The 55477-nt window shown below is 67.9% G+C and carries 57 protein-coding genes and 2 pseudogenes (1 of these 59 running past the window's edge); 40 read left to right on the top strand and 19 right to left on the bottom strand.

Features of this window, described 5'->3' with window-relative positions; all coding sequences use genetic code 11:
• The first annotated feature begins 104 nt into the window (after nt 1-104).
• Entirely contained in the window at nt 105-1271 is a 1167-nt protein-coding gene (locus tag CJ179_RS09705; RefSeq protein WP_095861289.1) for an FAD-binding oxidoreductase, read from the top strand.
• Between the two features lie 9 nt (nt 1272-1280).
• On the opposite strand, the gene CJ179_RS09700 is transcribed toward CJ179_RS09705, so the two are convergent.
• Both CJ179_RS09700 and CJ179_RS09695 read right to left on the bottom strand, forming a co-directional pair.
• Nucleotides 1281-2033, bottom strand: a complete 753-nt coding sequence (locus CJ179_RS09700; RefSeq protein ID WP_072937390.1) for an FAD-binding oxidoreductase — start codon at nt 2031-2033, stop codon at nt 1281-1283.
• Between the two features lie 60 nt (nt 2034-2093).
• Entirely contained in the window at nt 2094-3314 is a 1221-nt protein-coding gene (locus CJ179_RS09695) for a globin domain-containing protein (RefSeq protein ID WP_095861288.1), read from the bottom strand.
• Nucleotides 3315-3463: 149 nt separating this feature from the next.
• Between CJ179_RS09695 and CJ179_RS09690 the strand changes: the two genes are divergently transcribed.
• The 6 genes from CJ179_RS09690 (at nt 3464) to pyrE (ending at nt 10809) form a co-directional block, all read left to right on the top strand.
• Nucleotides 3464-4546 carry an alpha/beta hydrolase family protein gene (locus CJ179_RS09690; protein WP_174705444.1) on the top strand — a complete coding sequence of 361 codons (1083 nt, stop codon included), beginning with the start codon at nt 3464-3466 and terminating at the stop codon, nt 4544-4546.
• A gap of 169 nt (nt 4547-4715) precedes the next feature.
• A complete protein-coding gene (gene clpB, locus CJ179_RS09685; RefSeq protein WP_072937388.1) occupies nt 4716-7268 on the top strand; it encodes an ATP-dependent chaperone ClpB in 2553 nt (850 codons plus the stop codon).
• Between the two features lie 144 nt (nt 7269-7412).
• Entirely contained in the window at nt 7413-8384 is a 972-nt protein-coding gene (locus CJ179_RS09680; RefSeq protein ID WP_095861287.1) for a hypothetical protein, read from the top strand.
• 121 nt (nt 8385-8505) lie between these two features.
• Nucleotides 8506-9396 carry a hypothetical protein gene (locus CJ179_RS09675; protein ID WP_072937386.1) on the top strand — a complete coding sequence of 297 codons (891 nt, stop codon included), beginning with the start codon at nt 8506-8508 and terminating at the stop codon, nt 9394-9396.
• A gap of 67 nt (nt 9397-9463) precedes the next feature.
• A complete protein-coding gene (locus CJ179_RS09670) occupies nt 9464-10258 on the top strand; it encodes an SDR family oxidoreductase (protein ID WP_095861286.1) in 795 nt (264 codons plus the stop codon).
• Between the two features lie 20 nt (nt 10259-10278).
• Nucleotides 10279-10809 (top strand): orotate phosphoribosyltransferase, encoded by a 531-nt coding sequence (pyrE, locus tag CJ179_RS09665; RefSeq protein WP_072937384.1) that lies wholly within the window; start codon nt 10279-10281, stop codon nt 10807-10809.
• Nucleotides 10810-10863: 54 nt separating this feature from the next.
• Here pyrE and CJ179_RS09660 read toward each other — a convergent pair whose 3' ends face one another.
• The 3 genes from CJ179_RS09660 to CJ179_RS09650 all read right to left on the bottom strand — a co-directional run bounded on the left by CJ179_RS09660 (nt 10864) and on the right by CJ179_RS09650 (nt 13150).
• Nucleotides 10864-12126: an MFS transporter gene (locus CJ179_RS09660; protein ID WP_095861285.1), complete on the bottom strand. Its 1263-nt coding sequence runs from the start codon at nt 12124-12126 to the stop codon at nt 10864-10866.
• 32 nt (nt 12127-12158) lie between these two features.
• The gene (locus CJ179_RS09655) at nt 12159-12599 is read right to left on the bottom strand and encodes a MarR family winged helix-turn-helix transcriptional regulator (protein WP_072937382.1); all 441 of its coding nucleotides are present in this window, start codon (nt 12597-12599) and stop codon (nt 12159-12161) included.
• Between the two features lie 95 nt (nt 12600-12694).
• Nucleotides 12695-13150 carry an SRPBCC family protein gene (locus CJ179_RS09650; protein WP_095861284.1) on the bottom strand — a complete coding sequence of 152 codons (456 nt, stop codon included), beginning with the start codon at nt 13148-13150 and terminating at the stop codon, nt 12695-12697.
• Between the two features lie 573 nt (nt 13151-13723).
• Between CJ179_RS09650 and CJ179_RS09640 the strand changes: the two genes are divergently transcribed.
• From CJ179_RS09640 to CJ179_RS09630, 3 genes are read left to right on the top strand one after another with little or no spacing between them, the layout of a single operon-like run.
• The gene (locus tag CJ179_RS09640; protein ID WP_095861439.1) at nt 13724-14095 is read left to right on the top strand and encodes a helix-turn-helix transcriptional regulator; all 372 of its coding nucleotides are present in this window, start codon (nt 13724-13726) and stop codon (nt 14093-14095) included.
• On the top strand, nt 14092-14736 hold the full coding sequence (locus CJ179_RS09635) for an SRPBCC family protein (protein ID WP_072937380.1): 645 nt from the start codon (nt 14092-14094) through the stop codon (nt 14734-14736). Before CJ179_RS09640 ends, CJ179_RS09635 begins: the two co-directional genes overlap by 4 nt.
• Nucleotides 14737-14752: 16 nt before the next feature.
• A complete protein-coding gene (locus CJ179_RS09630) occupies nt 14753-15262 on the top strand; it encodes a DUF1992 domain-containing protein (protein ID WP_095861283.1) in 510 nt (169 codons plus the stop codon).
• A gap of 4 nt (nt 15263-15266) precedes the next feature.
• On the opposite strand, the gene CJ179_RS09625 is transcribed toward CJ179_RS09630, so the two are convergent.
• Nucleotides 15267-16535 carry a benzoate/H(+) symporter BenE family transporter gene (locus CJ179_RS09625; RefSeq protein ID WP_095861282.1) on the bottom strand — a complete coding sequence of 423 codons (1269 nt, stop codon included), beginning with the start codon at nt 16533-16535 and terminating at the stop codon, nt 15267-15269.
• Nucleotides 16536-16777: 242 nt separating this feature from the next.
• Between CJ179_RS09625 and CJ179_RS09620 the strand changes: the two genes are divergently transcribed.
• Complete coding sequence (locus CJ179_RS09620) at nt 16778-17074, top strand: hypothetical protein (protein WP_072937377.1); 297 nt, start codon at nt 16778-16780, stop codon at nt 17072-17074.
• Nucleotide 17075: 1 nt separating this feature from the next.
• Here the strand turns inward: CJ179_RS09620 and CJ179_RS09615 are convergent, their stop codons facing one another.
• Nucleotides 17076-17717: a ScbR family autoregulator-binding transcription factor gene (locus CJ179_RS09615; RefSeq protein ID WP_072937376.1), complete on the bottom strand. Its 642-nt coding sequence runs from the start codon at nt 17715-17717 to the stop codon at nt 17076-17078.
• Between the two features lie 102 nt (nt 17718-17819).
• Here CJ179_RS09615 and CJ179_RS09610 point away from each other — a divergent pair, with 102 nt between their 5' ends.
• Nucleotides 17820-18539, top strand: coding sequence for a lysoplasmalogenase (locus CJ179_RS09610; protein WP_095861281.1), 720 nt, complete (start codon nt 17820-17822; stop codon nt 18537-18539).
• Here the strand turns inward: CJ179_RS09610 and CJ179_RS09605 are convergent.
• Entirely contained in the window at nt 18523-18969 is a 447-nt protein-coding gene (locus tag CJ179_RS09605) for a hypothetical protein (protein ID WP_072937374.1), read from the bottom strand. The two genes, CJ179_RS09610 and CJ179_RS09605, sit on opposite strands and share 17 nt — an antisense overlap.
• A 114-nt stretch (nt 18970-19083) precedes the next feature.
• On the opposite strand from CJ179_RS09605, the gene CJ179_RS09600 reads away from it, so the two are divergent.
• The 5 genes and pseudogenes from CJ179_RS09600 to CJ179_RS09580 form a co-directional block, all read left to right on the top strand.
• Nucleotides 19084-19686, top strand: coding sequence for a hypothetical protein (locus CJ179_RS09600; protein ID WP_095861280.1), 603 nt, complete (start codon nt 19084-19086; stop codon nt 19684-19686).
• A gap of 4 nt (nt 19687-19690) precedes the next feature.
• A complete protein-coding gene (locus CJ179_RS09595; protein WP_072937372.1) occupies nt 19691-20383 on the top strand; it encodes a TrmH family RNA methyltransferase in 693 nt (230 codons plus the stop codon).
• A 34-nt stretch (nt 20384-20417) separates the two neighbouring features.
• On the top strand, nt 20418-21536 hold the full coding sequence (locus CJ179_RS09590; RefSeq protein WP_072937371.1) for a glycoside hydrolase family 76 protein: 1119 nt from the start codon (nt 20418-20420) through the stop codon (nt 21534-21536).
• Nucleotides 21537-21603: 67 nt separating this feature from the next.
• On the top strand, nt 21604-22959 hold the full coding sequence (locus tag CJ179_RS09585; RefSeq protein ID WP_095861279.1) for an LLM class flavin-dependent oxidoreductase: 1356 nt from the start codon (nt 21604-21606) through the stop codon (nt 22957-22959).
• Between the two features lie 6 nt (nt 22960-22965).
• Nucleotides 22966-23745 (top strand): annotated as a pseudogene (locus CJ179_RS09580) (GTP-binding protein); the annotation flags it as partial.
• Here CJ179_RS09580 and CJ179_RS09575 read toward each other — a convergent pair.
• Both CJ179_RS09575 and CJ179_RS09570 read right to left on the bottom strand, forming a co-directional pair.
• Nucleotides 23742-24407, bottom strand: a complete 666-nt coding sequence (locus CJ179_RS09575; protein ID WP_072937369.1) for a DedA family protein — start codon at nt 24405-24407, stop codon at nt 23742-23744. The pseudogene CJ179_RS09580 and the gene CJ179_RS09575 overlap by 4 nt on opposite strands.
• A 25-nt stretch (nt 24408-24432) precedes the next feature.
• Nucleotides 24433-25164, bottom strand: a complete 732-nt coding sequence (locus CJ179_RS09570; RefSeq protein ID WP_275957896.1) for a VTT domain-containing protein — start codon at nt 25162-25164, stop codon at nt 24433-24435.
• Nucleotides 25165-25368: 204 nt separating this feature from the next.
• On the opposite strand from CJ179_RS09570, the gene fbaA reads away from it, so the two are divergent.
• Entirely contained in the window at nt 25369-26403 is a 1035-nt protein-coding gene (fbaA, locus tag CJ179_RS09565; protein WP_072937367.1) for a class II fructose-bisphosphate aldolase, read from the top strand.
• 59 nt (nt 26404-26462) lie between these two features.
• Here fbaA and CJ179_RS09560 read toward each other — a convergent pair whose 3' ends face one another.
• Nucleotides 26463-27629 carry a transcriptional regulator gene (locus CJ179_RS09560; protein WP_095861278.1) on the bottom strand — a complete coding sequence of 389 codons (1167 nt, stop codon included), beginning with the start codon at nt 27627-27629 and terminating at the stop codon, nt 26463-26465.
• Between the two features lie 138 nt (nt 27630-27767).
• Here CJ179_RS09560 and CJ179_RS09555 point away from each other — a divergent pair, with 138 nt between their 5' ends.
• The 4 genes from CJ179_RS09555 (at nt 27768) to CJ179_RS09540 (ending at nt 30792) form a co-directional block, all read left to right on the top strand.
• A complete protein-coding gene (locus tag CJ179_RS09555) occupies nt 27768-28184 on the top strand; it encodes a DUF3151 domain-containing protein (protein ID WP_095861277.1) in 417 nt (138 codons plus the stop codon).
• A 64-nt stretch (nt 28185-28248) separates the two neighbouring features.
• A complete protein-coding gene (locus CJ179_RS09550) occupies nt 28249-29316 on the top strand; it encodes an aromatic acid exporter family protein (protein WP_083395590.1) in 1068 nt (355 codons plus the stop codon).
• Nucleotides 29317-29388: 72 nt separating this feature from the next.
• Complete coding sequence (locus tag CJ179_RS09545; protein WP_095861276.1) at nt 29389-30315, top strand: cation diffusion facilitator family transporter; 927 nt, start codon at nt 29389-29391, stop codon at nt 30313-30315.
• Between the two features lie 69 nt (nt 30316-30384).
• Nucleotides 30385-30792, top strand: coding sequence for a hypothetical protein (locus CJ179_RS09540; protein ID WP_095861275.1), 408 nt, complete (start codon nt 30385-30387; stop codon nt 30790-30792).
• A gap of 3 nt (nt 30793-30795) precedes the next feature.
• On the opposite strand, the pseudogene CJ179_RS09535 reads toward CJ179_RS09540, so the two are convergent.
• Nucleotides 30796-31258 (bottom strand): annotated as a pseudogene (locus tag CJ179_RS09535) (pyridoxamine 5'-phosphate oxidase family protein).
• 63 nt (nt 31259-31321) lie between these two features.
• On the opposite strand from CJ179_RS09535, the gene CJ179_RS09530 reads away from it, so the two are divergent.
• On the top strand, nt 31322-32278 hold the full coding sequence (locus CJ179_RS09530; protein ID WP_095861274.1) for a YafY family protein: 957 nt from the start codon (nt 31322-31324) through the stop codon (nt 32276-32278).
• Between the two features lie 16 nt (nt 32279-32294).
• On the opposite strand, the gene CJ179_RS09525 is transcribed toward CJ179_RS09530, so the two are convergent.
• Nucleotides 32295-33464, bottom strand: coding sequence for a thiolase family protein (locus CJ179_RS09525; RefSeq protein WP_095861273.1), 1170 nt, complete (start codon nt 33462-33464; stop codon nt 32295-32297).
• A 197-nt stretch (nt 33465-33661) separates the two neighbouring features.
• Here CJ179_RS09525 and CJ179_RS09520 point away from each other — a divergent pair, with 197 nt between their 5' ends.
• The 4 genes from CJ179_RS09520 to CJ179_RS09505 are packed head-to-tail and all read left to right on the top strand — an operon-like array spanning nt 33662 to nt 35834.
• A complete protein-coding gene (locus CJ179_RS09520) occupies nt 33662-34261 on the top strand; it encodes a molybdopterin-dependent oxidoreductase (protein ID WP_095861272.1) in 600 nt (199 codons plus the stop codon).
• Entirely contained in the window at nt 34251-35018 is a 768-nt protein-coding gene (locus tag CJ179_RS09515) for a ferredoxin reductase (RefSeq protein ID WP_095861271.1), read from the top strand. The genes CJ179_RS09520 and CJ179_RS09515 overlap by 11 nt, the downstream gene beginning before the upstream one ends.
• Before the next feature lie 19 nt (nt 35019-35037).
• The gene (locus tag CJ179_RS09510) at nt 35038-35310 is read left to right on the top strand and encodes a DUF6510 family protein (RefSeq protein ID WP_037243613.1); all 273 of its coding nucleotides are present in this window, start codon (nt 35038-35040) and stop codon (nt 35308-35310) included.
• A gap of 41 nt (nt 35311-35351) precedes the next feature.
• On the top strand, nt 35352-35834 hold the full coding sequence (locus tag CJ179_RS09505) for a helix-turn-helix domain-containing protein (protein WP_095861270.1): 483 nt from the start codon (nt 35352-35354) through the stop codon (nt 35832-35834).
• A 39-nt stretch (nt 35835-35873) separates the two neighbouring features.
• Here the strand turns inward: CJ179_RS09505 and CJ179_RS09500 are convergent, their stop codons facing one another.
• Complete coding sequence (locus CJ179_RS09500) at nt 35874-36647, bottom strand: site-2 protease family protein (RefSeq protein ID WP_095861269.1); 774 nt, start codon at nt 36645-36647, stop codon at nt 35874-35876.
• Entirely contained in the window at nt 36644-37297 is a 654-nt protein-coding gene (locus CJ179_RS09495) for a hypothetical protein (protein WP_241031698.1), read from the bottom strand. Before CJ179_RS09495 ends, CJ179_RS09500 begins: the two co-directional genes overlap by 4 nt.
• 218 nt (nt 37298-37515) lie before the next feature.
• Between CJ179_RS09495 and CJ179_RS09490 the strand changes: the two genes are divergently transcribed.
• Nucleotides 37516-38805 (top strand): adenylosuccinate synthase, encoded by a 1290-nt coding sequence (locus CJ179_RS09490; RefSeq protein ID WP_072937353.1) that lies wholly within the window; start codon nt 37516-37518, stop codon nt 38803-38805.
• A 101-nt stretch (nt 38806-38906) separates the two neighbouring features.
• Here CJ179_RS09490 and CJ179_RS09485 read toward each other — a convergent pair whose 3' ends face one another.
• The gene (locus tag CJ179_RS09485; RefSeq protein ID WP_241031514.1) at nt 38907-39641 is read right to left on the bottom strand and encodes a GntR family transcriptional regulator; all 735 of its coding nucleotides are present in this window, start codon (nt 39639-39641) and stop codon (nt 38907-38909) included.
• Between the two features lie 222 nt (nt 39642-39863).
• Between CJ179_RS09485 and CJ179_RS09480 the strand changes: the two genes are divergently transcribed.
• The 11 genes from CJ179_RS09480 to CJ179_RS09430 are packed head-to-tail and all read left to right on the top strand — an operon-like array spanning nt 39864 to nt 52118.
• Nucleotides 39864-41435, top strand: a complete 1572-nt coding sequence (locus CJ179_RS09480; RefSeq protein ID WP_072937352.1) for an ABC transporter substrate-binding protein — start codon at nt 39864-39866, stop codon at nt 41433-41435.
• A gap of 11 nt (nt 41436-41446) precedes the next feature.
• The gene (locus tag CJ179_RS09475) at nt 41447-42508 is read left to right on the top strand and encodes an ABC transporter permease (RefSeq protein ID WP_095861267.1); all 1062 of its coding nucleotides are present in this window, start codon (nt 41447-41449) and stop codon (nt 42506-42508) included.
• A gap of 5 nt (nt 42509-42513) precedes the next feature.
• A complete protein-coding gene (locus CJ179_RS09470) occupies nt 42514-43410 on the top strand; it encodes an ABC transporter permease (protein WP_095861266.1) in 897 nt (298 codons plus the stop codon).
• 6 nt (nt 43411-43416) lie between these two features.
• Nucleotides 43417-44403, top strand: a complete 987-nt coding sequence (locus CJ179_RS09465) for an ABC transporter ATP-binding protein (RefSeq protein ID WP_072937350.1) — start codon at nt 43417-43419, stop codon at nt 44401-44403.
• Complete coding sequence (locus tag CJ179_RS09460) at nt 44403-45230, top strand: ATP-binding cassette domain-containing protein (protein ID WP_072937349.1); 828 nt, start codon at nt 44403-44405, stop codon at nt 45228-45230. The genes CJ179_RS09465 and CJ179_RS09460 overlap by 1 nt, the downstream gene beginning before the upstream one ends.
• A 58-nt stretch (nt 45231-45288) precedes the next feature.
• Nucleotides 45289-46398 carry a sugar phosphate isomerase/epimerase gene (locus tag CJ179_RS09455; RefSeq protein ID WP_095861265.1) on the top strand — a complete coding sequence of 370 codons (1110 nt, stop codon included), beginning with the start codon at nt 45289-45291 and terminating at the stop codon, nt 46396-46398.
• Nucleotides 46395-47375, top strand: coding sequence for a sugar phosphate isomerase/epimerase (locus CJ179_RS09450; RefSeq protein ID WP_179377547.1), 981 nt, complete (start codon nt 46395-46397; stop codon nt 47373-47375). The genes CJ179_RS09455 and CJ179_RS09450 overlap by 4 nt, the downstream gene beginning before the upstream one ends.
• Before the next feature lie 29 nt (nt 47376-47404).
• Entirely contained in the window at nt 47405-48835 is a 1431-nt protein-coding gene (locus CJ179_RS09445) for an amidohydrolase family protein (protein WP_241031515.1), read from the top strand.
• Complete coding sequence (locus tag CJ179_RS09440; protein ID WP_257015397.1) at nt 48832-50334, top strand: chlorohydrolase family protein; 1503 nt, start codon at nt 48832-48834, stop codon at nt 50332-50334. The genes CJ179_RS09445 and CJ179_RS09440 overlap by 4 nt, the downstream gene beginning before the upstream one ends.
• On the top strand, nt 50321-51619 hold the full coding sequence (locus CJ179_RS09435; protein WP_095861262.1) for a hypothetical protein: 1299 nt from the start codon (nt 50321-50323) through the stop codon (nt 51617-51619). Before CJ179_RS09440 ends, CJ179_RS09435 begins: the two co-directional genes overlap by 14 nt.
• Entirely contained in the window at nt 51612-52118 is a 507-nt protein-coding gene (locus tag CJ179_RS09430; protein WP_072937343.1) for a 2-oxo-4-hydroxy-4-carboxy-5-ureidoimidazoline decarboxylase, read from the top strand. The genes CJ179_RS09435 and CJ179_RS09430 overlap by 8 nt, the downstream gene beginning before the upstream one ends.
• A gap of 387 nt (nt 52119-52505) precedes the next feature.
• On the opposite strand, the gene CJ179_RS09420 is transcribed toward CJ179_RS09430, so the two are convergent.
• The gene (locus tag CJ179_RS09420) at nt 52506-53042 is read right to left on the bottom strand and encodes a methylated-DNA--[protein]-cysteine S-methyltransferase (RefSeq protein WP_095861261.1); all 537 of its coding nucleotides are present in this window, start codon (nt 53040-53042) and stop codon (nt 52506-52508) included.
• A 64-nt stretch (nt 53043-53106) separates the two neighbouring features.
• Nucleotides 53107-53319 carry a hypothetical protein gene (locus CJ179_RS09415; protein ID WP_241031516.1) on the bottom strand — a complete coding sequence of 71 codons (213 nt, stop codon included), beginning with the start codon at nt 53317-53319 and terminating at the stop codon, nt 53107-53109.
• Nucleotides 53320-53381: 62 nt separating this feature from the next.
• Here CJ179_RS09415 and CJ179_RS09410 point away from each other — a divergent pair, with 62 nt between their 5' ends.
• Nucleotides 53382-54866, top strand: a complete 1485-nt coding sequence (locus CJ179_RS09410; RefSeq protein ID WP_095861260.1) for a PLP-dependent aminotransferase family protein — start codon at nt 53382-53384, stop codon at nt 54864-54866.
• 51 nt (nt 54867-54917) lie between these two features.
• Here CJ179_RS09410 and CJ179_RS09405 read toward each other — a convergent pair whose 3' ends face one another.
• Nucleotides 54918-55477: the 3' portion of a CaiB/BaiF CoA-transferase family protein gene (locus CJ179_RS09405; protein WP_072937340.1), read on the bottom strand. It continues 538 nt past the right edge of the window; the window shows 560 of its 1098 coding nt (coding positions 539-1098); its start codon lies off the right edge, out of view; it ends in the stop codon at nt 54918-54920.

The raw sequence follows: 55477 nt of genomic DNA, 5'->3' as shown, positions 1-55477 counted from the left end.
GGGTCGAGAAACAAGGGACCTGGTCTGCGGCGTGGTGCCCGCGCCTATAGTCTGCCCAAGTACTTCGCGGCGGGGCCGCGTTCAGTCGGTGACGGGGATGCGCGGTGGATTTACAGGCAATATCGCTGGTCCGGTCGAGTTTCAAGGCTATCGCGGCAGTGCCGGACGGGCCCCAGACTCTGTCGCGGTCCTTCTATGCCCTGCTGTTCGCCCGGTATCCCGAAGCCCGCGACTTCTTCCCCGCCGCCATGGACGAGCAACGCGACCGGCTGATCGCCGCCGTCCAGTACGTGATCGAGCGGCTCGAGGAGGACTCCGGGCAGATCCTCGCCTATCTCGCCCAGCTCGGCCGGGACCACCGCAAGTACGGCATCGAGGACGCGCACTACGTTGCCGTCGGCAACTCCCTGATCGCCGCCGTCGAGCAATTCCCCTCGACCGAGCCGTGGACCGACGAACTCGAGCAGGCGTGGCGCGACGTCCTCGCGGTCGTCGCCGCCACCATGATGGACGCGGCCAACGCCGAGAGCGGCCCGCCGGCGTGGGGCGCGACCGTCATCGAGCACCTGCAGGTCCGCAAGGACGTCTCGATTATCCGACTGCAACTCGACGAGCCGATGACCTACACCGCAGGCCAGTTCGTGAGTGTGCAGGTGCCGTCCCGTCCCCGGATGTGGCGGTACCTGTCGCCGGCGAACCCCGCCAACGACCAGGGCGTCATCGAGTTCCACGTCCGCCGCGTGTCGGGCGGCTGGGTGAGCCCCGCCGTCGTCACTCAGACACTCGTGGGCGAGCGGTGGGTGGTCGGGTCCCCGCTCGGCGACCTCGGAATCCGCTACGACAACGGTCGCGACATCCTGATGATCGGATCGGGGACCGGCATCGCCCCGCTGCGCGCACAGATCCTCCAGATGTCGCAGCGCGGCCAGGACCGGCGCGTCCACCTCTTCTTCGCCGGCCGGTACCCCTGCGACCTCTACGACCTGGGCACCCTGTGGGCGCTCGCGGAGCAGAATCCGTGGCTGACCGTCGTCCCGGTCACCGAGGAGGACCAGGACCCGTGGTGGTACACGGGCCCCAGCAGCGTCGCCATACCCGGCATGCACCGCAGGCTGACCGGCAAGGTCGGGCAGGTCGTCGCCGATTTCGGGACGTGGGCCGAGCGCGACATCCAGCTCGTCGGCTCCGAGGCCATGATCAACACCACCAAGTTCCGGCTGCATGCGGCAGGTACGCCGCCGGAGAACATCCGGCACGACCCGTCCTACTGATCGGCCCGCTCAGTAGGGGTCGAACTGAATGTTCTCGGTGGGTGTCCCGGTGTCACGGAGACGGTCGAGGGTGGCGCGGACCATCGCCGCCGAACCGCACACCAGCACCTGGTGCTCGGTGAACGCGCCGTAGGACGTGACGACGTCGGGCAGCGAGCCCTCGATGAGGTCGTCCTCGGTGAACCCCACATCAACTCTGGTGCGCTCGTACCACTCGTCGGTCCAATCAGGATCGACCACGTTCTCCACCACCGGAATGACGGTGAGCCACGGCAGATTCTGCAGCAGCAGGTACAGCATGTCGGACGCGTAGAGATCGCGCGGCGTCCGATCGCCCGTGAACAGGAACACCCGCGGCGGATTCGGCCTGCGGGACAGGTCCAACAGGATCGACCGGAACGGTGCCAGGCCGGTGCCGCCGGCGATCATGATGACGTCCGGTCCGTCCTCGTCGACGGACATCGTGCCGCGCGGTTCGAGGATCTGCCACTGGTCGCCCGGCGAGGTCCCCGTGACGATGTCGCCGCTGACCCAGCCGCCCGGCACCGTGCGGACGTGGAACTCGAGTTTGCCGTCCAGCGACGGCGGAAGGGCGGGGGAGAGCCTGCGCAGCAGCCGCGGGTTCTGGGGCACGCTCACGTCCACGTACTGTCCCGGCGCGAACGGGACGTAGTCACCGACGAGGCGGACGACGGCGAGGTCGTGCCGCAGTCGGTGATGTTCGACGACGGTGCTGGTCCAGGTGGTCTGCGTGGCTTGCATGGCGTGATGCTCTCCCGACGGTCGAACCGGATGGCGGATGGGCAGGGACTGGCTGCGCGACTAGATCAGGGGGTCGTGGCGGATCAGCTCGGGCGGGGTGCCCCCGCCCTGCAGGGCGTACACGGTGGTCTTGATCATCGCCGGCGAGCCGGAGATCTGGATCTGCCGGTCCGCCCACGACCCGAACCGCGCGACCACCCGGCCCAGCTGGCCCTGGAGTCGCTGATGCAACCCCGGCGGCGCCTCGGGGGCGGGAGTCGTGTGCCACCACGGGTCCTCGTCCTCCTCGGAGACGGGAACCACAGTCAGCCACGGATTGCTCAGCGACAGGTGCCACAGGGTCTCGATGTCGTACAGGTCGCACGGGTACTTGCCGCCCACGAACATGTGGACGCGCGGGTTGTTCGACCGCATCGCCATTTCCATCACCTGGGCGCGCAGCGGTGCGATGCCCGTCCCCGAACCGATCATCAGGACGTCCTGCCCGCTCTCGCGGTCCACCTCCAGCCCGCCGAGCGGCGAGCTGAGCAGCCAGCGGTCGCCGACCTGCGTCTCGTTCACGATGGCCGGACTGACCCATCCGCCCGACACGCGGCGGACGTGGAATTCGAGCTGTCCGTACGGGTTGGCGGGGATGGCCGCCGACAGGTACCGCCACATCCGGGGCCGCTGCGGGATCTGGACGCTGAGGTACTGGCCCGCCCCGTAGGGGATGGGGGAGTCGGTCTCGAGACGGACGATCGCGAGGTCGTCGAGGCGGCGCTCGTGATCGACGACGGTGGCGCCCCAGGCGGCGGGCAGGTCGTCGTTGTCCGCGGCGTCGGCCATCGTGTTCAGGAGGAGGTCGAGCAGTTCCGTCCAGGCCGCGGTCAGCGACGGCGTCCAGATGGCCTGGGTGAAGGAGCTCTGCACGGCGACCAGCAGCGCATGGCCCGACGCGAAGTAGTGCCTGCCCTCGACGCCGTACTTGCGGTGGTCGCGGCCGAGCTGGCCGAGGAAACCGAGGACCCGGTCTACGTCCTCGAGGTTGTCGATGACGAACTGGAGAGCCTGGAACAGGCGATGACTCTGCTGATCCAGCGCAGCCGGGAAGAGCGCGCGGAATTCGGGGTGTTCGGCGAACAGGGTGGCGTAGAACGTGGTGGTGAGCCGGTGGTGACCGTGTTCGGTGGACACGATCGACGAAAAGCTGGCGCGCAGACGCGAAATCACGAGCGGGTCGAGGCAATCTCGTGTCAAGCCGTCCCCTGCCTCCGTGCCTGCTGATTCGAACACCCGCATTCTAGCCGTCCTCCGCACGGGACCCCGGGTTACGGCACCGGCCGGTTCGGCCGCCGACCCCGGCATTTCGGCGGGTCGCTATTGAGCCGTGACCACCGGCAGGGCACGATGTGCATCGAGAATCGGACCGGGTTACCGAGGGGGGCTCCATGAGAGTTGGCGTTGCGCGGGATCGGGGTCGGTTTCGCGAGGGGAAACGCAGCTCTGCCTCGGTCCGTCGCACGGGTGCCGTCGTGCTGGCGGTCGGCACCCTGATGGCGTCGAGCGTGGGAACGATCGCCTCCGCGGAACCCAGGGCGACTGTCGAGTCGATCACGGCCGACGAGGCGCCCGACGGTTCGCGGTTGGTCGAGGTCGCCCCGGTCGGCGAATCGCAGATGAACTTCACCGTCCACTCGACCGCCATGGACAAGGACGTCACGGTCCGGGTCATCCGGGCTGCGTCCGAGAAGCGTCCCACCGTCTACATGCTCGGCGGCGTCGAGGGGAACTCCGAACAGTTCGGCTGGGAGCAGAAGGCGGACGTCGAGAAGTTCTTCTCCGACAAGGACGTCAACGTGGTGATTCCGTTCGGTGGGCAGTCCAGTTACTACGCCGACTGGCAGCGCGACGATCCCGAACTCGGGCGGAACAAGTGGCAGACGTTCCTGACGAAGGAACTGCCGCCCATCGTCGACTCGGCGCTCGACACGACCGGCAAGAACGCGATCGCCGGGTTGTCCATGTCGGCCACCAGCGTGCTCAACCTCGCGATCTCCAAGCCCGGGCTGTATCGGAGCGTCGGGGCGTACAGCGGGTGCGCGATGACGAGCGACCCGGTGGCCCGCCGATTCGTCGAGATCACGGTCGCGGACTTCGGCGGCAACCCGGAGAACATGTGGGGTGCGCCCAACGATCCGCTGTGGGCCGCGAACGATCCGTACGTCAACGCCGAGAAACTCCGGGGGACCACCCTCTACATCTCCAACGGCAGCGGCCTGCCGGGACCGTACGACACCCTCGACGCCCGGACCGTCGGCGGCGACCGCCGCGCCCTCGCGACGCAGGTCGTGGTCGGCGGTGTCATCGAGGCCGTCACCAACGACTGCACGATGCGGCTCGCGGAGAAACTCCGGGCCCTCGACATTCCCGCGACGGTCGACCTGCGGCCGGTGGGCACGCACTCGTGGGGGTACTGGCGTGACGACCTCTCCGCGTCCTGGCCGATGATGGCTGCCGCGATCGGGGCGTGATTTCTCGCCCCGCGGAGCGTCGCGGGGCGAGATGATGGGGTAGTGAGAAAAAATTCAAAGTTGAGCGGAACAGACTCAACTCTTCGTGCGTTAAGAAGATGACAGCGTCGCCACGTGCCACCCGGCCCCCCGGCGGCGAACCGCTCTACAACGCCAGAAGAGGTGACCAGTGGACTCGTTCAATCCGACCACCAAGACCCAGGCCGCGATGACCGCTGCGCTCCAGTCGGCGTCGTCGGCCGGTAATCCCGACATCAGGCCCGCGCATCTGCTCGTGGCCCTGCTCGACCAGACCGACGGCATCGCCGCCCCGTTGCTCAAGGCCGTCGGCGTCGACCCCGCCGCGGTCCACCGCGAAGCGCAGAATCTCGTCGACCGGCTGCCCAAGACGACGGGCGCCACCACCACACCGCAGCTCGGCCGCGAGGCCCTCGCCGCACTCACCGCAGCACAGCGCCTCGCCACCGAACTCGACGACGAGTACGTGTCGACGGAACACCTGATGGTCGGACTCGCATCGGGTGAGTCGGACGTGGCCGGGCTGCTCAGCCGGCACGGCGCCACCCCCGAGGCGCTGCGCGACGCGTTCACCACCGTCCGCGGCAGCGCGCGCGTCACCAGCCCCGACCCCGAGGGGACGTACCAGGCGCTCGAGAAGTACTCCACCGACCTCACGGCCCTCGCCCGCAACGGCAAGCTGGACCCGGTGATCGGCCGCGACAACGAGATCCGCCGCGTCGTGCAGGTCCTCAGCCGCCGCACCAAGAACAACCCGGTGCTGATCGGTGAGCCCGGCGTCGGCAAGACCGCCATCGTCGAGGGGCTGGCCCAGCGCATCGTGCAGGGCGACGTCCCCGAATCGCTGCGCGGCAAGTCGGTGATCTCCCTCGACCTCGGATCGATGGTCGCCGGAGCCAAGTACCGCGGTGAATTCGAGGAGCGGCTCAAGGCCGTGCTCGACGACATCAAGAACTCGGCCGGTCAGGTCATCACGTTCATCGACGAACTCCACACGATCGTGGGTGCGGGTGCCACCGGTGAGTCGGCGATGGACGCCGGCAACATGATCAAGCCGATGCTCGCCCGCGGTGAACTGCGGCTCGTCGGCGCGACCACCCTCGAGGAGTACCGCAAATACATCGAGAAGGACGCCGCCCTCGAACGCCGCTTCCAGCAGGTGCTGGTGGGAGAACCGTCCGTCGAGGACACCGTCGGCATCCTGCGCGGACTCAAGGAGCGGTACGAGGTGCACCACGGTGTACGCATCACCGACTCCGCGCTCGTCGCGGCCGCCACGCTCAGCGACCGCTACATCACGTCCCGGTTCCTGCCGGACAAGGCGATCGACCTCGTGGACGAGGCCGCGTCCCGGCTGCGGATGGAGATCGACTCGCGACCCGAGGAGATCGACACCGTCGAACGCATCGTTCGCCGCCTCGAGATCGAGGAGATGGCGCTGCAGAAGGAATCCGACGCGGCGTCGAAGGACCGGCTCGAGAAGCTGCGTCAGGAACTCGCCGACGAACGGGAGAAGCTCAATCAGCTGACCACCCGCTGGCAGAACGAGAAGCAGGCCATCGACTCCGTGCGCGGAGTCAAGGTGCAGCTCGAGACGCTGCGCGGTGAGGAGGAACGCGCCGAACGCGACGGCGACCTCGGCCGGGCCGCGGAACTGCGCTACGGGCGGATCCCGCAGCTCGAGAAGGAACTCGAGCAGGCCGCTCGCGAGTCCGGTGCCGCCGCCGACGGCGATGTCATGCTCAAGGAGGAAGTGGGTCCCGACGACGTCGCCGACGTGGTCGCGGCATGGACCGGCATCCCCGCCGGCCGCATGATGGAGGGCGAGACCGCCAAGCTGCTGCGGATGGAATCCGAACTCGGCAAGCGGGTCGTCGGACAGGAAGAGGCCGTCGTCGCCGTGTCGGACGCGGTCCGCCGCGCCCGCGCCGGAGTCGCGGACCCCAACCGGCCCACCGGATCGTTCCTGTTCCTCGGACCCACCGGCGTCGGTAAGACGGAGCTCGCGAAGTCCCTCGCGGATTTCCTGTTCGACGACGAGCGCGCCATGGTCCGCATCGACATGTCCGAGTACAGCGAGAAGCATTCGGTGGCCCGGCTCGTCGGCGCGCCACCCGGCTACGTCGGGTACGAGGCGGGCGGGCAGCTCACCGAGGCCGTGCGACGGCGTCCGTACACGGTGGTGCTGTTCGACGAGGTGGAGAAGGCGCACCCCGACGTCTTCGACATCCTCCTCGCCGTCCTCGACGAAGGCCGGCTGACGGACGGTCAGGGGCGGACGGTCGACTTCCGCAACACCATCCTGATCCTCACGTCCAACCTCGGTGCGGGCGGATCGCGGGAGCAGGTGATGGATGCGGTGCGGCACGCGTTCAAGCCGGAGTTCATCAACCGGCTCGACGACGTCGTGATCTTCGAACCGCTCACCGAGGAGCAGCTCGAGTCGATCGTCGACATCCAGCTCGACCAGCTGTCCCGCCGGCTCGCGGCGCGGCGGCTGACGCTGGACGTGTCCGACTCGGCCCGCTTCTGGCTGGCCGTCCGCGGCTACGACCCTATGTACGGGGCCAGGCCGCTGCGCCGGCTGATCCAGCAGGCGATCGGCGACCAGCTCGCGAAGCTGCTGCTCGCAGGCGACGTCAAGGACGGGGACACCGTCCCCGTGAAGGTGTCCGAGACCGGGGACGCGCTCGTCCTCGGCTGATCCCCCACGTGAGTGGCACGGTGTGCTCCCGCACGCCGTGCCACTCACGTGTGTTTTCACAGGGCCGTCTTAAGTTTCGCCGTTACCCTGGACCGTCCGTAACCGCAGGACACCGGCCAGACGAACCCGAGGGAGGGGCCGATCATGACGAACCCCGACGATCCGCGCACCCCGCAGGAACGCGCGTACGACGGCACGGAGTCGTGGACGACCGACGATTCCGCGTCGCGGGCTCGTGACGAGGACCCGACGCAGGCGTGGTCGCGGCAGGACCAGCCGACCGAGCACCTCGGCTCGTCGGACCAGGGCCACCGCACCGAGTACCCGGGGTCCGCCGGCGGGCCGACCGAGCAGTTCTACACGTCCGACCCGACCGCGGCGTACGGGCAGAACCAGCCCAATCCGACGCAGGCGTACCCGACCTACGACCCGCGGTTCGACCAGCAGGCTCCACCGCCGAACGCCACACAGGCGTATCCGCCGTACGAGGCCCAGCAGTACCAGGGCGGGTATCCGGCGGGGCAGTATCCGAACGCCCAGTACCCGGGACCGCAGTACCCGCCGGGCCAGTACCCGGGATCGCAGTATCAGGCGCCGGTCGCGGAGGCCACCGAGGAGAAGAAGCCTCGCAGGATCGGCACATGGATCGCGGCCGCGGCCGCCGCGTTGCTGCTGATCGCGGTCATCGGCTTCGGCGTCGCCCTCTTCACGACTGCGCCGAACAACTCGTCGAGCACCACCGCGGCGGGTCCCACCACGTCCCGCCCGCCGGCCACCACCGCGCCGCCGAAGACGACCGCGCCGCCGTCGACCACTACCGAGTCGCCGCTCGATCAACTTCCCGGCGGAATCGGCGAGGCCATCGGGGCCGCGGGTGCCGCGTTCGGAACGATCAGCACCAACGACGGTTCCACGCTCATCCTCGACGCCCTCGGTGGTTCGAAGCTGACGGTCCAGACCAACGCGCAGACCAACGTGATCGCACTCGACGGCACCACGGTCGCCGATCTGAAACCCGGATTCACCGTCATGGTGCAGGGGACGAAAGTCGAGAACGGCACGATGATGGCCGAGACGATCATCAGCACCGAGCTGCCCAAGCTCGGTGGCAACTGAGTTCACCCGTGTCGGCGGACACGGCCGTCGGGCCGGTTCGGGCAAAACTGACACGGGGTGTCCCGGTACCGCTTACCCTCGTTACGCCCTCGACTCGCTAGGCTGATCAACGATGACCGGAATGTGGTTCTTACTGGCGTTGATCGCACTCGCAGGCGCGTGCGCGTTGCTCTATTTCGATCGCTCGCGTCGTGATCAGACGGGTCGTGTGCGACAGATCTGGGCCAAGGCCCAGGGCTACACGTACGACAACGTCGAAGAGCGGCTGCCCGCCCAGTTCCATCGGGCCGCGCTGGCCAAGCAGGAGTACCTCAGCGCCATCGACGTGGTGAAGGGCGAACGCCGCGGTGAGTCGTTCATCCTGTTCGACCTCGAGGAGACCGCGACCATCGTCGCGGTGCGCCGCCGGGTGGGTTCGGACGTCGACATCGACCTCCGCCTCAAGTCGACCCCGCCGCCGAAGGATTCGGACCTCGACCTCCTCGGCGCCATCGGACCGCGCGTCGTGTTCGCCACCGACCTCGAGATCGCCCGCAGGGTCTGCGATCAGCGGATGGTGGCGTTCACCGAGTCGGTGCCGCCGCACGTGAACATGCTGTGGAGCGAGGGGGAGTGGACCCTCGGTTCGCTGCCCATCGGCAGCAGCGGGCGGGAATGGGATTCGGCCATCGAGGCCGTCGCCCGGCTGTCCGGCATCCTGCACGTCCTGCCGCCGGTCACCGAGCCGAGCGGACTCGACCGTGGCCATCACGACCCCAGCAGGCCGCGACTGCGTGACGGCGCCCCCGTCGAAGCGCGCCCGGCACCGGAGAAACGCCCCGCACCGCAGGGGCGTCCCGCACCGCAGGGGCGTCCCACGCAGCAGGGACGTCCCGCATCCCAGGAGCGTCCCGCATCCCAAGAGCGTCCCGCATCCCAGGAGCGTCCCGCATCCCAGGGACGTCCGACCCCGGAAGCGCGCCCGGCCACACCGCCACGTCCCGCACCTCCGCCGGGCGCTCCGCGCTCGTGAGTGCGTAGCGAGTCTTCGGACTCGTTAACCGCGCACAGGCGCGCAGCGCCTTGCTACCGTCACCGGTATGTCGACGCCCCCCAGCTCAGCCCGACCCGTTGCCCTCGTTACCGGCCCGACGTCGGGGCTCGGTGCCGGTTTCGCGAGGAAGTTCGCGTCCCTCGGTTACGACCTCGTGCTCGTCGCCCGTGACGCCACCCGCCTGCACGCCCTCGCCGACGAGATGAAGGCGCTGTTCGACACCGAGTCCGAGATCCTGCAGGCCGATCTGGCGACGGTGTCCGGGCGCGAGGAGGTGGCGCAACGCCTCGGGAAGGGTGTCGAAGTACTGGTCAACAACGCCGGATTCGGCACGTCGGGCGAATTCTGGACCGCGACGCCGGAGCTGTTGCAGTCTCAGTTGGACGTGAACGTCACCGCCGTCATGCAGCTGACCCGCGCGGCGTTGCCCGGCATGATCGCGGCGGCGAACGGCACCGTCATCAACGTGGCGAGCGTCGCGGGACTGCTGTCCGGACGGGGGTCGACCTATTCGGCGAGCAAGGCGTACGTGATCTCGTTCTCCGAGGGATTGGCGAACGGGCTGGGCGGCACGGGTGTGCGGATCCAGGCGCTGTGCCCGGGATTCATCCGCACCGAGTTCCACGAGCGCGCGGGCATCGAGATGAGTTCGATTCCGAATGCGATGTGGCTGAGTGTCGACCAGGTCGTCGCCGCGTCGCTGGCGGATCTGGAGGCCGGCAAGGTCGTGAGCATTCCCGGCCTCCAGTACAAGGTGCTGACGACCGCCGGACGTCTCGTCCCGAAGAGTCTGGTCCGGCGGCTGACCAACGTGTTCGGCCGGGGGCGTGCCCGCACGTAGAGGTGGGTAGGGTTTCTGGCATGAGTGATCGTGAGGATCTGGCCGCGTTGGTGCGCGAGCTGGCTGTTGTGCACGGCAAGGTGACGTTGTCTTCGGGCAAGGAAGCCGACTACTACGTGGACCTTCGCCGCGCCACGCTGCATCACGAGGCGGGCCCGCTGATCGGGAAGTTGCTGCGTGAACTGGTGGCGGACTGGGATTTCGACGCCGTCGGCGGGCTGACGATGGGCGCCGACCCGGTGGCGATGGCCGTGATGCACGCCCCGGGCAGGCCGATCGATTCGTTCGTGGTGCGCAAGGCCGCGAAGGCGCACGGGATGCAGCGGCAGATCGAGGGACCGGACGTCGTCGGCAAGCGCGTCCTCGTCGTCGAGGACACCACCACGACGGGCAACTCGCCGCTCACCGCGGTGAAGGCGCTGCGCGACGTCGGGGCGATCGTCGTGGGTGTCGCGACCGTCGTCGACCGGGCGACCGGGGCCGGCGAGGTGATCGCGGCCGAGGGTCTCGAGTACCGTTCGCTCCTCGGTCTTCCCGACCTGAACCTCTGACACACGTGAGTGGCGAAGCGTGCCGGGGCACACTTCGCCACTCACGTCAGGGAGTCAGTCGGCGTCGCCGGCCGTGACGGCCAGTGCCTCGTCGACGCTGTGCGGTTCGGGATCGTGCTCGTCGACGTGGGCGAGGACCTTGCGGCCGGTCGCGAGGACGAGGATCGCGGCAGCGGTGCACACCGCGCCGACCCAGAACGGCAGGTGGATATTGCTCTCACCGAGCTTGCCGGCGACCCACGGTGCCGCGGCCCCGCCGACGAAGCGGACGAAGCTGTAGGCCGCGGACGCCGTCGACCGCTCGACGGGGGCGGAGATCATCACGGTCTCGGTGATGAGGGTGTTGTTGACACCGAGGAACAGCCCGGCGAGGACGACGCCGACGATGAGCACGGTCTTGTTCTCGGTGAACGCGGCCATCATGGCGAGGTCGAGGGCGAACAGCGCGAGGGCCACCATCATCATCGGCAGTGTGCCGAAGCGCCGCTGCAGGCGCGGGGCGAGGAACACCGACGCGACCGCCAGTGCGAGGCCCCATCCGAAGAAGATGAATCCGATCGAGTACGTTCCCATGTCCAGCGGGAACGGCGTGTACGCGAGCAGTGTGAAGAAGCCGTAGTTGTAGAGCAGTGCGGTGATCGCGACGGTGAGCAGGCCGCGGTGGCGCAGGGCGAGGAACGGCGCGGCGATCGACGTGCGGTGCTCCGGCTTGGGGGCGGATGGCAGCATCACGACGATCAGGATGAATGCGACGGCCATCAGGGCTGCGACGCCGAAGAACGGTGCGCGCCAGCTGATGTTGCCGAGGACACCGCCGACCAGCGGGCCGACGGCGATGCCGATGCCCAGCGCGGCCTCGTAGAGGATGATGGCGCGCGCGACGCCGCCGCTGGCCGCGCCGACGATGGCGGCGAGTGCGGTCGCGATGAAGAGGGCGTTGCCCAGTCCCCAGCCGGCGCGGAAGCCGACGATCTGGGCGATGGTGCCGGAGCTTCCGGCCAGCGCCGCGAACACGACGATGACGGCGAGACCGGTCAGGAGGGTCTTCTTGGCGCCGATCCGGCTCGACACCACACCGGTGATGAGCATCGCGACACCGGTGACCAGCATGTAGCTGGTGAACAGCAGCGACACCTGGGACGGGGTCGCGTCCAGCTGTTCGCCGATCGGCTTCAGGATGGGGTCGACGAGCCCGATGCCCATGAACGCGATGACGCTGGCGAAGGCGACGGCCCACACCGACTTCGGCTGGTGGAGGAGGCTCGGTGGCGCCTCGCTGCTGTTCGTGACGGTTGCGGTCGTGGTGCTCACGGCCACCTCCTTCGATGTGTTTCGGGATGGATGGGTCGTCAGGCGCGGGCCGACGACTTGACGATCGAACGCAGTTCCGACAGGCCCTGCGTCAGTCGTTCGAGCTGCTCGGGTTCGAGGTCCGCGAAGTGCGGGGCGAGGGCGCCCGCGATCTCGTTGCGGGCTACGGTCAGCCAGTCGCGTCCGGGATCTGTGATGGACACCCGGACTGCCCGGGCGTCGTCCGGATCGGGCCGGCGGGCCACGTATCCGCGATCGGCGAGCTTCTGCAGCAGGGCGGTCGCAGACGGTTGCGAGCAGCGGTCGATGCGGGCGAACTCGCTGATGCGGAGCTCGCCGTGGTCGTCGAGCAGGGCGAGGGCACGGGTCCACGGCCGGGGATGGTCCTCGGATCCGAAGGAGCTCGCGAGCCTGGTGAATCGGTGAGAATTCGTGACCAGGTCGACGAGCAGACTCTGCAGCCGCGTGTCGTCGTCCATGGAAAACATGTTACATAGGCTAACTAACTATGTACACGGGCGCCAGCTGTTCCACCCGTCACGCGACGGTGAACGGCCGGCGCGTGGACCGGGGGTCAGGCCGACCGGCGCGCGACTTCCTCCACCTGACGCCGCAGCGTGGCGTCGGTGTGGCGGATCGCCTGCGCAACGAAGGGCTCGATGATCCTGCCGAGCGCCTTGCCCGCGAGCCCGCCGGGCAGGTCGTAGCGGAAATCGACCGTCAGGCGGGTCTCGGTCTCACCGACCGCGTCGAACTGCCACCGCGAGTGGGTGTACAGGCCGTCGATCGATTCGAGCTCGATCAGCGAATTGTGTTCCCACCCGGTGACCTTCACGACGGAACCGAGGGTCTTGGGGCCGATCTTCATCGCGGCGTCGTAAACGGCGCCGAGCCCCCGATCCTGTTCGCCGATCGGGTCGAACTTCGTGATCCCGAACATCCAGGACGGGACATGGCGATAGTCGTCGACGTAGTTGAACGCGCCCGCGACCGGTGCGCCGGCGACGGCAGTGTGATGGATCTCGATCATCGTGACTTTCCTGACGGGTGAGGGGAGGGGGACGGCTGTGTCCGGTACGGCCGGACGGCGTAGTTCTCGCGGTCGAACGGGCGAGGCGACGGCGCAGGGACCCGGTGGACCACGGCCACGCGGCGAAGTTCCTGCCGTCGGCGTCGAGGTAGTAGCTGCTGCACCCGCCGTTGTTGAACACGGTCCGCTCCAGGCCCTTCTGCACCGCGTCGTTGAACCGGCGGAACGGCTGATCGCGCACCTCGGGCACCTCGATGCCCTGCCGCTCCGCCTTGATGATCCCGTCGATCACGTAGTCGAGCTAGTCGAGCTCGGGCGGCGGCGATCCCGGACAGTCCGGCCCCGACCACGACGACGCGCAGGTGCCGCTCGTCGCCGCTGCTCTCGGGTGCTGCGGCGTGCTCGGGGGTGGTCGCTGTCATGGTCGCTTCCCTGGGGCGGATACGGAACCTGCGCCGTCAGTCCATTTAACTGAGACGTCGTGTCACAGTAAAAGGAGCGAGGCGCCTTGGCAAGTGATCGCCGGTCATTTGCGTCTTGACTTATATAAGCGAAGGCTGAAATATGATCGGCATGCACGCCTTCGACGTACTCGGCGATCCGGTCCGTCGCCGGATCCTCGAGCTGATCGCGGACGACGAGAAGACGTCCGGTGCGGTCAGCGACGTCATCCGTGCCGAGTTCGGAATCTCGCAACCCGCGGTGTCTCAGCATCTGAAGGTCTTGCGGGAGAACGGTTTCGCCACCGTCCGGAGCGAGGGTCCGCGAAGGCTGTATGCGGTGCAGACCGAACCGCTCCGCGACATCGACGCGTGGCTCGGCCAGTTCCGGCGGTTCTGGACGCCGCGGCTCGACGCACTGGCCACGGAGATCGCGCGCGGGCGACGAGAGCAGCGACTGTCCGGCGAGGACGGCAAAGACCCGAAGCAAGGGAGCGATCGATGATCGATGTGACGGAACAGATCAACGCGGTGCGCCGCTCGGTGGGCAGTCGGACGCTCGAGGCGGGCGAGGCCCGCATCGTGACCATCGGCCGCACCTACGACGCCACCGTGGAGGAGGTGTGGGAGGCCTGCACCGACGCCGAGCGAATTCCGCGGTGGTTCATGCCGGTGACGGGCGACCTGCGGCTGCACGGTCGCTACCAGCTCGAAGGGAACGCCGGCGGCGAGATCCTCACGTGTGATCCGCCGAACGGATTCACCGCGACCTGGGAGTACGGCGGCGACGTCAGCTGGATCGACGTGTCCGTCACCGCGGACCAGGGCGGGGGCACCCGCTTCGAGCTTCGGCACACGGCGCACGTCGACGACAAGTTCTGGGACGAATACGGGCCCGGGGCGACCGGTGTCGGGTGGGAACTCGGGGTACTGGGTCTGTTCCTGTACCTGGGGTCTGGGGAGTCGATGGACCCGAAGGAGAGCGAGGCCTGGTCGGCTAGCGACGAGGGCAAGGAGTTCGTCACGGCGAGCAGCGCGAAGTGGCGGGACGCGAGCATCGCGTTCGGGACTCCGGAAGTCGCGGCGACCGCGGCGGGCGATCGCACGACCGCGTTCTACACGGGAGTCGAGTCCGAGGCGGGCTGAACCGGGTCCTGGAAGAATGGCGTGCGTGACCGAGCGCAAACCTCCCGGGGTGAGCTTCGAGAGCTGGATCGACAAGCAGATCCGGCTCGCTCAGGAGCGCGGCGACTTCGATGATCTCCCCGGCGCGGGCAAGCCGATTCCGGCGGGCGATGTCGACGACGAACTGTGGTGGGTGAAGAACTACCTCCGGCGCGAGAATCTGCCCACCGACTCGTTGCTCCCCACGCCGCTGCAGTTGCGCAAGGAGATCGAGCGGTTGCCCGACACGATCCGGGGAATGCCGTCCGAGCAGGCGGTGCGGGACGTGGTGGCGCAGCTCAACCTGCAGATCGTCGAGTGGTTGCGGGCGCCGTCCGGCCCGCGGATCCCGGTGAGCCCGGTCGACGCGGACGAGGTCGTCGCGACGTGGCGGCAGCAGAAGCAGTACGTGCGGAAGCCGCAAACGGCAGCGCACCCGCAATCGCAACCGGAACCGGCACCGGACCCGCCCCGAGCCGGTAGACGGTGGTGGCGGCGGGGACGGTGACCGGTCATCCCGTGCGGAAATCGCCCGATTCCATCATCCGGGACACGAGCAGTCCGGCGACCAGTCCCCAGAAGGCCGCCCCGATGTTGAGGAACTGCACGTTCGAGACGGTCACCAGAAACGTCACGAGCGCGCCCAGCGTGTATCGGGAGCCGAACGCGGCGACGAACGACCCCTGCAGAGCCCGGAGCATCGCCAGGCCGCCGAGCGTCGCGACGAACGCGGCCGGGGTGGCCAGCATCAGCTGTACGAACAGCGGCGCGAACAGGCCGACGACCACGGCGAGCAGTCCGCAGACGACGGCCGCCGTGTACTGCCGGGTGCGCTGCCCCGACGCCACCAGCAGGGCGTTGGTCGGCCCCGTCAGGCACGTCGACACGGCTCCGACGGCGGAGGTGGCGAGGGACCAGACCCCGCACAGGACGGTGCCGACGTTCATCGGCGGCTGGTGTCCGGCGGATGTCAGCACGGCCGCACCCTGACCGTTCTGCACGACGATGACCGTGATCGCCAGCGGGACGACCAGTTCGGCGATCGCCTGCCAGGTGAACTGCGGAGCCTGGAACATCGGCGCCGCAATCCACGGTGTGCCCGTGCCGGTGGGCTGGAAGCGGCCCGTGACCGCGACCGCGGCCGCCCCGACGAGCAGTGCGCCGAGAATCGGGGGCATCCACCGGCCGAGCGCGGCGCGGGACGCGAGGAGGACGAAGGCGACGACCATCGGAACGGCCACGGCCGCATCGGTTCCCACGGCGTGAACGAGGTCGGTGCCGAACTTCAGGAAGACGCCGGCGACCATGGCCATGACGATCGGCATCGGGAGCATCGCCATGACCTGGCGCACCCGTCCGGTCAGGCCGAGGGCGAGGATGAGGAGCCCGGTCACGAGGAACGCTCCGAGCACCTCCGGCCACGACAGGTGGGTGAGTGAGCCGCCGACGATGATCGTGCCGGGGATCGTCCAGAAGAACGCGAGCGGCTGACGGTACAGCCAGCTGGCGAGGACGGTGAGGATGCCGTTGAGGAAGAAGACGCCGAAGATCCACGATGCCATCTGGCCGGGCGACAGTCCGCCCGCGGAACCGGCGGCCAGGATCACGGCCACGGGACCGGTCGCGGAGAAGATCAGCCCGATCACCCCGTTGGCGGCGTAGGTGCCGCCGAGGTCGCGGAGCAGGCGGCGGGGGCCGGCGGGCGGCCACGGCGGTCGTTCGAAGCGAGGGGGACGCGTCTGCGCGCCTTCGCTGCGGGTCGGTTCCTCGGTGGTCGTCATGAGGCCTTCCTGCTCGGGAAATGCTCACGTGTACGCAAAGCGGACAGAACTTTCGCTGTGCGTACAGATAGTGTGGTCCGGATCATAACCGCCCACGTCCCGGGGTTCCGGGCCGGGCCGTAGAACCCTGGGTGGAGTGCATTCCATCCCTGGGGGCAGCGACACCCGGCCGCCGCCACGACAGACTCGTAGGCGTCGACCCGACACCATCCGCACCGACCGATCATGCGAAGAAGGGCCACATGGTGGAACGCAGCCGAAATCCCCGAGAGCGAAGGGCCGTGTACGCGCGGCGCACCACGATGGCATTGGAGGGCGAACCACGATCAGCTGTCGAGCGGACATCGACGTTCCTGGCCTACGGCCTGCTGGCGTTGTTCGGCGGGCTCGGCGTCTTCGGAACGATCTGCTCCGTCGATGCCATTCCGGACGGCGCACGCATCGCCGTCGTCCAGCCGGCGCCGACGCAGTCGCATCCGCTCGACCTGCCGCAACCGGCGCCGGACGGTCCCGAGGAACCCGCCCACACCGGCGTCTGAGTCAGGACGCGACGTCGTCGCGCAGTGCCGCGAGTTCGAGCAGCCGCGGCAGCATGTCCGGCGATGCGATCGAGGGCAGCAGCAGGCCCCACATGTCGGCCAGCCGCTCGTACAGGTCGGCACGCCCGGTCAGCGCCTCGGACACCAACTGCATACCCGTGAACGAACTGACCAGGAAACGGGCCAGCGCCGCGGGATCGACGGTCGCGCGCAGTTCCCCGGCCTCCCTTGCCTTGCCCGCGAGTGCGACGAGGGTGTCGGTCCAGTCGATGTAGGGATCGGTGGCCGGGCCGCGGGACGTCCCGAGTTCGAGGGTCAGGCGCACACCCGCCCGCACGATCGGCTCGGTCAGCAGCTGGCGCGCCATCTCCTTGGCGCACAACAGGATCGCCTCCGTCGGTGACTGCGCCGTCGCGAGCACGCGCTGCGCCGCCAGCATCGCCATCGCGTGCTGCTCCTTGATCACCGCCCAGGCCAGCGCCTCCTTGGACTCGAAGTGAAAGTACAAGGCGCCCTTCGTCACGTCGGCATAGGAGAGGATGCCGCTCAGGCTCGCGCCGCCGTACCCGAGCTTCTCGAAGCTCAGTGCCGCACCCTCTAATACTTGATGACGGGTGGCCGCCGCGCGCGCCTGTTTTGCCATCACCTGTGCCTCACAATCGCGGATTCTCCGTGGCATCCACTCTCCAGTCAACCACTGTTCGGACCGGTAACCTCGGCACATCCGAAAGCGTGGGAGGAAGACGTGAAGTCGAAGAACAACTGGGGTGTCGAGCACGCGGTATTCGCCGGTGCGACGCTGGCCACCGTGGTCGGAGCCGTCACCGGGCGGGAACGGTTGCAGCGCGTGGCGAAACCACTGATCGCGCCCGCGCTCGCCGCCCGGGTGCTGCGGCGGCGCGCGGGCACCGACGTCGCGCTCCTCCTCGCCGGTCTCACCGCCGCGACCGTGGGGGACGTCTTCATGATCGACCCCGACGACGACGCCCGTCTCGTGCGCGGCGCGTCCGCGTTCGCCGTCATGCAGGTCGGCTACTCCGCGCTGCTGCTGCGCCGCGGCGCCCGGCCCACCGTGCCCGCGTTGCTGCCCCGGCTCGCGGGGTGGGCAGGCGCGGCGGCGCTTCTCCGCGGGCGGGCGAAGGAGGTCGCCGCACCGCTGACCGCGTACGGTGCGCTGCTCGGCACCACGTCGACCCTCTCGGCCGACCCGTCCCTCGCGCCCGGCGCCGACGTGTTCGCGAATGTGGCCGTGCCGGGAACCGACCGGCGCAGCTGGCTCGGCGTGGGCGGGATGCTGTTCACCGCCTCCGACGGCCTGATCGTGGTGCGGCGCTTGTTCATCCGGGGAGAACGGGGGAGGGCCGCGGCCGAAGGGGCGATCCTCGCCAGCTATGCGGCGGCCCAGCTGCTGCTCGTCGAGGGGATGCTCGCGCTCGGGCGTCGCCGGATCACGGGCAGAGCATGATGTGGTCCCGGTCCTCCGGGTCCACCAGGATGGTGATCGTCTCGCCGGGCACGAATCGTGTCGCGTTCTCCCGCCGCACCTCGTACACCACCCGACCGGCGTAACTCTCCGATCCCGGCACGGTCAGCCGGAGGTCCAGTTCGGTGAGCTCTCCGTCGTCCGGGGTGCGGCGAAGCGGGGTGACGTGCTCGATGCGGGCCCAGCCCTCGAGTCCGTGCCGTTCGAGTTTGCGGTCGGCGCGGCTGGGCCGCCCGGCCGCCATCATCCCGAATCCCAGCGCCGAGCCGAAGGCCGCGACCAATCCCATGATCTGGTACGGGATGGTGGCCGGCGGGGTGTGCTGGATCAACCATCCCAGCCAGACGGCGAGGACGATGACGTAGCCGACCGTGACGAAGCAGACCGTCCGCACGATGCGCTGATGATTCATCGAATGCCTCCACCTCCAGATTAACCCGTCCCGGCCTCGCCGAAGCGGCCCCGCCGCCGCACTGCCGTTAGAGTGCAGTGTCGGCAGCAGGTAAGTATGTGTGGAGGTGGCCGTATGGCGTGGCGTCGGGTGTCGTTGGTGTGTCTGAGCATTGGCTCGGCCATGATGCTCGCAGGGTGTGGTGGGTCCTCGGACGCGGTGGCTCCGCCGACGTCCACGACGACGGCCGCGGCCCCTGTGACCACCACCACGACGACGGTTCCGCCGACCACCACGACCACGACCGTCGCGCCGCCGCCGCCGACGACGACGGAAGCGCCGACCACGACGCTCGTCGACGTCCCGTACGAGCACAACGAGTCGTACTTCTTCACGTCCCCGGACGGCGGGTTCCAGTGCGGCATCATCAAGCTGCCGAACCGCACCGAGGCCGGCTGCCAGGGGTCGACGAGCCCGGTGCCGCCGCGCCCGGACGACTGCATGGTCGACTGGGGTCACGGCATCCGCGTCGAGAACGACGGCGAGGCGTCGTTCATGTGCGCGGGCGGCCTCGTCTACACCTCGGGCGGCGACGAACCGGACGCGGCACTGCCCGCCGGGTCGAAACTGACGAAGCTCGGCTACACCTGCGGCACCACCGCCACGGCCGTCACGTGCACCAACGACGAGACGTCGCACGGATTCACCGTCGCCCCCGATTCGAACAAGACGTTCTGACGTCGTGAGCGGAGTCGAGACGGGCCCGGTGGAGGTCGAGGTCGCCGAGACGGGTCCCACCGAATGGGGAGAGAACCCGAACGGCGTCGGCCCGTGGACCGAGGAGCACGACACCCCGGCCCCCACCGACCTGCGGTACGACCCCGAACTGCTGGCCGGTGGCGATCGCCGCAACGTGGTCGACGCCTACCGGTACTGGACGCGGGAAGCGATCGTCGCGGACATCGACAGCCGTCGCCACCCGCTCCACGTGGCCATCGAGAACTTCGGGCACGACGCGAACATCGGGACGGTGGTGCGCACCGCCAACGCGTTCGCCGCCGCGGCGGTCCACATCGTGGGACGCCGACGCTGGAACCGGCGCGGCGCCATGGTCACCGACCGGTACCAGCACGTCCTCCACCACCCGGACGTCGACGGCCTCGTCGACTTCGCACGTGAGAGAGGTCTCACCATCGTGGCCGTCGACAACACGCCCGGGTCGGTGCCGCTCGAGACGGCGAGCCTGCCCCGCGACTGTGTGCTCCTGTTCGGGCAGGAGGGGCCGGGAGTCACCGACCAGGCGAAAGAGGTTGCGGCGATGACGGTGTCGATCGCGCAGTTCGGTTCCACCCGCAGCATCAACGCGGGTGTCGCCGCAGGAATCGCCATGCATGCGTGGGTTCGTCAGCACGCCGACCTCGGTCGTGCGTGGTAGCGGAACCCCCGGCGAATAGGCAAGATCAACTCTTATGCAGGACTCGTGGTCGGCGCGCGCGGACGCCGCTGAAGAAGCGGTGGTGAGCAGGCACCTTCGCCGGCTGTGGGCGCTCCCGGGCACCACCCTGGGCGTCGTCGCCTGGCCGGCGGTGCGGCGCGAGCGGCTGTTCCTCAGCTGGCACTACTGGTGGCAGGCCCATCTGCTCGACTGCGCCGTCGACGCGCTCGAACGCGACCCCACGCCGCGTCGTCGTCGTCGCATCGTGAAACTGGCGCGCAGCCACCGTCTGCGGAACATCTCGGGCTGGACCAACAACTATTACGACGACATGGCCTGGTTGGGGATCGCCCTCGAGCGTGCCCAGCGAATGCACTTCATAGACAACAGAAGTGCGGTGCAGGCGCTCGAATCCCAGTTGTTCGACGCCTGGGCGCCCGAGGCCGGAGGCGGCATCCCGTGGCGGAAGGGCTCGAATTTCTACAACGCGCCCGCCAACGGACCGGCCGGGATCATGCTGGCCCGCACCGGAAAGCTGTGGCGCGCCCAGGCCACCGCCGACTGGATCGACGACACGCTGCGGGACGTGCACACCAACCTGATCGCCGACGGCATCCACCCCGGCGGCGAGATCGAAAAGAACATCTACTCCTACTGTCAGGGCGTCGTGCTCGGACTCGAAACCGAACTTGCCGTGCGCCTCGGTTCGCCCCGGCACCGCAACCGGACCCACCGGCTGGTCGACGCCATCGACGAACACCTCGCACCCCACGGCGTCATCGACGGCGGCGGTGGGGGAGACGGCGGCCTGTTCAACGGGATCCTCGCACGGTATCTGGCGCTGACCGCGGTGATGCTGCCGTGGGAGTCGCCCGCCGACATCCGGGCCCGGGAGATCGCCGCCCAGCTCGTGCTGACCTCCGCGGAATCGGCGTGGGAGAACCGGCTGCAGATCGAGGGGCAGCCGCTGTTCGGCCACGATTGGACCCGGCAGGCGCAGCTGCCGGGGATGGGCGGGGGAATCGCCACGTTCACGGGGGGCACCGTGCGCTCGTCCGGGATCCCGGAACGCGACATGTCCGTGCAGCTCGGTGGCTGGATGCTGATGGAGGCCGCGCACATGGTGTCCGCGGCGGGGTATCCGCGACGCTAGGCGACGGTTCGAATCACGCGAAAATTAACCGTATCGCCCCGGATTCGGCGCTGTTAGACAGTTCGTTATGTCAGATCAACAGCGGCAGCTGAGTCTCAACGCGTTCATCTACCCGGCCGGGCACCACGAGTCGGCGTGGCGGCACCCGCTCACGACGCCCGAGCGGCTGTACGACGTCTCCTACTTCCAGGAGATCGCGCAGACAGCGGAAGCCGCGAAGCTGGACGCGATCTTCTTCGCCGACGGCCCCGCCCTGCGCAGCGACGTCGAGCACGGTGCCGCCGGGGCACTCGAGCCCATCACGCTGCTGACGGCCATCGCGACGGCCACCGAACGGATCGGGCTGATCGCGACCGCGTCCACGACGTACTTCGAGCCCTACAACCTCGCACGGCTGTTCGCGTCCCTCGATCACATCTCCCGAGGCCGGGCCGGCTGGAACATCGTGACCACCGGAACCGAGGTGGCGGCGGCCAACTTCGGACTGCCCAGCCATCCGGACCACGCCGACCGTTACGCGCGGGCGCGGGAATTCGTCGACGCGACCGTCAAGCTGTGGGACAGCTGGGAGGACGACGCCATCCTGATCGACAAGGCCGCAGGCATCTACGCGGACCCGTCGAAGATCCACGAGATCAACTACGTCGGACGCCACCTGCGGGTGCGGGGACCGTTCAACGCGCCGCGCTCGCCGCAGGGACACCCGGTGCTGGTGCAGGCGGGTGCGTCCAACGAGGGCCGCGCGTTCGCGGGACAGTACGCCGAGGCCATTTTCACCGCGCACCAGCGGTTGTCGGACGGGCAGGCGTTCTACGCCGACGTCAAGCAGCGCGCGGTGCAGTTCGGCCGCAACCCGGAGCACGTGAAGATCCTTCCCGGCATCAGCCCGTTCCTCGGCGACACCGAGGCCGAGGCGCGGGACCTGGAGCGGGAGTTCAACGAACTGACCTCGCCCGAGTACGGGATCGCCCAACTCGAGGCTCTCACCGGCTCGAGCGTGCGGCACCTCGATCTCGACGCCCCCGTGCCTGCCGGACTGTTCGGGGACGCCGGCGACGTCACGGACAACAAGCAGAGCCGTCTGCAGGTGATCGCCGGCATCGTCGAGCGGGAGAACCCGACGCTGCGCGGACTGCTGCACCGTCTCGCAGGTGCGCGCGGGCACCGGGTCGTCGTCGGGACGCCGGTGCAGGTCGCCGACACCATCGAGGAATGGTTCACGCAGGGCGCGGCGGACGGGTTCAATGTCATGCCGCCGTACTACCCGGGCGGCCTCGAGGTGTTCGCGCAGAAGGTGGTCCCGATCCTGCAGGAGCGTGGACTGTTCCGCACCGAGTACTCGGGCACCACGCTGCGCGACCACTTCGGGTTGCCGCGCCCCGAGAGCCAGTACGCGGAGGCGTCGGGCACCGTCGCACTGTAGTCGCACGAGCCGAGGTTCAGCCTCGGCTCGGTCGCCGCCCTCGACACGATGGTGACAGTCGTGGATGCGTCGACGTTCCTCGGCGAACTGGCCAGGGGTGAGCGTCTCGACGACCGGAATCTCGAGGCGGGGGAGGGCGACGAGCGCAGCATCTCCGACCTCCTCGTCGACCAGGTGGAGTTCGCCGACGTCGTCCTGCTCAACAAGACGGATCTGGTGAGCGAGAGTGCCGCCGGCGCGGTCGAAGCTGCTCTGCGCAGACTCAACCCCGCCGCGACACTGCTGCGCACCACGCGCGGCGTCGTCGATCCCGGCGAGGTACTCGGCACGGGTCTGTACGACCCGGAGGCGTCGGCCGAGCTGCCCGGGTGGGCGGAGGAACTGGCCGCGGGGCACACCCCGGAGACCGAGGAATATGGCATCCGCAGCGTCACCTACCGGGCGTCGCGGCCGTTCCACCCGGCACGGCTCGAGCAGGCGCTGGGACGGTTCACCGGCCTGCTCCGCGGCAAGGGCTTCTGCTGGATCGCGAGCCGCCCCGGCCTCGCCGCCGTCTGGTCGCAGGCCGGCCCGAATCTCGTGATCGAACCCGCCCAGCTGTGGGCGTCCACGGACGAACGTCCGGGGCAGGAGATCGTGTTCATCGGCGTCCGCCTCGATCCCGACGGACCGCGGCGGATCCTCGACCCGGCGCTGCTCACGGACGACGAGCTGGCGTCAGGACCGGCGGAGTGGGTGCGGTTCGACGACCCGCTGCCCGCGTGGGAGCCGGTGCATCGGCACTAGTCCAGTACTTCTTCGACGGCCACATCTTCGGGTGGCCGCGCCATCTCCTGCCGGTAGTGCCACACCCCGAGGGCCGTGCCGATCACCAGCAATGTGACCATCCCGGCGAGCACCGCCGGCATCAGCCACGACACCCGGTCGAGGAACGAGCCGAAGTAGAAGCCGATGAGCAGCAGTACGGGCGCCCAGAAGATGGCGCCGATAGTACTGGCGATCGTGTATTTGGTGTGGTTCATCTTGGCCGCACCGGCGACCAGCGGGCACAGGGTGCGGATCCACGGAATCCAGCGCGCGACGAGAACTGCCCAGAAGCCGTGCTTCTCCAGCAGGACATTCACCTTGTGGAGGTTGGCGTAGTTGAGATACTTCCCGCCCTTGCGGGCGTGGATGCGGTTGCCGGTGCGGTGACCGATGACGTACCCCACCTGATTTCCGCAGATGGCGGCGATCATCGCCCCGACCGACAGCGCCCACACGTGGCCGGAGCCCGACGCGTGGTTGGACAGCACGATTCCGGCGGTGATCAGCATCGAGTCGCCGGGCAGGAACAGACCCAGGATCACCGCGCACTCGATGAACACGAACGCGAGGACGACGACCCAGACCAGCGCTGGGCCGGCCGAGACGAGAGGCCCGAAGCTGCCTGCTGCCGTGGTGACCATCGTCAGTGCGCTACCCCGATCGGTGTCAGGAAGTCGGATCGGTGGGAGTGGTGACCGGTTGCGGATCCTCGGTCGCGGAGTTCGTGCCCTGGCGGGACTTCACGATGCGCTTGCCCACCTCGACGATGATCGGCAGCACGGACACGAAGACGATCAGCAGGAAGATGACGTCGACATTGTCGCGGATGAACTCGATCTGCCCGAGCAGGTAGCCGAGCAGCGTGACGCCGGCGCCCCACAGGATGCCGCCCACGATGTTGTACGTCAGGAACAGGGGGTACTTCATCCGCGACGCACCCGCGACGACCGGCGCGAACGTGCGCACGATCGGAACGAACCGGGCCAGGATGATGGTGATGGGGCCGTGCTTCTCGAAGAAGGCGTGCGACTCGTCGATGTACTTCTTCTTGAAGAACCGCGCGTCGTCGCTCTTGAACAGGGCGGTCCCGCCCTTGCTGCCGATGAAGAAGCCGACCTGGTCGCCGAGGATCGCGGCGATCGGGATCAGAACCAGCAGCGCCCAGAGGGGAGCGAACGGTTCGATCTCCGTCGACTTCGACGCCGCGATGAGTCCCGCGGTGAAGAGGAGCGAGTCGCCGGGGAGCAGGGGGAACAGCAAACCCGACTCGATGAAGACGACCAGGAGGAGTCCGACGAGCACCCACGTGCCGAAGGAGTTGAGGAGGTTCACCGGGTCGAGGAATCCCGGCAACAACGCGAGGTTGGTCACGGAATCCGATGCTGCCTGCACAATCACGGCCCTCAGCGTACCGGCGGAATCCCCGACTGTCGGAATAGTGCAGGTCATGGAGTTTCGGCCGGGCCGCGGACCCGCCGAAACGGGGTGCCGTGACAGCCACCGGGAGACGTACGCTACCGGTATTGCCATACTGCTAGGACCACATCGCGCGCTGCGCTGATCGCGCGCGCCGAAATCGACTCTTTATGGAGGACTGCCGCCGTGCCAATCGCGACTCCCGAGGTCTACGCCGAGATGCTTGGTCGGGCCAAGGAGCACTCCTTTGCCTTCCCCGCCATCAACTGCACTTCTTCCGAAACCATCAACGCCGCCATCAAAGGCTTCGCGGACGCCGGCAGTGACGGCATCATCCAGTTCTCGACCGGTGGCGCCGAGTTCGGTTCGGGCCTGGGCGTCAAGGACATGGTGACCGGCGCGGTCGCACTCGCCGAGTTCGCTCACGTGATCGCCGCGAAGTACGACGTCACGATCGCCCTGCACACCGACCACTGCCCCAAGGACAAGCTCGACACGTTCGTCCGCCCGCTGCTCGAGATCTCGCGCCAGCGCGTCGAGGCCGGCCGCAACCCGCTGTTCCAGTCCCACATGTGGGACGGTTCGGCCGTTCCGATCGACGAGAACCTGGAGATCGCCCAGGAGCTCCTCGCGAAGGCGAAGGCAGCCAACATCATCCTCGAGGTCGAGATCGGCGTCGTCGGTGGTGAAGAGGACGGCGTGGAAGCGGAGATCAACGACAAGCTCTACACGTCGCCCGAGGACTTCGAGAAGACCGTCGACGCGCTCGGCACCGGCGAGAACGGCAAGTACCTGCTGGCCGCCACGTTCGGCAACGTGCACGGCGTCTACAAGCCGGGCAACGTGAAGCTGCGTCCCGAGGTGCTCGAGACCGGCCAGAAGGTCGCCGCCGCGAAGCTCGGCCTGTCCGACGGCTCGCAGCCGTTCGACTTCGTCTTCCACGGCGGATCGGGCTCGCTGAAGTCGGAGATCGAGGCCGCGCTGAACTACGGCGTCGTGAAGATGAACGTCGACACCGACACCCAGTACGCGTTCACCCGTCCGCTCGTGGGCCACATGTTCAGCAACTACGACGGCGTGCTGAAGGTCGACGGCGAGGTCGGCAACAAGAAGGTCTACGACCCCCGCAGCTACCTGAAGAAGGCGGAGGCCGGCATGACGGCCCGCGTCATCGAGGCCTGCAACGACCTCAAGTCCGCAGGACGTTCCGTCTCCGGATAGGCCCTTCGGGCTCGTGCGCCTTTCTGGTAGCTGTAGCTACCGGAAAGGCGCACAGGCGTTTACCTGGGGTCGCAGATCTTCCAGGTACCGTCGACCTTCTCGAGGTTGAACGTGCGCCACGACTGCTCGCCCGGGTTGGCGGCCGTGTGGGCCTTCACCTGGGCGATGGCCGTGTCACCGGTGATCTGCACCGCGTCGACGCCGCCGACCACCGGAATGTTCTGCTGCGTCACGGCGACCTGGTGGACCTCGGCGAAATCCTGATCGGAAATGCCCTGGTAGTACTCGGCGAGGCTGCCGCAGGTGCTGGTGCGCAGCGTCGCCAGGTCGCCCTGGGTGAGAGCCGCGACGAACGTGTCGATCGTTCCCTGCACCTGAGCTTCGGGTGAATTCTCGGCCTGGTTGTTGTTGTAGACCACGATCCCGGCGACCGCGATGGCGGCAACGACGATGACGCCGGCGGCGATCGCGGCGAACAGCCACGCCTTCCCGTGCTTCTTCGCAGGCTTCTCGGCCGCGGCGACGCGTTGCGGCGCGCTCTGCTGCGGCGGCAGCACTCGCTGCGGTGCGGCCTTCGGCGGTGCGGGCGCCGGGCGCGGGGGAGCGGGCGGCGGGGGGACGGGCCGCCCGTTCTGCGGCTGCTGAGGCCGGTTCGCCTGAGACGCCGGCCGGGGTGGCGGCGGTGTCGACGGGACGGCGGGCCTGGTCACCGGGATCGCGACCGTCTCGTCGCCGGACGGCGCCTTCGCCTGGCCCCGCTGATTCTGCGCCTTCGGGTTCTGAGTGTTCGGGGTGCGGTGCATCTGCACCGTCGCGGCCTCGGGTGCGGCCCGTCCACCCGTCTGCGTGGGGATCGCGGTGGTGGCCGCCTCGGACGCCTTCTCCTGCGGCTTCGCTGCGGAAGCCGCGGCGCCCTGAGGTGCCTCCGCCCGCGGGCGGGGCGCCGGGGGCTTGGGCAGTTCGGACTGCGGCTCGGCGGGCTTCTCCGCCGGCTTCTCGGGTGCCTTCTTCTGCGGGGGCTTCGGCTCGGGCGACTTCGGCGCGGTGGGCTCGGCGTCCGTAGTAGGCGCTGCCTCGGGCGAGGACTTTGCCTTCGGCACGGGCTGCGCGGACTTCGCAGGTTTCGCGGTCGCGTCCGCGGCCTTGCCAACGTTGGCCGCAGCCGGGCCGGACGGTGTGTCCGTGGCCGGCTTCTGAGTCGGATCGTCTTTCTTCGGGTCCTGCACGCGCTGCCCCTCGGTCTGCAGAGAAATGAACGTTGGAGGCAGCCTAACGACATCGCGAGTCATCGGAGACCACGACAGGGCGCGTCGCGGACGTGGGCCGACGCAGTGACGGCGCCGCGGCGGGGGCACAATAGGCGCATGACGTCTTTCGGTGACCTTCTCGGACCACAGCCCACGCTGCTTCCCGGGGACGACGAGGCCGAGTCGGCCCTGTTGAACCACGAGGATCCGGCTTCCGTCGCAGCCGCCCATCCCACCGCATCCATCGCATGGGCCTACCTGGCCGAGGCTGCCCTCGACGCCGACCAGACCATCACGGCCTACGCGTATGCGCGTACCGGGTACCACCGTGGCCTGGACCAGTTGCGTCGCAACGGCTGGAAGGGTTTCGGCCCGGTTCCCTACAGCCACGAGGCCAACCGCGGTTTCCTCCGCTGCGTCGCCGTCCTGGCGAAGGCGGCGAAGGAGATCGGCGAAACGGACGAGTACGCGCGGTGCCTCGATCTGCTCGAGGACTGCGATCCCCGAGCCGCCGAAGCGCTTGGCGTCGGTTAACGCCCTCAGCACGGCGAAAGTCCGTGGCCGGGACGGGCTGAGGACTTCGGCCCAGCGGCTGCGGGTGTCGGCACTTCCCATCCTGCAGTGCGCGATCGCGGCCGGCGCGGCCTGGTGGGTGGCGACGGTAGTGATCGGCCACCCGACGCCGTTCTTCGCGCCGATCGCCGCGGTGGTGTCGCTGGGACTCTCTCTCGGCGCCCGCCTGCGCCGTTCCGTCGAATTGGTGGCCGGTGTCACGATCGGGATCGGGGTCGGCGACCTCATCGTCTCCGTCATCGGGAGCGGCGCCTGGCAGATCACGCTCGTCGTGGTGCTGGCGATGTCGGCGGCGGTGTTGCTGAACAGCGGTCCGATCTTCTCGATGCAGGCGGGAAACTCCGCGGTGCTCGTGGCGACGCTGCTTCCGCCCGGCGGCGCTGCGGGTATAAACCGGATGGTGGACGCACTGACCGGTGGTCTGGTGGGGATCGCCGTCGTCGCGCTGATTCCCACGCATCCCGTGGGGCGGGCGCGGAAGTACGCCGCGAACGTTCTCGGGACGGCATCCGAGGTGATGCAGCTGGTGGCCGACGGTTTGGTGGCCAACGACGACAAGCCCATCGAGGAGGCGCTGCAGAAGGCGCGGGCAACGCAGGCGTCCATCGACACGCTGCGCACCCACCTCGCGGGCGGCCGCGAGATCAGCCGGATCTCGCCGCTGTACTGGAACACCCGCGGCCGGCTCGAACGACTCACCGCGGCCGCGGACCCACTCGACAATGCGTTGCGCAACATCCGGGTTCTCGCGCGGCGGTCGCTCACGCTGGTGCGGGACGACGAGATCCTCAATCCCCGGCTCGTCGACCAGGTGGAGAAACTCGCCCACGCGTTGGAAACCCTCCGGCAGATGGCGCTCGCGGACCCTGGCCAGCAACCCGACCAGGCCGAGGCGGCGCGGGTGCTGCGGTCGGTGGCGTCCGGATTGAAACCGGAACTGGTGGAGAACGCGGGCCTGTCGGCCACGGTCGTCTTCGCGCAGATCCGGTCGTTGACCGTCGACCTTCTGCAGGTCGCAGGGCTGAAACGCATCTCGGCCATCGCGACGCTGCCGCCGACTGTGGAGAAACCGGCGTATCGTCCCGAGCTCTGACCGCCCGAGCACGCTGTTGAACATATGCGCATGTACGCATATGATCGGCACAACTCGGGAGGAGGCTCACCCATGGGAGTCGGTCACGGCCATTCGCACGGCAACACGCAAGGCGGCGGTGAGGTAGGCCCGTCACGAGGGCGGATACGCCGCATGGTGATTGCACTCGTCATCCTCCTCGCGTTCCTGGTGCTCGAAGTGGTCGTGGGTCTGACCGTGAACTCGCTGGCGCTGCTCGCCGACGCCGGGCACATGCTGACCGACGTCGTCGGAATGTCGATGGGGCTCGTCGCACTTCTTCTGGCACGCAAGGGAAGTACCACCGCCGCCCGGACCTTCGGCTGGCACCGCGCCGAAGTGCTCACGGCCATGGCCAACGCCGCGATGCTGCTCGCCGTCGCGATCTGGGTGTTCTACGAGGCCATCTCCCGCATCGGCGACGTCCCCGAACTTCCCGGCATGGCGCTGATCCTCACCGCATCCGTCGGTCTCGCCGCGAACCTCGTGGTGATGCTCATGCTGCGCGCCGATTCCAAGGACAGCCTGGCCGTCCGCGGCGCCTACCTCGAAGTGCTCGCGGACGCCGTCGGCAGTGTCGGCGTGCTCATCGCCGGCGCCGTTGTGCTGGTGTTCGACTGGACCTACGCCGACATCATCGTCGGCGTCCTCATCTCACTGTGGGTGGTGCCGCGGGCCATGAAACTGGCCGCCGCGTCGCTGCGCATCCTCACCCAGGCCTCACCCGAGGACGTCGACGTCGAATCGGTGCAGGCCGACCTCGAGGCGCTACCCGGGGTGACCGGCGTGCACGACCTGCACGTGTGGACGCTCACCACGGGAATGGACGTGGCCACCGTCCACCTCACCACCGACGCCGACTCGTCCGCTGTCCTCGAAGCGGCGCGGACCGTCCTCGAGAGCCACCACCTCTCGCATGCGACCGTGCAGGTCGAGTCCACCGCCAACGGACGCCACTGCGCAGAGAACGTCACCTGGTAGGGGCCCTGTCTGTTTCGTCCGGTATCGCGGCGGGCAACCGTTGTGGGACGACTTACGGAAGGGAACACCATGCCCACTCTCGCAGCGTTCGCACGACCCGTCGCCGTTGCCGCACTCGGTGCGGCCGCCCTCTTCGCAGCACCCGCCGCCGCCTCGGCCGCGCCGTTCATGCCCGACCCGCTGGCGAACTGTAAGCCCGCCGCGACGCTCGGTGTCGACAAGGAAGGCAATAAGGTCGAGTGGGAATTCAAGGGGCCGGAGAAAGCCACGACCGACGCCCAGGTGACCTACCTCAACTTCGGCGGCCAGGCGCCGACGATCGGCACGTCCGGGCCGTTGACGAACGGTAAGGGTGTCGAGAAGGATCTGCCCGGCTTCACCGCCCACCTGATTCCCGGCGGCAGCTATGACGCCGATGGTGCGGGTACGGCGTCGCAGCCCTGCACGCTCGGCTTCGGGTTCGCCGTCACGCAGTGACCGTCACTTGGTGAACCGGGTGACGCCGGCACCCGGCCGCCACCAGATCGACGTACAGGTGCTCGCCGTCGACGGTGGTGTGCACGACCTCGTCGAGGTCGAGTTCGAAGACGTCCGCCTCGGGGATCTCGTCGGGGTAGCGGTCGACGATCTGCTGTTTCCGTTCCCCGCGGATCTCCCGGGCGCGGCCGCTGATCTTGGCGTCGCCGCCCTCCATCGTGTGGTGACCGGGGTTGCTGTGGAGGGAGTACCGCGGATCGCGTTGCAGGTCCTGCACTTTGCGGGCGCCGACCATCGAACCGAGCAGCAACGCCCCGTCGTGGAACTCGACCTCGGTGCCGCTCACCCGCGGAGAGCCGTCCTTGCGGAGCGTGGCCAGCACGTGGTGTTTGTGCGCCTCGAAGCGCGTGGCGACGGCCTTGGCGAGGTCGGGTGCTTCTGTCTCGAACTGTGCCCAGTTGGTCATGTGGACCAGTGTGCGCCCCAATCCCTGACATCTACTGTCAGGGATTTTCTCTAGACTCGGAGGATGCGTTCGAGTCGGCTCGTCGAGGTGATGCTCCGTCTGGAGGGCAGTCGCGGGGCCACCGCGCAACAACTCGCGGACGAACTGGGCGTGTCGGTTCGCACCGTGTATCGCGACGTCACGGCGTTGTCGGCGGCGGGGGTTCCGGTGTGGACGGAGAGCGGACCCGGGGGCGGGATCCGGTTGCTGGACGGCTGGCAGTCGAAACTCGGCGGCATGACGGGGGAGGAGACGTCCGCGTTGATGTTGCTCGGGGTCCCGTCGATCGCCGAGGATCTCGGTCTTCGCGACGTCACCGCCGCGGCGCAGTCGAAGCTGTTGGGGGCGTTGCCGGTCCCGTTTCGCGCCGGGGCGCAGCTGTGGCGGGACCGGCTCTACGTTGACGCCCCCGGCTGGTTCGACGGACCACGTGACAACGGCGATCTCCCAGTCGTCGCGTCCGCGGTGCTCGAGGGGCGGCGTCTGGGCATTCGTTACCGCAAGGGGAACCGTGTGGCGGCAAGAACACTCGACCCCCTGGGTGTGGTGGCGAAGGCCGGCGTCTGGTATCTCGTCGCACAGCATCGGGGACGGACGTTGTCGTACCGCGTGTCGCGGATCCGTGATGCGACCGTGCTGGGGCAGCCGGCGGTGCGGCCCGACAATTTCGATCTGGGTGCGTGGTGGACGGCCTCGGTGGCCGAATTCGACCGTGCTCTCCTGCGATTCCGGTGCAGGGTACGGCTCTCGCCCACGGCGTGGCGCCGGCTGCCCCGGGTGGTCGGGGTCGAGGCCGCTCGGGTCGAACCCGGCCCGCCCGACGGCGACGGCTGGGTCACCGTCGACCTGCTGCTCGAGGCCGAGGATGTGGCCCTCGACCAGCTGACCGTTCTCGGCGGGGGAGTCGAAGTGCTCCAGCCGCACTCGCTGAGGGAATCGCTGCGTGCGGTGGGAGAGGCGATCACCCGCCGGAACGGTTGAGCCGGCCGTTCGGGCGTTACTGGAGGCGTTCGAGGACGGTGGCGTTGGCGAGTCCGCCCGCCTCGCACATGGTCTGCAGCCCGAACCGTGCCCCGCGCTGCTCCATGGCGTTCACCAGCGTGGTCATGAGCCGCACGCCGCTGGCCCCCAGCGGATGTCCGAGCGCGATCGCGCCGCCGTGCACGTTGACGCGGTCCAGGTCGGCTCCGGTCTCCGCTGCCCAGGCCAGAACCACCGGCGCAAAGGCCTCGTTGACCTCGAAGAGGTCGATGTCGGAGATGTCGAGGCCGCTGCGCTGCAGCACCTTACGCGTCGCGGGAATCACAGCGGTGAGCATCATCAGCGGGTCGTCGCCGACGACGGAGAAGCTGTGGAGCCGGGCCAGAGGCCGCAGTCCGAGGCGTCCCGCGATCTCGCTCGTGGTGATCATGAGCGCCGCACTGCCGTCCGACAGGGGACTGCTGTTGCCCGCGGTGATCGACCAGTCGATCTGCGGGAACCGCTCGCCGTAGACCTCGCTGCGGAATGCGGGTCGCAGGCCGGCGAGTGCGGCCGCCGTCGTGTCCGGCCGGATGGCCTCGTCGACGCTCAGTTCCGGGAGGACGGCGAGTTCCTTCGTGAAGTTCCCGGCAGTCGTTGCCGTCGCGGCCTTGTGGTGGCTGCGCAGCGCGAACTCGTCCAGTTGGGCACGTGAGAGCCCCCACCGGGCGGCGATGAGTTCGGCGCTGATGCCCTGCGGGACGAGGCCGTCGGGGTAGCGGCGTTCGAAGCCGACGCCCATCGATTCGCGTCCGATGCTGCTGGACCCCATCGGAACTCGGCTCATTGATTCGACACCGGCGGCGACGACGATGTCGTAGGCGCCCGACAGCACGCCCTGCGCGGCGAAGTGGACGGCCTGCTGGCTGCTGCCGCACTGCCGGTCGACGGTCGTGCCGGGGACGGATTCGGGGAATCCTGCGGCGAGAAGCGCACTGCGGGTGATGTTCTGGCTCTGGTCCCCGACCTGGGTGACGGTGCCGCCGATGACGTCGTCGATCAGTGCGGGATCGATTCCCGTGCGTTCGACGAGGGTCGACAGGCTGTGGGCGAGGAGGTCGACGGGATGCACCCCTTGCAGGGCGCCCGAGGGCTTGCCCTTGCCGATCGGCGTGCGGACGGCCTCGACGATGACGGCGTCTCTCATGGCTCTTCCTTTCGGTGCTGTGAGTACTTGTTAACCGCGGGCGGTTAATAAGTACTCACAGGGGTTTCCCCACCTGACTATTGATATCTATAGTCAGCAATGTACACCTGACTATGGTTTTGGCAAGTTAGGTGTGACAGACGCCTCGGATCGTCGGTTTGCGCTGCGAAGATCACGTCGCAGTCCTAGCGTGGGGCATGGCTGTTCTCACCCCCGGCTTCCACGGCAGACCCCGCAGCGAGCATGCTCTCCCGCCCGGCCAGTACGAGGTGGGAGACTTTCCGGTCCTCTCGGCCGGACCGACGCCCCGCGTCCCGACCGACACATGGACGCTGTCGGTGGCCGACGAGACCGGCCGCAGCCGCGAGTGGTCGTGGGCCGAATTCATGAAGCTGCCGCAGGAGTGGCCGACGGTCGACCTTCACTGCGTCACGCGATGGTCGAAGTTCGGAACCTCCTGGAAGGGCGTGTCCGTCGACACACTGTTCGCGGACGTCGAGACGTCCGCGGGATTCGTCCTCGTCGGATGCGACGGCGGCTACACCACGAACCTCCCCGTCTCGGACGTCCTGGGTGGCAAGGCCTGGATCGTGCACACCTACGAGGGCGCGCCGCTCGCGCCGGTGCACGGCGGTCCGGCCCGACTGCTCGTGCCGCATCTCTACCTCTGGAAGTCCGCCAAGTGGGTGCGGTCGATCCAGCTCGTCACTCAGGACGTCCCGGGCTTCTGGGAACAGCTCGGGTACCACGATCGCGGCGACCCGTGGCGGGAGCAGAGGTACCAGGGTGACCAGTGAGCTCATGGGCCGCGCCGTGCTCAGCTGGCGAGTAGCGGAACTCGTCGATTCGTGGCCCGAGACGGCGAGTGCGCGGACCCTGGTCCTCGAGGTCTCGGACTGGCCGGGGCATCGCGCCGGACAACACGTAGATCTCCGCCTCACCGGCCCCGACGGGTACACCACCGAGCGGAGCTACTCGCTGGCGGCGCCGGTCGAGCGATCCGTGGGCGGGTGGCGAATCCAGCTGGTCGTCCAGCGGGTGGCGGACGGCGAGGTGTCTCCCTATCTGACCGACGTGTTCGACGCCGGAAATCTGATCGAGGTGCGGGGGCCGATCGGTGGCTGGTTCGTGTGGTCGCCGCGCGAGGGTGGCGGCGCGCCGGTGCTTCTCGTCGCGGGTGGGTCGGGCATGGTCCCACTGATGTCGATGATTCGCGAGCGCCGGTTCCGCCACGACCGCACGCCGTTCCGGCTCGTGTACTCACTCCGGACGCGGGCCGACGAATTGTTCGCGGACGAGCTGAACCGGCCCGGGATCGGCGACGGGGGAGTCGAGACGTTCGTCCTCCACACCCGCGAGGACTCGCCGCGGCGCCCGGCGGGTCGGATCACTGCCGCCGACCTCGCGGCATGGGGATGGCCGGCGGACTTCGCGCCCCGCTGCTTCGTGTGCGGGCCCACCGGATTCGTCGAGGAGGCGGCTCGCCTGCTGCTCTCGCTCGGGCATTCGCCGGACGACATCAAGACCGAGCGGTTCGGTCCCTCGGGGCCGTGACCGGAGGAAGGATTTGTCGATGAGTACGTTGCAGGGCAACGACTTCGAGGACGGGAACGTTCTCGGCGGGCCGTTCGCGGAAATCTTCGTTCACGACCTGACCGCGGCGACCGGGCAGTGCCGGTTCTGCGGTCTCGACGGACCGATGGCGGCCGTGCACGTCTATACGCGAGCGCCCGGCGTCGTCGTGCGGTGCCCGGGGTGCCAGGAGGTGCTGCTGCGGCTGGTGTCGACGCCGCGTGGGCTCGAACTCGACGCCAGCGGGCTGTCGCACCTGTCCTGGCGATTGTGAGCACTGACTATGGAAATCGAAAGTCAGCTACGCTGAAGTGCATGGACGCGGCACGGTTGGACGGCTTTCTCGCAGACCGCGACACCTGGCGGGCCACGCACTGCTCGATCGGCAAGGCGATGGACGTGATCGGCACACGGTCGGCCGTCCTGATCCTGCGCGAGGCCTACTACGGCACCACGCGATTCGACGACTTCGCGAAACGGGTCGGGATCACCGAGGCCGTGGCGGCGTCTCGGCTGCGCGAGTTGACCGCCGAGGGCCTGTTCGAGCGGCAACCCTACAAAGAGCCCGGGCAGCGCACCCGCTACGAGTACGTGCTCACCGAGAAGGGCCACGACCTCCTGCCTGCCGTGCTCGCGCTGATGCAGTGGGGCGACAAATACCTTCAGGGCGGGTACGGACCGCCGATCGGACTGCGGGACGACGCCACCGGCGAACCCGTCCGCGTCGAGGTCCGCAGTCCGGGCCGGGAGGTGCCACTGGCGGAACTGCGGCTGACCCCCATGCGTCCCCGCCCGTGAGTACTTCTCAACCGCGGGCGGTTAACAAGTACTCACGGGTCAGAGCCAGAAGCGCATCAGACGGTTGCCGTACTGCGCGTAGATCTCCGGCACCCCGGACAGTTCGAACAGCCGGTAGATGAGGTCGAAGAACACCACGTTGATCGACGGCACGAACAGCAGCGCCACGAGGATCAGCAGTCCGTACGGTTTGAACTGGTCGACGGACCTGCGGGTGCGGGGCGGCAGGAACGGCTCGAGTGCGGCGTACCCGTCGAGTCCGGGGACCGGCAGGAGGTTGAGGACGGTCGCCATCACCTGCAGGAATGCGAGAAAGCTCAGGCCCGTCCAGAACACCAGGTGGTCGCCGCCGAGCCCGAACCAGCGGATCGCCACGAGGAGGACGATCGCCGACACCAGATTCACGGCGGGTCCGGCGAGTGACACCCGTGCCTGCACCTTCTGCGGAAACAGCCCGGTGCGCAGGTACACCGCACCGCCGGGCAAGCCGATCCCGCCGAGCGCGATGAACAGCACCGGCAGGCCGATCGACAGCAGTGGGTGGCTGTATTTCACCGGGTTGAGCGTGAGGTAGCCGCGCACCTCGACGTCGGTGTCGCCGTGCCGCCACGCCGTGTACGCGTGCGCGAACTCGTGCAGGCAGAGCGTCACCACCCATCCCGCGACCACCAGCAGGAACACCCCGACGTGGCCGAGGGCCGATTCCCGCTCGGCACGCCACGCGAGGACACCGCCGGCGACCGCGACCGCGACGACGAGCAGGAAGACCGGACTGGGACGGACAGCGGTGGTCCGCGCCCTGGGCAGGTTCATCGGACCAGCAGCCACTCTTGGTCGTGGCGGTAGAACGTCGAACGCTTGACGTCGCGAGGGTTCGGCACGCCGTCGCGGGTGAGGGCCGCGGCGGGTGAACCCAACTGCACGGCGCGGCCCTCGACCCAGCGGCGCGGCAGCCAGCGCCTGCGAGGTTCGACCGACGCGCGCAGGCCGGGCATCCGTGGGGTCGGGGTGACGTTCATGTTCGTCGTCGTCCCCGAGAACAGCCGGGTGTCGTCGACGTAGGCCTCGCCGACGAGCGGGCCGCCGTCCGGGCCCGTGACGGTGGCGCACCCGACGAGCGCGATCCCCGCGTCGTCGCGGATGAGGGGGACCGGTTTGGCCGTCCCCTTCAGCGCGGTGCGGGCGCCGCGGGCGCCGGCGGACAGGTGGTAGGCCTCCGTCGCCTCCGAACGGTGCTCCGCGACGTAGGCGAGTTCGATGTGCAGCCGTTCGGTGCGCATCAGCCGGGTCAGGGTGGCGGCGAGGGCGGCGTCGCTGCCCACCACGATCAGTCGCGGATCCGCGACCACCTGCAGCTTGGAGAAGACCTCGTCGAAGTCGTCCTTGTCCGGAACAGGGGGTGCGCTCGAGGCGGAAATGGAGCCCAGAGGTAGGGGAAGCGGCGCGTCGCCGCAAATGAGCACTACGGGGGTCAACGCCACTCCTCGCCCGGATGTCCCGCCGCGATTTCCGCAGCTTCCCTTTCGGATCATCCTAGTGGCACGCCCGAGTTGGCCTCCCCGGCCGTACTGTGGGGTCTGTTCTCCGCACCCTCGGCTAGACTGTTCCCCCGGCCACTGCCTACGAACGGCAGGACCACGCAGTCGGATACGACTGTACGTCGACCGTAGGAGACAACGTCATGCCGGCAATCGTCCTGATCGGCGCCCAGTGGGGCGACGAGGGCAAGGGCAAAGCGACCGATCTACTGGGCGGACGCCTGCAGTGGGTGGTGCGCTACCAGGGCGGTAACAACGCCGGACACACAGTGGTACTTCCGAACGGCGACAAGTTCGCACTGCATCTCATCCCGTCCGGAATCCTCACTCCGGGAGTCACGAACGTCATCGGAAACGGTGTCGTGGTGGACCCGGGAGTGCTGCTCACCGAACTCGCCGGACTCGACGAGCGGGGCGTGGACACCAGCCGCCTGCTGCTCTCGGCCGATGCGCACCTGATCATGCCGTACCACGTTGCCATCGACAAGGTCACCGAACGCTTCCTCGGGGCCAAGAAGATCGGCACCACCGGCCGCGGCATCGGGCCGTGCTACCAGGACAAACTCGCCCGTGTCGGCGTCCGCGTGCAGGACGTGCTGGACGAGAAGATCCTCACTCAGAAGGTCGAGGCGGCACTCGAGTTCAAGAACCAGGTGCTCGTCAAGATCTACAACCGCAAGGCCCTCGACCCGCAACAGGTCGTCGACGAGGTGCTCGAGCAGGCCGACGGTTTCAAGCACCGCATCGCGGACACGCGTCTGCAGCTCAACGAGGCGCTCGAGCGCGGCGAGACGGTGCTGCTCGAGGGTTCGCAGGGCACGCTCCTCGACGTCGACCACGGCACCTACCCGTACGTGACGTCGTCCAACCCGACGTCCGGTGGCGCAGCGGTCGGTTCGGGCATCGGACCCACCAAGATCACGACGGTGCTGGGCATTCTCAAGGCGTACACCACCCGCGTCGGCTCGGGCCCGTTCCCGACCGAATTGTTCGACCAGAACGGCGAATACCTCGCCAAGACCGGCGGCGAGGTGGGTGTCACCACCGGCCGTGCCCGGCGCACCGGATGGTTCGACGCCGTGATCGCCCGCTACGCAACGCGTGTCAACGGCATCACCGACTACTTCCTCACCAAGCTCGACGTGCTCAGCAGCCTCGACACCATCCCGATCTGCGTCGGCTACGACGTCGACGGTGTGCGGCACGACGAGATGCCCATGTCGCAGACCGACGTTCACCACGCGAAGCCGATCTACGAAGAAATGCCCGGCTGGTGGGAAGACATCTCCCACGCCCGGACGTTCGAGGAGCTTCCGAAGAACGCGCAGAACTACGTCCTGCGTCTCGAGGAACTGTCGGGTGCGTACATCTCCTGCATCGGCGTCGGCCCCGGCCGCGACGAGACCATCGTCCGCCGCGACGTGGTGCGGTAGTCCTCTCGTCTCGTTGTTTCGCTTTCCGTTGCCCGATGTCACCCCGGTTCCGTCAGATCGAACCGATGTGACGTCGGGCAACGTGTAGGTGGCGCGGCGACCTACAGGGTTGCGGGCAGGGACGGCGCGAGGCGTTCCAGCGTCGGCTTGCGCCCGTGCTCGATGTGAGCGAACGCACTGGCCTCGGCCAGTCTTCCGTTTCCGCTGCGAATTGCCTCGACGAGTTCCCGGTGCGCTGCACAGGACACTGCGGGATTGTGATGCCACGTCAGCCGGAACAACCAGTGGACCCGGCCCATCAGCGAGTTCATCACCGACACGAGTAGCTTGTTGTCGGACAGTTCGACGACATCCATGTGGAAACGCGCGTTGACCGCCGGAATCAGGAGGGGTTCGTCGTTTCCGATCAGTTCCTCCGTGCGCGCCATCGTCGACAGCAGCGCCTCCATGGATGCGCCCCGTGCGACGTTCTCGGCCGCGCATCGTGCCGCGTACGGTTCCAAGGCCAATCGCACGTCGAACAGTTCCTCGATGTCGCGTAACGACAGCTGAGTCACGACTGCGCCCCGCCGCGGCAGGATCTGAATGAATCCGTCCCATTCCAATTGCGGCAACGCCTCGCGGAGCGGAACCCTCGAGACGTCGAACTCCTGTGACAATTCGCGCTCCCGCAGGCGACTGCCGGGTGGGTACGCGCCCGAGATGATGCGCTCACGAATCACCGAATAGATCTGCTTCGGGAGTGGCACGTCCGACAGTCCGCCGGCCACGCCCGTGCCCAGAGGCGACGTCGTGGATTCCGTGACCCCGATCTCGCCGTTCAGGTTCACTGTCATGAACCGATCATGGCATACCAAGTTGAACCCGACCACCGGACGCGTTTCGCAACTCTGCTGGTCAAATGGATTAACCCGAATGTAACGCTCCACGCTTGGCGCTCGGGTTCCGCACTTGGTAGACCATATACATCCGGCCCGGCAGCGCAGTGTGGCGCAATTCGGTCGCCGCCCACTTCGTCGAAAGCTTCGGAACTACCCTCTCCATTCGGAAGGATTCCCGTGTCCACTGAACGAAAAATACTTGCTCGCAAGGGTTTCGGGTACGCGCTGATCGGCCTGGCAGTCACCTCCTCCTTGGTGGCATGTACCAGCGCGGCCAGGACCGATGCAGGTGGGGGACCGGGCGACCGTCCGGTCGTCCTGGCCTACCAGAATCAGATCTCCACGCTCGACCCCATCCGCGCCGATTACGCTCAGACGAACTTCGTCGACCAGGCGTTGTACGACACCCTGGTCACGTACGACGCCGACAACGAGATCGTCGGCCAGCTGGCGTCCGAGTTCGCCCCGTCGCCGGATGCGCGATCGATCCAGATGACCCTGCGCGCGGCGACCTTCCACGACGGTGCCCCCGTCACCGCCGAGGACGTCCGCTACACGCTCGATCGGACGGCGGCGCTGGGACAGGGCATTGCCGGTCAGATGACCGGATACCGGGGCGCCACGGTCACCGGCCCGCAGAGCCTGACGATCGAACTGACGGAACCGAACTCGCTGTTCCTGGGCGCTCTGTCGAAGATCTACATCCTCAACTCTGCCCTCGTGAAAGCCAACGAGGGGACCGACCGGGGCCAGGCCTATCTCGCAGGCCACGATGCCGGGTCCGGGCCCTACTTCCTGGCCGGCCCGGGCGGTGCCGACACGTACACGCTGACACGATTCGACGACTACTGGGCGGGCGACGAGGGGCGTCCGGTCTCACTCGTCTATCGACGAATCGACGAGAGCGCCACGCAGAGTGCGGAACTGAAGGCCGGCAACATCGACGTCTCGTTCGGGCTCACCAACGCCGACGCCGCGGCGCTGGACGGCTTCTCCGGCGTGACGGTGCAGAGTCAGCCGGTCAACCTGCAGGCGAACATCTTCTTCAACGTGATGAACGGGCCGACGGCGAACAAGGCCGTACGACAGGCCATCCAGATGGCGTACGACTACACCGGTGGCCTCGCGACGATTCGTGGTGGCAACGGCAGCATCGCCACCGGCCCGCTGCCCGGACAGTTCTCGTGCCGGCCGGAGATGCCCGCCTACGGGCAGGATCTTGAACAGGCGAAGAAGCTGCTGTCCGACGCCGGGATGTCCGACCTGACCCTCACCATGAAATTCCAGCCCGTCTTCAAGGAGCAGGAACGCGAAGCGACGCTGCTGCAGTCCAACCTCGCGCAGATCGGTGTCACGCTGGATCTCGAGCCCATCGCGTACGCGGACTATCTGTCGGCTCTGAAGTCGCCCGACTCGATTCCGCAGATGATGCTCGCCACCGACTTCGCGCAGTACCCGGATCCCGGAGTGATGCTGGTCAAGACGTACAAGTCGGACCAGGTCGGAACGAACAAATCCGGCTACAGCAATCCCACGGTGGACGCGTTGCTCGGCCGCGCGGCCGAAACCTCCGATGCCGGGGCGCGGTGTGACCTATACAAGCAGGCTCAGGAGGATATTCGCAACGACGCGGTGGCCGTCAACATGTACACCCTGGGGCAGACCACCGCTCACAGCAACAGGGTGACCGGTGTCGGTCCGGCGGTCGTGGGCAGCGGAGTCTGGGTTCCCGCGATCCGCGTGGCGTGAGGGAGTACGCGATGACGACACTCGACATGCCTCGCGCCCTACATCGCCTCGCGGCGCCGTCGGCGTTTCTCGGCCGCAAACTGGGCGCAGCGCTCCTCACCCTGGTCGGACTGGCCACCATCGTCTTCGCCATGACCAAGGTGATTCCCGGGGACGAAGCGCAGGTGGCCGCGGGGGAGAGCGCCACTCCGGAACAGGTGGAAGAGGTGCGTCGTCAGCTGGGTCTGGACAAGCCGGCGGCCGTGCAGTATTTCGACTACCTGGGCCGGATGCTCCACGGCGATCTGGGCACCTCGAGTTCGACCCGCCAGCCGGTGCTCGACGACGTTCTCGCGCGACTGCCCGGAACGCTCGAATTGGTCGTTCTCGCAATGATGCTCGCGGTAACCTTCGCGGTTCCGATGGCGACGATCGCGGCGGCGCGATCACGGGGAGGATTCGACAAGATCAGCCGCATCGGTGCGATCGTCGCATTCGGGCTTCCCGGTTTCTGGCTCGCGCTGATGTTGCAATGGGTGCTGGGCTCGTGGCTGCAGATCCTGCCGATCTCGGGACGTCTCTCGGTGGGCGTCGACGTCCCGCACCGAACGGGGATGACACTCGTCGACACCGCCCTCGCCGGAGACTTCGCCGCGTTCAGCAATGCGTTTCAGCATCTGATGCTGCCCGCGTTCGTGCTCGCCGTCGCCGTCGCCGCACAGATGTTCCGGGCTCTCCGTGCCGATCTCCTCCGGGTTCGGGGCCGCGATCACATGACCGTTGCCCGAGCGAAAGGTGTTCCTTCCCTGCGGTTGTGGACTCGGCACGCGCTTCCCAACGCGACCGGGCCGCTTCTGAACATCATCGGCATCGAGATCGGCATGCTTGTCGGTTCCGCGATCTTCGTCGAGTCCGTGTTCGGGTTGTCCGGGGTCGGCGATTACCTCTCCAATGCGGTGAGTCGCAAGGACATCACCGCAGTCATCGGCACCGTCACCGTCGTCGGCGTGATCGTCGTCGTCGCGAACTTCGTCGTGGACGTGCTCCAGCTGGCCCACGACCCCCGGCTGCGCACACCCGGAAAGGTGCAGTGAGTCCGATGAGTATTGCAGCAAACGTCACCGGTGTGGCCGCACTGGCAGGCCGATGGCGATCCGCCTCGATTCGCGGTCGTCGACGCCGATCGCGATGGGGACTGCTCGACACCGTGGTCGTCGGTGCTGTCGCCGTGATCGTGGTGCTCGCCGTCGTCGGTCCGTGGGTCGCACCCGAATCCGTCTACCGGTCGGACATCGCGAACGCCCTCGCCGCTCCGAGCAGTGAACACTGGCTGGGGACCGACGACCAGGGGCGAGACGTTCTGTGGCGCACGATCGCGGGCGCCCGGTCGTCGGTGCTGTCCGCCGTTCTGGTCGTCGCCGCGTACTCGCTGATCGGAACGGCACTCGCCACGATGGCCACTGTCGGTGGACGGTGGGTGGACGAAACCCTCATGCGAGTGACGGACATCGGGTTCGCTCTCCCCGGACTCGTCGTGGCACTGGGTATCGCCGCCGCGCTCGGTCCGAGCCTGAGCAGCGCACTGATCGCGATGATCGCCACCGGCTGGCCGTACACGGCGCGACTGTTGCGCGGCGTGATGCGCGAGACGATGGCGTCGCCGTTCGTGGACGGTGCGGTGGTGCTCGGGGTCAGTCGATGGCGCCTGATGACACGGCACGTGCTGCCGAACTCGCTCGACGTCATGACCGTCAAATGGGCGGGCGACATCGGCAATACCGTTCTGGTGCTCGCGGGTCTGTCGTTCATCGGTGTCGGTGCGCAGCCGCCCAGCGCGGAATGGGGCGCGGCCGTCGCCGGCGCGCGTGACTACCTGTCGACGGCCTGGTGGGCTGCGCTCGTGCCGGGCATCGCGATCGTCATCACGGCCGCGGCCTTCGGACTGCTCGGCGACATGCTGCACGAGCGGCGCGACCCCGCACGACGAGGAGCGTGATCGATCATGACGACAGAAATCGTTCAGCGCACCGCACTCCTCCAGATCTCCGGGCTGACCATCGACACGGAGCCGGGCGACACGTCCGTCCGGTTGGTGGACGGCGTGGATCTCACGGTTGCGGCGGGCGAGCGCGTGGCGCTGGTAGGCGAATCGGGTTCGGGAAAGTCGGTGACGGCACGCGCACTGATGCGGTTGGACGGCTCACTGACGATCGGCGGTTCGATTCGACTGGGCGACACGGAGATCCTCGCGCAGACCGAACGTCGCCTCAGCACGATCCGGGGCAGTCGCATCGGGATGGTGTTCCAGGACCCGATGGGCGCGCTCGACCCGCTGCAGTCGATCGGCGCACAGGTGAGTGAGCCACTGCGGCAACGCGGGATCAGGAAGAAGGACGCACTGCGGCGGGCCGCCGAGGTGTTGAGCGAACTCGGGGTCGCGCGTGCACACGAACGGCTCGGCGCCTATCCGCACGAATTCTCCGGGGGCATGCGGCAACGTGTAGTCCTCGCGATGGCCCTCATCGGGGAGCCGGAGATTCTGATCGCCGACGAACCGACGACGGCGCTCGATGTCCGAGTGCAACAGCAGGTGCTGAACCTGCTCGACGAGGTCACCCGGGAACGGGGACTCGGACTCCTGCTGATCACGCACGACCTCGGGGTCGTCGCCGGACTCGCCGACCGTGTCGCGGTGATGTACTCCGGGCGGATCGTGGAGGATCGGCCGGTCCGCGCACTGTTCGCGGACCCTCTGCACCCCTACACCGCAGGACTGCTGGCCGCGGTGCCGAGGCTGGATGTTCATCTCCCGAGGATGACCACCATTCCGGGTGCGCCTCCGTCACCGGCGCTACGGCCCCCCGGCTGTCCCTTCCACCCACGATGCCCTGTCGCGATGGAGCGCTGCGCGAGCGAAACCCCACCGACGATGGCGACCGCTGACGGTGGACGCCGCGCCTGCCATCTCGATCAAGGAAGTGGGAACTGATGAACGGAACACCTCTTCTCGATATCCGAGCTCTGAACAAGACTTTCGGTGGATCCCGCGGAAGCAAGGCGCTCGACGACGTATACCTGTCGGTGCCCGAGGGCGGGACGTTCGGACTGGTCGGCGAATCGGGTTCCGGCAAGTCCACGCTCGTCAAGTGCATCGTCCGGCGCGAGCGACCCGACTCCGGGGCCGTTACCTTCGACGGGCGTGACGTCCATGCGCTCCGCGGCGGGGACCTGCGCCGGTTTCGTCGCGACGTTCAGTTGGTCGCGCAGGACCCGTACGCCAGCCTGAACCCTCGGATGACGGTGGAGCAGATCGTCGGCGAGGGGCTCGTCGTCCACCGCCTGGCCCGTACCCGCGCGGACCGGCGTGCGCGGGTCGCGCAGACCCTGATCGAGGTGGGTCTCGACCCGGATGCGATGGGTCGATTGCCGGCCACGTTCTCCGGTGGGCAGCGGCAGCGTATCGCCATCGCGCGCGCCCTGATCCTTCGCCCGAGGTTGCTCGTGTGCGACGAACCGGTATCGGCCCTGGACGTCTCGGTACAGGCACAGGTGATCAATCTGCTGACGTCCCTGCACGAGGACCTCGGGGTGACGATCTTGTTCATCGCGCACGATCTCGCGATCGTGCAGCAACTCTGTTCTCGGGTGGCGGTTCTTCGGTCCGGCGTGGTGGTGGAGGAAGGGCCCACCCGACAGGTGTTCTCCACTCCACGTCACCGATACACACGCGAACTACTCGAGGCGGTGCCGATCCCGGACCCGGTTGCGGCCCGCGCCGGGCGAACCATCCCCGGCGGCGTCCTGACTCTGCCGTGAGGGCCGTCGAGCCCCGGCCTTTCATCTCATCGATCATCCCTGACGGAAGTAGGTAGATATGCGAATTGGTGTAGACGGACGCAAGATTCCCGAGAGCCGTGCTCGGGGTCCCGTGAGCAGCCTCGAACACGCCGACGAACTCGGTATGGCCGGCTTGTTCTTCCGGACGGTGCTCGATATGAGCCCGGCCCTGGATGCCGGCGAATTGCGCGACATCCGATCCAAGGCAGACGAACTGGGGATGTATCTGGAGACCGGTCTGGGCAAGGTCAATCCCTATGCGAACCCGGAGGCGCCGGAGCTGCGCGCCGTCGGCGACGGCGATATCGTCCTCGGCTTCCGCCGGATGATGGAAGCGTGCGCCGCCATCGATTGCCGTGAGCTGTGGGTGGCCACCGCGAACTACAAGTCGGTGTACAGCGGCCGCTGGGCATACGACCGCTTCCGCACCGACGTGACGTGGACGGAACAGCTGGACGCAACGGCGCGTTTTCTCGGAACACTGGCTCCGATCGCACGAGACCTCGGAATCCACCTCAACCTGGAAACACACGAGGAGATCACGTCGTTCGAACTCGTCCGGCTGGTGGAGGCGGTCGGCTCGGATGTGGTGGGGGTCGTGTTCGACACCGCGAACGTGCTCCAACGCCTCGAACATCCTGTCTGGGCGGCCGAACGGCTGGCGCCGTACGTGCGTCAGACGCACATCAAGGACGCCGCGATCACCTACACGGAGGGCGGTCTCGCCTACCAGATGCGCCCGTGCGGCACCGGCGTCGTCGACTTCCATCGCATTCTGCCGATACTCGCGGCGGCGAATCCGGCTCTCAATCTGACGATCGAGAACGACGAGTCGCTCGACGACCTGCCCCGTCCCCGGCGGACGATGCTCATCGAGGCGTTCGATCCCGAATTCCTCGACGGCCATCCCGATCTGACGGTCCAGGAGATGGCGGCGTACCTGGACATGGTGCAGTCGTACGACCGGCAGCTCCGGTCGGGCGAACGGATCGACAACGCCGCCTACGCCGCGCAGCCGTACGGCTATGCGGAGACGGTGTCGTACATCAGGTCCAGTGCGGATCACGTGCGAAGCGTGTGCGCGGAATACGATCTTCCCGTCGAATCGATCACGAAGGCAGGCGATCTCGCGGAGTCGGCGCGGTGACCATCGGCGACGGCGTCGGCACGGTTGTCCGGGAACTCGGTGCGTGCGCGCGTGCGCTGGGCGAGGAATCGACCCCGCGGGAGACCATCCGCACGGCGTCGGGTCTCGGTCTGCGGCACGTGGAGTTCGCTTCGCCTTTCGTGATTTCGCCCGCACTCGATCCGACCGCCTTCCGGGCACTCGCCGATTACGGACGTTCACTCGGTGTTCGGCTGAGCTGCGCGCTGGGAATGGTATCCGCAGGGCATGCCGAACGGACCACACGATTCCGCGAGGCGGGTCGGGGCGATCTGGTTGCGGGACTGAGCAAGGCGTTGAGGGCGATCGGGGAACTCGACACCGACTACGTCCAGATCGTCGTGGGTACGCTGGACGACCGCTATGACGCGTCGGTCGGGTGGCCGGAGCAACTCGACGCCACGGCGCAGTTGTATCGGAACCTTGCCCCGGTGCTCACCGACCTGAGTCTGAAACTCGCGGTCAAAACGCACGAGGAGATCACGTCACACGAAATCCTCGCGCTCGTCGACGCCGTCGGCTCCGATCATCTGGCGGTGGCGCTCGACCCGGTCAATCTGCCGGTGAGAGGCGAGGATCCGGAGCTGGCGACCGCCCGGCTCGCACCGCACGTCGGCCGGATTCACTACGACGACGCGTGGATCACCTTCACCGGTCGCGGTCTCGCACGACGGTTGTGCCCGGGCGGTCAGGGCGACATCGACTGGGGAGCGATCTTCCGTATCCTCGACGGCGCAGGCTCCAGCGCGCCGGTCCTCGTCGACCTGCACCGCGGAGAGTTCGAGATGCCGGTGTGTGACGAACGGTGGCTTCTGCAGAACAGCGACGTCTCGCTGAGAGAACTCTCGATCCTGTCGTCCAGGGCGCGGCCCGACCGGCCTCCGGTGACGGCCACGGCGCCGCGACTGCAGGCTGCGCTGTCCGAACTGGCAACGATGACGCGCGGGACGGCGGCATGAGCGCGGTGTTGTTGTACGGAGCCACGATCGTGACAGTGGACCGTGAACGCCGGATCATCGACGACGGCGCCGTCCTGATCGACGGTGGCCTCATCAGCGTGGTCGGTGACAGCGAGGCGCTCCTCTCCGTCACGGATCGGTCCGTCCGCCGAATCGATTGCCGGGGCAAACTGGTGATTCCCGGGCTCGTCGACGCCCACGGACACGCCGGCCACTCGCTGATCAAGACGCTGGGATGTGACAGCCCGACATTCTGGATGCGAACCGTCACACCTGCGTACTTCCACGCGACGACACCGGAGTACTGGTATCACGACGGACTGGTGTCCGCGCTCGAACGCGTTCGCGCCGGAGTGACGTGCGGCGTCAGCGTCATGGGATCCCGCCCCCGCAGTGACGATCCCGAGATCTCGCTGGCTCACGCGCGCGCCTACCGAGAGGTCGGAATACGCGACGTGGTGTGTGTCGGGCCGGCGGGTTTGCCGCTGCCCCATCCGGTCACGGACTGGTCCGGCGGAGTTCCCCGGCGACGCGAGGTCGGATTCGACGAGATGCTGTCCGGCGCGGAATCGGTGATCGAGACGGTCGACGGCTACGAGGGCGATCTCACGTCTGTGTTCCTGACACCCTTCACGATCGTCCCCTCGGTCGATCCGTCCCATCCGTCGCGACCCGACGTTGCCACCAATCTCACCGAAGGCGATCGCTACCAGGCGCGCCGGATCAGGGAAGCAGCGGAGCGCTGGGGTGTCCGCATCCACTCGGATGCGTTCGGTGGCATGGTGCGGCTCGCGGCGAAGGACCGGGAGTATGCGCTCCTCGGGCCGGACGTCCACCTGCAACATTGCACGGGCTTGTCTGCCGAGGAGGTCGCGATCCTGGCGGAGACCGGGACGTCCGTGGGGCATGCGCCGGGAGGACGTGCGCCGGTTCCTCAGATGCTGCAGGCAGGCATCACCGTTGCGGTCACCACCGACGGGTCGTCGCCGCGGCATCCGTTCGACCTCCTGCAGGCCGCGCGCGCCGTGCAGGCCGCCAATCAGCTTCTCGCCGACGATCCCTACCTGCTGCCACCGGGCCGTTTGCTCGAGATGATCACGATCGATGCGGCCGCGGTCCTCGGGATGTCCGGTGTCATCGGATCCATCGAAGTGGGCAAACGCGCCGATCTCGCGATTCTCGACATGCGCAAGCCGCATCTCGTACCCAACTGGATGCCGGTGCACCGCCTCGTCTACGAGGCGACCGGAGCCGACGTGCACACGGTGATCGTCGGGGGAACGGTCGTCATGGAAGACCGCACCGTGTGCGGCGTCGACGAGACGGCAGCACTGGACGAGGGAGACCGGCACGCCCGACTGCTCGTCGAACGTGCCGGCCTGGCGCACCACCTCACCGATCCCGGATGGCGAAGCAACAGGCGCGAATTCGACGAGCCGATCGGGGTGACCGTGCCATGACGGAACCGGTGGTCAGGATGACTGCGGCCCACGTCCTGGCCCATCGCGACGGCGATCACATTCTCGTCTCCGACGGGGAGATCGTCTATCGGGGCGCGCGGATTCTGCACGCGGGACGGGGATGGGACGGCCCGGTCGACGAGACGATCGACTGCGGCGACGCTCTGATCATGCCGGGATTCATCGACCTCGATGCGCTGGCAGACATCGATCACGCGCTGCTCGATTCCTGGGCGACACCCGATCTGGCACTCGGGCATCAGTGGTCGGCCGACTACTTCCGATCGCGGCGGCGCGACGTGTTCGACGTACCCGAGCGTGCCGTCATCCGCGAATATGCTCTGTCGCAGCTTCTTCGGCACGGCGTCACCACCTTCATGCCGATCGCCTCCGAGACCCACAGCAGTTGGGCGGAGACCTGTGACGACATGGTCGAGGTCGCGCGGATCGCGGAGCGTCTCGGAATTCGTGGATATCTCGGCCCCGCCTACCGGTCCGGCGTCAACGTCGTCGACGGTGGACGCCGGACAGTGCTGTTCGACGAGGAACGAGGCCGAGCCGGGCTCCGAGATGCCGAGCGCTTTCTCGACTATGCCGCCGACCACGGCGGCGATCTCGTACACGGCGCTCTCCTGCCCTGCAGGATCGAGACCCTGACAAGGGAACTGATGGCAGCGACCGCACAGCTGGCGCTTGCCCGCGACGCCGTGGTGCGACTGCACTGCATGCAGGGTGGGGTGGAGTTGGCGCTGCTCGACGAGTGGTACGGGATGCGCCCCGTCGAACTCCTCGAAGCGTCCGGACTCCTGGCGACGCGTCTGCTGGTGCCCCACGGCATTCATCTCGGCGCGCCGGGCGGTGGCGGGCGGCAGGCCGACCTGCGCCGACTCGCCGAGGCGGGTGTCACCATCGTGCATTGCCCGATGACATCCATTCGGTACGGAGCCGTGCTGGACTCGTACGACCGGTATCGAACGGCCGGTGTCCACATCGCCCTGGGAACCGACTCATTCCCCCCGGACCTCGTCCGCGGCATCGACTACGGCACCCATCTCGCCAAACTTGCCGACAGGTCACTCGCGGCGGGTGCCACAGCCGACTACCTCCGTTCGGCGACGCTCGGCGGTGCTCGTGCCCTCGGCAGAACCGATCTGGGCCGCCTGCAGCCCGGAGCGAGTGCCGACTTCATCGTGGTCGATCTCGCCGACTTCGCCATGGGGGTACGCGACGATCCGCTCCGCACCCTCACGATGAACGGATCGGCCCGCGACGTCCGCCGGACGGTGGTCGCAGGCCGCACCGTCATGGTCGACGGCGTCGTCCTCGGTGCCGACCAGTCGCGGCTGCAGGCTCGCGCGCAGGCCCTGTTCGAACGCATGAGGGCGGCATACAGCGAACGCGACCACCGACGCAGACCACCGGCCGAACTGTTCCCTCCGACCTTCCCCGACATCACGAAAACCACGACACCGAAGAGGTATTCGCATGATCAATCCTGAGCGCTCCCACCTCGTCGAAGGCAGTCACTGGGTCAGCCCGTTCAACTTCGACGCCACCGTCCAGGCGCAGTTCGACTGGCCTTCACCGTTCGCGCTGATCGACAGCACCCTGCGGAAGACGCTTTTCACCGCGGGCGCAACGACGTCGATGGACGGATTCGTCCGGATCGCGGCGGCGCTCGGTGCGGCGGGAATCCGGGAGGAAAGCATCAACATCAACTGGGGTGGCGGAGCGTCACCGCTGCCGCGCGAAGCGGCGCTCGTTCGTGCCGTCGCCGCCCGGGACTTCGGATTCCGGCTCAATGTGTACGCCGACACCCTGCTGTCGGACGGAGAGAACTACCAGCAGGTCGGCATGAAGGAAACCGTCGATCAACTGCACGAATGGGGAGTGCGCACGTTCGCGCCGGGCATCGTCCCGGCGCCCTCGGCCCCCGCCCGGTCACGTCAGTACCGCGATCTCGAGAAGTTCTTCGAGTACGTGCGTGAGCTGGGTGGCGACGCCACAATCACGCTCGCCAACGTGGGCCGCCGCGACTTCGACGATCTGGTGGCAGCCTGCAACGTCGCCGTCGCGCTCGGTGCGCGGCGTCTCGATCTGATGGACTCGACCAGCAGTCTCGGCCCCGAAGCGATGAAACTGTTCGTCCGGACGTTCCGGGAGCGCCTGGTCGAGGACGTGCCGATCACCATGCATGTGCACGACGACTTCGGCCTCGGCACCGCCACGGCCGTCGCGGCCGCGACGGCAGGCGCGAGCCCGGACGTGTCGGTGTCCGGAATGTCCTACCGTGCCGGCTTCGCCGCGCTCGAGGAGGTGGTTCTCGGTCTCGAAGTTCTCTACGGCGTCGACACGGGGATCCACGTCGAACAGCTGACGCCCCTGGCGCAACTCGTGGCGTCGGAAAGTTCGGTGAGCCTGCCGCCCCTCAAGCCGGTGGTCGGAGGATATGCCCACCTCAAGCACATGCCCGGTGACGTCATCGCTGCGATCACCGGGGGACCGGACGTGTTCCCGCCCGTCTCGTCGTGCGTGAGCCCCGCAGTGGTGGGAGGTCGGCAGGAGTGGGTGTGGGACAGCCTGACCACTGCTCGGATGGCGGAGGTGCTGCTGCAGTCGCTCGGACTCGATGCGGACGCGGAGGAGATCGCGTTCGTCCGCAGCTCGCTGGACGACGCAGTGGCCGCGGTGACGTCCTATCCGCGGTGGTTGAGCGCCGGGGACGCGTCCCGCGTGGCGGAGGAAAGCCTCGCACTCTATCGGCGCGCGAGCGCACATGCCTGACATTGCCGTCGTGACGCTCAACGCCCTGGACGAGTCCGCTCTGGAGAAAGAACTATTGATCTGCACGCCGTCGCGGACCTGGGCAACCGCGGTGCTGTCCGCACGCCCCTACGTCGACCGTGCGGACCTGCTTGCTGCGGCCGGGGAAGCGTGGAATTCCATGACGTCCGAGGACGTCGCGATGGCACTGGAGAGCTATCTTCCGCTTTCGGACCCACCAGACTCGGCCCATGCCGCAGCCGAGCACTGTGCACTCGTCGCCAGCTCGGCCGGGAGACTCGCCGTGCTGCGTGAGAGGGAGTCCCGGTATCGCGCTCGGTTCGGCTTTCCCGTGGTCATCGCGGCGAAGGGGCTCACTCTCGACCGGATCCTGGCGGATATCGACGAAAGGGTGACCAACGGCCGGCCCGACGAGTTGGTGGTTGCACAACGCCACATGGCGGCAATCGGAGAGGGGAGGCTCGCGACGTTGATCGCGAAGTGTGAAGAGGACGGGTGAACTGCGATACATTCGGGCCGATGATCACGACTGTCGAAGCGAGCACTCGGACACCTCCCGGTCGGTGGTACGACAGCTTCCACGCAGCGGCCGCCGTTCTCGAAGCGTTCGGATGTGCCCCGTCGGACGCCGGCAGGTGTGTGGCGGTGGTGGCGACGGATCTCGGTGTCTGGGTGTTCGAGGGTGATCCGAGGTCGACGGTGGACGCGTTCATCCATGCCGTGGAGCGGGCGATCATCGCCGGCGGGCAAGCGTTCGTGCTGGGATGCGCCGCTGTGAGCGGGACGGATCAGCGGGTCGTGCGGACGCTTCGGGTTCCCGACGGGGACAGGATGGCCGCGGCCGCCGCGATGGCGCGCGAACTCGTCGCCGATATGCAGGAGCCGATCAGAACAGCACCGGGTCGTCGAAACCGGGAGTGTGCTCGAGGGCCAGCAGTTCACGTTTGGTGAGCGTGCCGCCACCGGCGGAGAAGCCGCCCACCTGACCGCCGGCGGCGAGGACTCGGTGGCACGGGATCACGACCGGCAGCGGGTTGCGGCCCAGCGCTTGACCGACGGCCTGCGCGGCGCCCGGCTTGCCGAGTTCCGCGGCGATGTCGCCGTAGGTGAGGGTGGTGCCCGGGTCGATCGCGCGGGTGATGTCGTATACGTGGCAGTCGAATTCGGGGACCCCCTCGAAGTCGAGGTCGATCCACCGCAGATCGTCGAGTGCGCCGCCGAGATGTTCACGTATTCCGTCGATGGCCCGCTGGATGGGCGCAGGAGGCTGGTGCTCCACCGCGTCCGGGAAACAGTGTTCGAGACGCTGCCGCGTGGATTCGGGTGAACCTTCGGGTAATTGCACACCCACGATCCCCGCGGCCCGCCACGCGATGGCGCAGGTGCCGAGGGCGGTGTCGAACAGGGCGATTCCTGTGGTCACCCGCCCAGTATGCCTCCGACCTCCGACACATACCGTCCGTGAACCGCGGTCGGCGGAAGTTCGATCAGAGGCCGCGGCCGCCGGAGCCCTGACGTCTCGAATCAGGCCAGTCCGGATCTTCTGGACTGCTCGACTGGTCGGGAAAGATGCCGCCGAGGGGTGCGCCGATCCGGAACTGCTCCAGGCGAAATAGACCTTTACCTCCCTCTTTGGGGCCGAAATGTGCGACCGACGCGGCCAGGAGGGCTATGCACAGGAGCGTGATCAGTGTCGTCATGGATCCGAGCTTCGCGAGAACTGGCTTGGAGTTGAATAGCCAAGGGGTTGATACTGGACTGCATGATGACTCGTGTACTCGGAGCACGCTCCCTGGCCAGAGACCTCGGCAACTGGCAGGACGACAGTGGCCGCCGCTCGGCGGCGCGACCCGCCTACCGGGCACTGGCCGAGAGCATCCGCCTGCTCGTGCACGACGGCCGCATCCCGCTGGGTGTCGCGTTGCCGAGTGAACGCGAACTGGCGTCGGTGCTGGAGTTGAGCCGGACCACGATCACGTCGTCGTATTCGGTGCTCCGGGACGAGGGGTATCTCATCAGCAGGCAGGGGTCGCGCAGCACGGTCGCGCTGCCGCTCGGGGCGCGGCAGAACGGGCTGATGTTCCGGGCACACCAGCCCGGGTCCGACGGTGCGGTGGTCGACCTCAGTTACGCCGCGATGGCCGCTCCCGCCGAAGCGGTCGAACAGGCCTACGCCTATGCGTTGCAATCACTTCCGCAGTTCCTTCCGACTCACGGAATGGAGCCGGTGGGCATCGGCGCGTTGCGGGACGTGATCGCGGCCCGCTACCGGGCGCGGGGACTCGAGACCTCGCCCGAGCAGATCATGGTCACGTCCGGTGCCCAGCACGCGCTGCGGCTGCTCCTCAACGTGCTGACGGCGCCGGGGGAGCGGGTGCTGGTCGATCACCCCACGTACCCCAACGCGCTGGAGGCGATCCGCAGGGTCGGTGCGCGTCCGGTCCCCGTTCCCGTGCGGCCGGAAGGTGGCGCGTCGGGGGCGTGGGATCTCGACGGAATCCGCAGCGCCGCCCGGCAGACCGCGGCCCGGATGGCGTACCTGATTCCGGACTTCCACAACCCCACCGGGCTGTGCCTGGACGCGTCCGGGCGGGCCGAACTGGCGCGGATCGCGCGCGACACCCGCATGACCCTGGTGGTGGACGAGACGATGGTCGACCTGTGGCTCGACGAGCCGTCACCGGGTCCGGTCGCGGCGTACGGCAAGGGAGCGGCGAAGTCGGAGGTCGTGACGATCGGGTCGGCGGCCAAGTCGTTCTGGGGTGGGCTGCGCGTCGGCTGGATTCGTGCGGATCCGGCGCTGATCACCCGGCTCGCCGGGGCGCGAGCGGCGGTCGATCTGGGGACACCGGTGATGGACCAGCTCGCGGCGGCGCATCTGCTGTCCGACGACGACCTCGTTCTCACGCGTCGCCGTGCGGAGCTGCGGGAACAGCGGGGCGCGATGCTCGACGCGCTCGCCGACCGCCTCCCGGACTGGATCCCGACCATCGGTTCGGGAGGGATGTCGCTGTGGCTGCGGATGCCCGCGCCGGTCTCGACGGCACTGGCGGCGACGGCCCCCAACTTCGGGGTGCTGCTGGCGGCGGGACCGCGGTTCGGGGTGGAGGGCGCGTTCGAGCGGTTCGTCCGGCTCCCGTACGCGCGGACGTCCGACGAGTTGCGCCGCGGCGTCGACGGCATCGCGGCGGCGTACGAGACGCTGGCCGTCGACCGTGAGCTCGCGGAACCGTCCCTCGTCGTCTGAGCACGTGAGTGGCAAAGCGTGCTCGAGCACGCTTTGCCACTCACCTGGGGGTCAGGCCCAGACGGTGTCGATGTCGACGCCCTCGCGGGCCGGCGGGGTGGGAGCGCCGGCGGGGGTGCGGGAGAACCGGGGCGCCGGGGCGTGCTGGGTGACGCCGTCGAGGTCGATCAGCGACCCGCGGGCGGCGATGTGCTCGTTGGACGGCGCCTCCTCGAACGTCAGCACCGGGGACACGCAGGCGTCGGTGCCGAGGAAAATGGCAGCCCACTCGTCGCGCGTCTTCGACAGGAACTTCTCGGCGAAGACCTTCTTCATCTGCGGCCACGCCGACACGTCCATCTGCTGCGGCAGTTCGGCGGGGTCGAGTTCGAGGCCCCGCAACAGCAAGGCGTAGAACTGCGGCTCGATCGAGCCCACGGCCATGTACTTGCCGTCGGACGTCTCGTAGGTGTCGTAGAACGGCGCACCGGTGTCGAGCAGGTTGACGCCCCGCTCGTCGGACCAGACGCCGCGGCCGCGGAACGCCCACATCATGTGCGACAGGGCCAGCGCGCCGTCGACCATCGCCGCATCCACGACCTGCCCCTTGCCGGACGACTGGCGTTCCACCA

Source organism: Rhodococcus sp. ACS1 (genome assembly GCF_002300155.1).
GTDB lineage: Bacteria > Actinomycetota > Actinomycetes > Mycobacteriales > Mycobacteriaceae > Rhodococcus_F > Rhodococcus_F koreensis.
This window is presented reverse-complemented; position numbering and strand designations above follow the sequence as displayed.

What these genes read in the sequence shown, in the direction of transcription:
- CJ179_RS09440 (WP_257015397.1), top strand. Translation starts at nt 48,832, where the DNA reads ATGACGGAACCGGTGGTCAGGATGACTGCGGCCCACGTCCTGGCCCAT.
- CJ179_RS09460 (WP_072937349.1), top strand. Translation starts at nt 44,403, where the DNA reads ATGAACGGAACACCTCTTCTCGATATCCGAGCTCTGAACAAGACTTTC.
- CJ179_RS09620 (WP_072937377.1), top strand. Translation starts at nt 16,778, where the DNA reads ATGGTGGAACGCAGCCGAAATCCCCGAGAGCGAAGGGCCGTGTACGCG.
- CJ179_RS09690 (WP_174705444.1), top strand. Translation starts at nt 3,464, where the DNA reads ATGAGAGTTGGCGTTGCGCGGGATCGGGGTCGGTTTCGCGAGGGGAAA.
- CJ179_RS09655 (WP_072937382.1), bottom strand. Translation starts at nt 12,599, where the DNA reads ATGGACGACGACACGCGGCTGCAGAGTCTGCTCGTCGACCTGGTCACG.
- CJ179_RS09600 (WP_095861280.1), top strand. Translation starts at nt 19,084, where the DNA reads ATGGCGTGGCGTCGGGTGTCGTTGGTGTGTCTGAGCATTGGCTCGGCC.
- CJ179_RS09430 (WP_072937343.1), top strand. Translation starts at nt 51,612, where the DNA reads ATGCCTGACATTGCCGTCGTGACGCTCAACGCCCTGGACGAGTCCGCT.
- CJ179_RS09545 (WP_095861276.1), top strand. Translation starts at nt 29,389, where the DNA reads ATGGGAGTCGGTCACGGCCATTCGCACGGCAACACGCAAGGCGGCGGT.
- CJ179_RS09475 (WP_095861267.1), top strand. Translation starts at nt 41,447, where the DNA reads ATGACGACACTCGACATGCCTCGCGCCCTACATCGCCTCGCGGCGCCG.
- CJ179_RS09525 (WP_095861273.1), bottom strand. Translation starts at nt 33,464, where the DNA reads ATGAGAGACGCCGTCATCGTCGAGGCCGTCCGCACGCCGATCGGCAAG.
- CJ179_RS09555 (WP_095861277.1), top strand. Translation starts at nt 27,768, where the DNA reads ATGACGTCTTTCGGTGACCTTCTCGGACCACAGCCCACGCTGCTTCCC.
- CJ179_RS09585 (WP_095861279.1), top strand. Translation starts at nt 21,604, where the DNA reads ATGTCAGATCAACAGCGGCAGCTGAGTCTCAACGCGTTCATCTACCCG.
- CJ179_RS09455 (WP_095861265.1), top strand. Translation starts at nt 45,289, where the DNA reads ATGCGAATTGGTGTAGACGGACGCAAGATTCCCGAGAGCCGTGCTCGG.
- CJ179_RS09490 (WP_072937353.1), top strand. Translation starts at nt 37,516, where the DNA reads ATGCCGGCAATCGTCCTGATCGGCGCCCAGTGGGGCGACGAGGGCAAG.
- CJ179_RS09630 (WP_095861283.1), top strand. Translation starts at nt 14,753, where the DNA reads ATGGCGTGCGTGACCGAGCGCAAACCTCCCGGGGTGAGCTTCGAGAGC.
- CJ179_RS09500 (WP_095861269.1), bottom strand. Translation starts at nt 36,647, where the DNA reads ATGAACCTGCCCAGGGCGCGGACCACCGCTGTCCGTCCCAGTCCGGTC.
- CJ179_RS09470 (WP_095861266.1), top strand. Translation starts at nt 42,514, where the DNA reads ATGAGTATTGCAGCAAACGTCACCGGTGTGGCCGCACTGGCAGGCCGA.
- CJ179_RS09615 (WP_072937376.1), bottom strand. Translation starts at nt 17,717, where the DNA reads ATGGCAAAACAGGCGCGCGCGGCGGCCACCCGTCATCAAGTATTAGAG.
- CJ179_RS09590 (WP_072937371.1), top strand. Translation starts at nt 20,418, where the DNA reads ATGCAGGACTCGTGGTCGGCGCGCGCGGACGCCGCTGAAGAAGCGGTG.
- CJ179_RS09575 (WP_072937369.1), bottom strand. Translation starts at nt 24,407, where the DNA reads ATGGTCACCACGGCAGCAGGCAGCTTCGGGCCTCTCGTCTCGGCCGGC.
- CJ179_RS09465 (WP_072937350.1), top strand. Translation starts at nt 43,417, where the DNA reads ATGACGACAGAAATCGTTCAGCGCACCGCACTCCTCCAGATCTCCGGG.
- CJ179_RS09675 (WP_072937386.1), top strand. Translation starts at nt 8,506, where the DNA reads ATGTGGTTCTTACTGGCGTTGATCGCACTCGCAGGCGCGTGCGCGTTG.
- CJ179_RS09485 (WP_241031514.1), bottom strand. Translation starts at nt 39,641, where the DNA reads ATGACAGTGAACCTGAACGGCGAGATCGGGGTCACGGAATCCACGACG.
- CJ179_RS09605 (WP_072937374.1), bottom strand. Translation starts at nt 18,969, where the DNA reads ATGAATCATCAGCGCATCGTGCGGACGGTCTGCTTCGTCACGGTCGGC.
- CJ179_RS09640 (WP_095861439.1), top strand. Translation starts at nt 13,724, where the DNA reads ATGCACGCCTTCGACGTACTCGGCGATCCGGTCCGTCGCCGGATCCTC.
- CJ179_RS09700 (WP_072937390.1), bottom strand. Translation starts at nt 2,033, where the DNA reads ATGCAAGCCACGCAGACCACCTGGACCAGCACCGTCGTCGAACATCAC.
- CJ179_RS09625 (WP_095861282.1), bottom strand. Translation starts at nt 16,535, where the DNA reads ATGACGACCACCGAGGAACCGACCCGCAGCGAAGGCGCGCAGACGCGT.
- CJ179_RS09530 (WP_095861274.1), top strand. Translation starts at nt 31,322, where the DNA reads ATGCGTTCGAGTCGGCTCGTCGAGGTGATGCTCCGTCTGGAGGGCAGT.
- CJ179_RS09670 (WP_095861286.1), top strand. Translation starts at nt 9,464, where the DNA reads ATGTCGACGCCCCCCAGCTCAGCCCGACCCGTTGCCCTCGTTACCGGC.
- CJ179_RS09650 (WP_095861284.1), bottom strand. Translation starts at nt 13,150, where the DNA reads ATGATCGAGATCCATCACACTGCCGTCGCCGGCGCACCGGTCGCGGGC.
- pyrE (WP_072937384.1), top strand. Translation starts at nt 10,279, where the DNA reads ATGAGTGATCGTGAGGATCTGGCCGCGTTGGTGCGCGAGCTGGCTGTT.
- CJ179_RS09435 (WP_095861262.1), top strand. Translation starts at nt 50,321, where the DNA reads ATGATCAATCCTGAGCGCTCCCACCTCGTCGAAGGCAGTCACTGGGTC.
- CJ179_RS09540 (WP_095861275.1), top strand. Translation starts at nt 30,385, where the DNA reads ATGCCCACTCTCGCAGCGTTCGCACGACCCGTCGCCGTTGCCGCACTC.
- CJ179_RS09505 (WP_095861270.1), top strand. Translation starts at nt 35,352, where the DNA reads ATGGACGCGGCACGGTTGGACGGCTTTCTCGCAGACCGCGACACCTGG.
- CJ179_RS09635 (WP_072937380.1), top strand. Translation starts at nt 14,092, where the DNA reads ATGATCGATGTGACGGAACAGATCAACGCGGTGCGCCGCTCGGTGGGC.
- CJ179_RS09415 (WP_241031516.1), bottom strand. Translation starts at nt 53,319, where the DNA reads ATGACGACACTGATCACGCTCCTGTGCATAGCCCTCCTGGCCGCGTCG.
- CJ179_RS09510 (WP_037243613.1), top strand. Translation starts at nt 35,038, where the DNA reads ATGAGTACGTTGCAGGGCAACGACTTCGAGGACGGGAACGTTCTCGGC.
- CJ179_RS09410 (WP_095861260.1), top strand. Translation starts at nt 53,382, where the DNA reads ATGATGACTCGTGTACTCGGAGCACGCTCCCTGGCCAGAGACCTCGGC.
- CJ179_RS09695 (WP_095861288.1), bottom strand. Translation starts at nt 3,314, where the DNA reads ATGCGGGTGTTCGAATCAGCAGGCACGGAGGCAGGGGACGGCTTGACA.
- CJ179_RS09680 (WP_095861287.1), top strand. Translation starts at nt 7,413, where the DNA reads ATGACGAACCCCGACGATCCGCGCACCCCGCAGGAACGCGCGTACGAC.
- CJ179_RS09520 (WP_095861272.1), top strand. Translation starts at nt 33,662, where the DNA reads ATGGCTGTTCTCACCCCCGGCTTCCACGGCAGACCCCGCAGCGAGCAT.